Consider the following 52,438-nt stretch of genomic DNA (forward strand, 5'->3'; position numbering starts at 1 on the left):
GACGCGGGTGATCCACACCCGGCACATGTACCGCAACTACGACGGCGGGCAGCAGACCGTCCGCTCGATGGAGTGCCGCCCCTCCGGGGTCACCCTGCTGCCGTTCCCCAACGACGCGGTGACCCTGTCGAGGCAGGCCTCCGACATTCCGGCGCCGCCGCCGGACGTGAACATCGTCGACTTCGGGGCCGTGGAGGGCGCGGACGTCTCGAACGCGGTGTCGCAGAACAACTCCAAGGCCATTCAGGACGCCATCGACTACGTCTCGGACCAGGGCGGCGGCCGCGTCCGCGTGCCCGACGGGGTGTTCATGGTCCGGTGGTCCCCGGCCGGGCCCGGCGGCCCCATGATCCGCATGAAGGACAACGCCGTTCTCGACCTGGCCCCGAGCGCGGTGATCCGCCGCAACGGCGGCGGCGCCATGTTCGGCTCGCTGCCCTCGGACGACACCACCACCGAAGGATTCGACGGTCCGAAGAACTGGACGATCCAGGGCGGCACCCTGGACTGCAACGGCGTCTACGCCCGCCAGTACGACATCATCTCGGTGTGCATCCAGGTGTCCCACACCGACGGCGGGACGGTGCAGAACACGCGGATCCTCAACCAGTTCGCGAACCACTGCGTAGATTCCGCGGGCAACCGCAACCTCACCGTCCGCAACGTCCGCTTCGAGGGCTGGGAGCCCCCGAACCTGGCGACCGAGGGCGAGTTCGAGGGCTGCGCCTACGGCTCGCACGGCTGGTGCTACCTGGAGGCCGTACAGGTCGACAAGGCGTTCCGGGAGAGCGGCGCGTCCGGCGCGTCCGACGGCACGGCGACCGACGGCCTGTTCGTGTCCGACTGCTGGGTCGGCCCCAGTGATGTGTTCGGCGCGCACGGCGTGTTCGTCGGCAGCCATGGCGGGCAGCGCTCGGGCGGGGCCGGTGTGGCGGTCGAGCCGTACCGGAACATCCAGGTCGTGAAGAACACGGTGACCGACTACCGGGGTACCGCGGTGCGCATCCACGCCTGGCACGACTCCGTGGTGCGGGGCAATACGTTCGTCTCCCGGCACGATCACCCGAAGGTGGGGCGGATCGATGAGGGCGCGAAGGCGCCGATTCTGCTCCACACGCTGCGGGAGACGAACTGGCCTAACCGGAACGTGGTGATCGAGGACAACACGTTGCAGGACACCGGCGCTCCCGACTGCGCGTACGCGGCGTTCTCCGTGGACCAGCCGTTCAGCTGGTACCAGGGTGATGGGACGGCGGTGCCGTATCCGGGCTCGACACAGAAGCACGAGGGGATCGTCTTCCAGGACAACAAGACGATCTCTCACCAGGGGTCGAACGTGTTCAACGTGACCAACGCCGAGCTGGTCGTCATCACCGGTAACCGGTGGACGGATCCGCAGATCAGCGGTGAGGCGCTGGTGTGTGACGACATGACGAACGTGTCCGACAACGGCCCGCAGCCAGCGACGGAAGGCCGGGCATGATCCAGCTCATGATCGGTGGTCCCGCGCTCGCGTTCGCCGCGCTGCTCGTCCTCGTCGTGCTCGCGGTCCTGGAGAGCGTGCGCGAGCGGCGCCGCTGAACCGTCCGCTCGTGCCTGCCAGCTGCGTCAGGCAGGCACGAGCGGACGGGAGCGGCCCCTACCGTGCCACAGCGACGACCCGCGCGGCTCATCGTGGATCGCTGCGCAGGGGCCTTTCTGGCTTCCGGGAGAACTCTTCGTAGGTCACGTCCTTGAGCAACCTCACCGCCGGGACGAGCAAGGTGTGGGCCTGGGCCTGCGCGTAGGGGTCGTTGAGCGTCAGTCGGCCGATGTGGGCGCCGGTCCATCCGTATGCCGAGTTGCCGTACTGGTGTGGCTTGATCTCATGAAGGGTGCGGATCACTTCGAGGGTCCACTCGTGACCGACGAGGGTGAGCCGGTGTTCTGGCAGTGTGCTGGTGTTGAGTGCCCACCCTGCGCAGATGGCCCATCGTGCGCGGTCCTCGTCTTGAGCGGACGGTGGGAGGTTGCGTCCGGCCATGGACCACAGGTCTGGGGCGTCGCCCTCGGCGTTCGGTATGGTCGCGGCGACCCCCATCGCCCCGTGGCTGGTGTAGGCCAAGAGGCAGTGGTCGCCGTGGTCCCAGTCGTAGAGAAAGCGGGCGATGGTCAGCCGCGCGCTACCGGTGATCATCGGCCGCCGGTCGGGCACGGGTGCTCGGGCCGCATGCGGTTGGGGCACGCGATGAGGTGCACGGCGTGGAACCTGGAGCCCTTCACTCCCCACCAGCCTCCGATGATGTCCTGACCGGCGGCCATGTTCTCGCGCGCGTAGTCGAGGAAGCCGCGCAGTGTTCCGGGATCGCGTACGTGCTCGCCGTCGAGGCGGTCGACGTGCTGCGCGAACTCCTTCTCGAACCATGCCAGGGCCGGGCCTGGCTCGTGGAAGGTGTCCCGGACGAACTTCTTGTCCTTGAGGAGCCAGTGCGCGGGTTCGAGGGGGGCAACGGGAACTTGGCGGAAGTCGAACTCGGGGCGTACGGCGGGGTCGGGGTTGGGGCCGGGGTTGTAGGGCCTGCGCTGCGCGTCACGGCCGTACTCGGCTCCGGATCCGACCCAGGTGTAAGCGTGGAAGTGGACTGCCATGCGATCCCCTCGGCGGCGGCAGGAGGAGGCGGCCCGGTCGAGGGCCGCCTCTGGGGTTGTGCAGGCTATCGGCTACTGGCGTCCGCAGCCGTCGCCATCGCCGCATCCACCGGGCGACTCGTCGTCCTGGTCGTCGTCATCGTCACCGCGACAGATGATCCATCGTTCGAGGTCGAGCATCATCCAACTCCCTTTGCATAGAGGGTTGTTGTGCTGACCGTCCCGCTGCCGGCCTTGCCGTCCCCGCACTGCGGAGCATGCGCCCGACCGCCCGAAGGCGCAAGACGCCCGCGTCAGGAATCCACGCGCACCGTCCACCGGACCCGGACCCTGCGGGCATCGTGGAAGAACGACGTGTTCTCCCTGTCGACGACGATCATCGTCCCGTCGATGTCCTCGGTGTATCCGATGATCTCCGCCTGCACGGTCGGCGCCATACGGACGTCGCGGGCGGCCGCGAGCGCGGTCAGCTCGTCGAGTGCGGCTCGGTGCGCCTTGTCCATGGGGTTGCCGCCCTCACCGTCGAGGTCGGTGTCAACGTCGCGTTCGACGGACAGGATCTCTGGCTGGCCTTCGCTCATCGCACCAGGCTAGCCGCGCGGCACCCGCCGCCTGGAGCGGCGCGGCCGGAGCCTGGAATACCCCCGTCCTGGCACGCCGTCGGGACGGGGGGCATTCTCTCAATCGGCTAGGCCTGCCCTCTTGGCCATGGCCAGGAGATCCGGACGGCTGCGCTGATGCATGACGAACAGGACCCGCAGCACCTCACGGGCCATGGGGTGGTATTCCGTCATCTGTGGCGCCACCTTGAACGCCTGCTTCAACGCGTTCTCCGACCCGTTCAAGTCGTTCGTGGCCAGCAGAGCGCGCGCTCGGTCGATGTGGCCACGTCCAACTCTCGATGGGGCCAGCCCTGACCATGGTTGGGGTCGGTCCAGGATCCGGCCGGACATCTCGGCGGCCTTGCCAGGATCGCCGAGCTCGATGTGGGCGGCCAGCTCGTACAGGGCGATGTTGCCTTCCCCGAAGGTGAGGTTGTGGAGCAGTACGTCGCCGTCGCTGTTGAGCTGCTCGGCGAACGTCTTCGCTCGCTGCAGGTGATCCGTGGTGGCTTGCTTGTCCTTGTTCCGGGATGCGAGGACGACACCGCGCAGGTGGAGAGATCCGAGGGTCACGACGTGCTCAACGCTGGTGTCCGAACCGGATGATTCGTAGCGGGTGATGGCGCGGTCGATGATGGCGAGGCCGTCGCCGTACTGTCCAGCGGACTGGAAGACACCTGCCTCGTTCCACGCGGTGGCTGCCTCTGCCGTGGGGTTCCACGTGCGTTGGCTGGCCCACTCCTGGCGGGAGACGATCATGTCCGCGAGGTCGGCTTGACCAAGGCGGTGGGCGACGGCATACGCGCAGCCGTAGAGGTCGGCGACCTGCCCCCACGCGACAGCGTCGCCGCCTGCGTCCATCGCTGTGGCGGTGGCCTGTCCCAGGAGTTTGGGCAGCACCCGCAGGAGTTCGAGGTATCGGGTGTTGGCGCGGAGCTGGGCGGCCTTCTTGAGCTGGGCGTCAAGCTCGTCGAGAGGGGGCGTGTCCTCGCGGGGCAGGGTGTGTCGGCGTACGGAGAGCCGCAGTTCGTCAAGAAGTCCGGCCTGCTCTATAGGCGTAAGGAACGGCTGTCCCCAGATTCTGCCGGTGGACACGGTCAGGGCCTTGGCGGCGGCGGCGGCGAGTGGTGGCGTGACGGCGCGTTCACCGTTCTCGATCTTCCGTAGGTATGACGTCGAGATGCCCATCTTGCTTGCGATCGCGACTTGCCCCATGCCGCGCGCTTTGCGCAGGACGGCAATGTTTTCCCCGGCCGCCGGTGTGCTATCCATACCCGCCACTCTCGCACGTCAGTCCATTGACCGGATACCAACTACCAGGTGGCTAAGACTCGTTGTGTCACTTTTGTGTTAACTGATCTTGCGCAAAAGCGCTTTGCTTGACCTATGAGCCGAACCGAGCAGGAGCGGACTCGGCGTAGGGACATCGTGGATGCGGCGAATGGCATCCGTGCGGCCCGCGCCGTCATCTACGACAACGTTCACGGCATGACGCTCGCCGAGAGCACGGATCTCGGCGGGGCGGTGCTGGAGTACGCACACGCCCGTGACTGGGCGGTCGCCGAGGTCCTCACCGACGACTGCCCCCTCGACACCCCCCGCGACGAGCGCCCGGCGTGGAGCATGGTGGCGACCCTCGTCGAGGACCCGGACGCCGCGGTCACGCTGATCGTGTGCTCGAACCTCGACCACATCGCCCCGGCCGCCGACCTCCCCGCCCTCTACAACTGGCTCGACACCCTCGTGGCACACGTTCACGTCCCCGAGTACCTGCCGGGCCTGACCGAGCGGACGGCATCGTGAACAGCACCCTTGAGGGCCTCACCGCCGAGGTGCTCCAGGCCGCCGACGCGGACATCGCGTGGGCGCGCCGTATCGAGTTCCAGGTGCCCGAGCGCGCGGACATCGACGTCCGTGTCGAACGGCTGACCCACACCATGGAGCTGATCCTCGACACGGCCGCGCCCGCCCTCGGCAGCACCGAGCGCGCCCGGACGTACGAGACCCAGCTCGACCGCGCGAGAGCGGCCCTGCGCGCCGTACGGGACCGCCCCCAGGACACCGACCACCAGGCGTGGGCCCGCGCCCGGCAGCTCGCCGAGCACGTCGCGCTGCACCTCGCGCTGCGCCGCGCCCGGCGCTCGCCGTGACCGCCCCCCGAGGTGATCGCCCTGGTCTGCGGGGCGGTGACCGCGGTCCTGTTCATCGTCTCCTCCCACAGCTCCCCTGCGGCTGCTACCCGCTGTGGCGGCCGTCAGGGGCGGTGGTCCGGCGCCTCCCACATCCCCGTGGAGGCGCCGGACCACCACAGGCCGGCAAAGCATCCGTCAGGTCAACTCCCTCATTTTGAAAGCGAGTTATGTCTCCCGAAGCACAAGCCGCCCTCGCGCTGTACTGGATCATGGGGCATGCCTGGGCGGCGTACAGGGGGCTGACGCCGTCTGTCGCCCTGGAGCGCCTGCGCAACGGGTATCTACAGAACTTCGACACCGAGCCGAGCCGCATCGTACGGGCGTCGACGGTCGTCTACTTGATGACGCTCGCGCCGTTCCTGTGGCTGCCCAACGCCATCCAGTGCGCCATGGACGGCAAGCTCTTCGACCGCTAGATCGCCCACGGCCCCCGGACCCTGGGCCGTGGAGACTCCTCGCTGTGGTTTTTTGCGCTTCCCGCAGCGAGGGGCCCCAGCGCGCCCCCTTATGAGATGCCGCCCCGTCAGGGGATGGAAGGGGGAGCGCTCCCCGCCGCCTAGGGAACGGCGGGAGCGGGGGTGGCGGCGTTGCGAACCCGTCGGTGACCGCTTGCACACCGATGGGGTGCCGCCACCCCCCGACCGGGCCACACACCCCCCGCCATCTCGAACGCATGATCTATTTAGCTCCCGCGTCTGGGCGTCGCGGGACCGCCGGGCCCTGCCCCCGTGGGGCCTGGCGGCACGCGGGCGTCCTCTCCTCCCACTGTCACGCCGCAGGAGAGGGCGCCCGCCACTGAACTACCCCCGGTCTGCCGGAAGAGGAAGGATCCTGGCAGACCGGGGGCCTTCAACTCGCCGACACGGAAAGCCACTTCAGCGCGATGACTATCTGCGATGTACGGCACGAGATCACCATGTATCCCCGGTACGCGCGCTACGTCGAGGAGATCACCCCCGACGTGATGGCCGCCGTCCTGCGGGTCACGGGCATGAGGGTGGAGAGCCCGAAGATCCGGTTCGTGAGCCGTCACGTGTTCGTCCGTGACGTCCTGGCCCACCAGCAGCGCGCTATCGCCCGCGAGATCGCCGAACTGTCCCTGCCCGACTCCTGGACCAGCGTGCTCATGGGGATCCAGGAGGAACAGGCGCACTGGATGAATGCCGGGTGGATGATGTCGGCCGGGGCGATGATCGAGGACCCCGACGGCGGCGCGGAGATCCTCTTCATGCCCGAGGTGTTCCACCACGCCGGATACCGCGACCCGGAGATCACCAAGGCCGTCGCGCACCAGCTGGTGCGCGTCGCGCAGCACCGCGCCGGGCTCGGTGCGATCACGCGCAGCTGTCACGCGGCGTTCCCCCATCGTCTTCACCGCGGCGTCCAGTTGCACGCCTTCCCGGCGTTCGCGGTCTGCGGGTACGCGGAGTGGGCGGACCGGGAGGTCACCCGCCACACGTTCGGGCACGCGATCATGCCCGGTCCCACCAATCGTGAGACGCACGCGTTCCGTGACCAGGTCGCCGCGTTCCAGTCGCGGGTGGAGAACACGAGCGATCTGTACGAACGCAGCGGGTTGTGGCTCATCGGTCAGTCGCCGATGCCGTTGCCGCCGCCGTACATGCTCGACGCGGGCGCCGGGTGGGTTTCGGCGGTCGTCGCGGTGACCGGTGGTCCCAGCCTCCTCAACTGCATGTGGAGCACGCCCGCCCTCATCCCCACGCTGGAGGAGACGATGTCGCCGTACGCGTGGGTCCAGCGGGCCCGGCAGAGCATCACGGGGTGATGCCGTGCTGTGGACAGCCCATGGTGCTCTTCCCCGACCGCCAGTCCTTCATCTGCCTGGTGTGCCGACGAGATCTGTTCATAGGGGAGTTGGCGCAGGCCAGAGCAGGTGCGCAGTTCTCCGCCGTGGTCGCCGACTTCGTGCACCGCCGGCTGGTCGGCTGGTGGCTGCTGTGGCTGGCTGCCCGTGTGGCCCGGTGGTGAAGCATGTTCGTACTTCCGCCGACGGTCGATCCGGGCCGGGGCGGATCCAAGGAAGTAGCACCCGACGAAAGGGAGTTCGCGATGTTCTATGACCCGATACAGCAGATGAACGTGGATGAGGACGGCCAGCTCGTCATCGACACCGGCGCCGTCTACCTCACGGGGTTGACGCAGGGTGGCGACGACGACGAGCCCTCGTACGATGACTGAACCTGACACCACGCTGATTGTGACCTCCCGTGGCGATGTGACCGCCGACCTGGTCGTGCGGCACCTCCGTCACGGGAGGGTCCACCGCGTCGACCCTGCCGACATCACCACCGGGGCGCTGCGCATCGAGGCGAACATCGCCTCGGGGCGCTGGACGTTCGAGCTGTCCGACGATCACCGTTCCACACGGTCGGACCGTATCCGCAGCATCTGGTGGCGCAAGCCGGGGCCGACGTCCTCGGACGAGGGCATGGCGCAGCTGGAGAACGTCTTGCGGACGCTCGACGGCGTGCTGTGGCTGCATCACCCAGACGTCAACACACGCGCGCAGTACAAGGCCGTGCAGCTCACCGACGCCGTCCGGGCGGGGTTCCGCGTCCCGCCGGTCCGTATCCCTGCGTCGGCCCGCAGCGCGAAGGACTTCGCAGCCGGTGGCCCGGTCATCGCCAAGGGGTGGGCGATCCGCGGCCCGTTCGTGGAGGCAACCACCGAATGGGAGTCGCGTGTCGAGGGCGGGCCTGCGGTGTTGCAGCGCCTGGTCGACAAGGACCACGACGTACGGCTGACGGCCGTCGAGGACCGGTTGTTCGCCGCGTCCGTGCGGCCGCCGGGCGGCTCGGTGGACTGGCGTGTCGAGCAGCAGGACGCGGCGTACGCGGCCGTGGACGTCCCGTGCGGCATCGCGCGGTCGGTCGCCAACTACATGGCGTTTCAGCGCCTGTCGTACGGCGCGTTCGACTTCGCTGTCGACCGTGAAGGCCGCTGGTGGTTCCTGGAGTGCAACCCGAACGGGCAGTTCGGGTTCGTGGAGGCGAGGACCGGCCTGCCGATCTCCGAGGAGATCGCCGCGCTACTCCGCGAAGGCCCCTAGGGTGACGTGCTCTTGGAGCAGGAGTTGTAGAAGTGCGCACCTGTTCCGAGCTGCGCGGATGGAAGGATCCGGGATGACGATGCCCGAGGACGGCCCGAGGGTCTATGGGCCGGTGACGGATCAGATGGTGTGGGCGACGATCTATCAGTTCGCACTCGACGTCGCCGAGCAGCACGGGTCGCAGGTGACGGCAGCCGCGCGGGAGGTCGGCCCGTACGGGTTCGAGCAGGCCGTCCGGTCGCATGTGTGGCTGTCGTGGAATGGCCGTACGGACGCGTCTGCCTGACGGTCCGGCGGCGGTTCTGTGGATGACCGGGCGCTGTTTCGCCTGGTGGGATCAGGTGGGCAGTTTCGTGCACAGGGTTCCTGTGCATGATCCGAAGACGGCGATGCCCTCGCACTGTTCAGGTGTGCGGGGGCATCGTTGCAGCTTGGGGCAGGTGCGCACTTCTGAATGTGTCCCACGTGGGACACATTCCCGGTCGAGGCCGGACCCCGGAAGGTGGGACACTTCGGCCCCCGGCGTGGGCAGGTTCCACGGCCGGGGGCCGAAGTGCGTCACGTGACGCAGTTTCTTACTCTCCGTCACGAACTCGGGGAATTCACCCCCGAGTTTGGTCACGCTCCGTGAAAAAGTGCGTCACGTGACGCACTTCCGGAGCAGGGTCACGCCCGGTCGACCTCGACCTTGGCTGAACGCGCCCGACGCTTCTCCAGCGACGCCCCGAGCTGCTCGTAGAGCCACTCCGCGAACTGCGGATGCGTCTCCGTCGCCACCTCGATGTCGGCCTCGGTGACGCCCCGTACGAACTTCTCCAGCTGCCGCGCGACCGGAGGAACACTGGGGCCGCCCTCGTCGACCCTGGGGCCGTACCCGAGCTGGTCACGGTGGAACGCCAGGCTGGCCGGGGTCACACCGTCCCGCGAAGCGAACGCGGCCTCCCACACCTTCACGGCAGCCTCACGGCCGTGCCCGTCCAACACGGGGTAGAGCACATCGACCTGCTTGACCGTCAGGGTGACCGGCGGGTGAGTGGCCGACCCGAGCGCATCCATGACGAGGGTGCGTTCCATGATGCGTTCCGCGGTGGACCGCGAGATGCCGTGGTTCACCTTCACGTACCGGGCGAACGAGCGGAACGGCTTACCGGCCGTGTCCGTCAGGTAGGTGTGCGCCTTCACCCCGTGGGCCCGCACGAGCCACGGGCCGATGGCGTCGGCCGATGCCCGGTAGAGCTGTTCCTCGGCGGCCTGGGCCTGGTTGCTGATGTCGCGCAGGGCCGCGTCGATGAGCGGCACCTGTTCGGCGACGGGCATCGACTCATCGGGCAGGGCCCGGCGTTCGGGCGCCGCCACCTTCTCCCGTACGACCACCGACCCGCTCTTGGGCTTCGGGTCGTTCTTGCCGTCCTCGGGAGGCTCGTTGCGCATGTGCGGCGGGGTCGGGTTGCCGGTCTGCGTCCCAGCCATCTTCGCGGAGATCGACGTAGAGGTGCCTGCCATCAGCCGCGCACCCCCGCCAGCGCGCGCTCGGCCGCTTCGAGCTGCTTGACCATGTGCGCTGCCCTCGTGAGGCCGTGCTCCATAGCCAGGTTCACGACGTCCAACTTCGCCTGCAGCTCCATGCGGTTGTTGAGGTAGTCCGTGATCAGCTTGTCGCCGTTGGCGTGGACCCGGTAGCGGCGCGGAGCGGTCCGGGCCACGGCGTACCCGTGGGCCTCACACCATCCGCGTGTGCCCTCGACATAGGCCTCTTCCTTGTTCGGCAGCCACTTGTTGATCACGACGATGTGAGGGATGCCGCGCGGCCGCAGGACCCAGTCGATGGTGATCTCCGTCGGGCTGAAGGAGTCCTTCTCGCAGAGCATCGGCACCATGGCGTCGTCGGCCTGGTCGAGGATCGCCTCAAGGAGCTGAGTGATCCGGTCATCGTTGCCGAGCGCGTTCGCGCCGTTCTCGAACTCGATCAGCTTCGGAGGAGTCCAACCCGGGGTGTCCACGAAGATGTTGCTGTAAGGCAGGTCCTTGAGGCGGTGGATGTTCTCCAGGTCGTCCGAGATGTCGATCGTGTCGAACGGCACCGACGTGAGCTGAGCCGCCCGCCAGAGGGACGTGCCCTGCGGGTCGGCGGACGCGACGGCGACTTTGGCGCTGCCGTCGGGGTTGGGGCCGAGGATCTCGGCGCAGACGGTCGCGATGGCGATCGCCAGGAATGACTTACCCACTCCGCCCTTGCGGGCGAAGAGGACATGGATGCGCGCCATGGATCTTCCTTCCGTACGCTTCACCGCACCCCTGGCAAGGGCCCGGCTACTTCGGTGGGTTGTGTGCGGGTCAGTGTGGCAGATGATCACGGGTGTTCCGTGTGTGACACGGTGTTCCGGAATGTCGCACGAGCCGGGTCAGCGGCTGGTGCTGCCCGACTGCCGTTGGTGCGGGGTGAGTTGCTGCGCGACACCCCGGCGGCGCTTCGTGTTGCACAGCAGACACGTCCCCCACCCTTCCGGCGCGACCGCGTCGACCGGGCCCACGGGATGCTTCGTGCACCCCGTGCTCACAGCGTGATTGCCGGCCGGTACGGAGAGTTGCATGGCCATCTTCGCGGCGGTGCCGAGGACGCGGCAGACGGCGGCGGCGTCGGCCGCGGTGGACCCGGTGTGGAGTTGTCGGCCCATTTCGGAGGCTTCTTCCAACTGGTGGTAGAAGGCTTCGAGTTGGTCGGCGTGGAGCGTCATGGGGTGTCCCGGTGGGGTTAGCGGGTGGCGGTGATGGCGGCGCGGGCCTGGGCGGCGCCTGTGGCGTAGTGCTCGTGGACGGCGGCGGCGGGCGCGGGGACGGTCACGGGGGGCTGTGTGGAGCCGGTGGGGCGGATCGCGGCGCGGGTCTGGGCGCCGGGTCCGGCGGCGCGCTGGGCGTCGCGCTCGGCGTCGTTGAGGGGCTCGGCGGGCGTCGGGCCGAAGCGGCGGGCGCGGGGGTCGAGGCGGGCGGCGACGCGGGCGGCCTCGCGTTCGGCCTGGAATTCGGGGTTGGCGGTGGAGGGCACCAGCGGCATGTCGCGGGTGGCGCGCTCTGCGGCTGCCTGGCGGTCCCGCTGGGCATCCTGGCGGGCCTTCTCGGCGCGCTCCTGGGCGGGTGAGGGGAGCAGGGTCCCGTCGGGGCGCCGCCAGTGGTCCAGGCGCCACGCGATGACCGAAGCGGGCTTCTTGATGGTGGAGTCGAGGTTCCAGCGGTTGCCCGCAGGGTCTTCACCGAGGGCACGCACCACGTCGTCGGCGGTCCATCCGGCGTCCCCGGCCTCGGCCAGTACCCGGATTGATGCCTGCGGTGTGAGCGGCAGGAAGTACCGGTGGGTGGCCAGCGACGGGGCGGCGAACAGGGATGCCCCTGCCGGGTACTTCTTCGCGGCCTTCGCCGCTCGCTTCTCGCCCCTGGTGATCTTCTTGCCCGCTTCTTCCGTCGACGGGCTCGGAGTCTCGTCCTCGCGCGCGCTCGCGGGGCAAAGGGAACCCGCGAGGGTCTGACCGTAGGGAAGAACCTCGCGTGGTTCCCTACGGGAACCACGCGATAGGGGCGCACTTTCATCAACCGGTGTGTGTGGACAACCCTGTTCGTGGTCCTGCCCGGCCTCGTCGGAGAACGCCACAGGGGCAGGCGTGTGGACCAATCCGATGAGTTCGCGGACCCTGCGCCCCTCGGCGTTCTTACGCGAGTGACAGGAGCGGCCGCGCCCGCCCGGCGTGGTGCACGTCAGGTACGGCTCTACGTGCGGAGGAACGGTCAGGGCGTAGAGCGGCACTTGACGGTTCACGGTCTTACGGACGAGTACCAGCGCTCCGCCCTCGATGAGTTCCTTGATGATGCGCTTGACTTGGTGGACCGTCACTTCGAATCCGGGGAACTCTACTGCGAGCAATTCGCTGGCCTTCTCGGCAATAGTCGCGTGCGATTGCATGATGGTGCCGAATTCTGTGCGGTCCTCGGCGAGGGAGTGCTGGCGGTGCGCGAGGACCTTGATGGCGTCGGCGACCGCGCGGAAGCGCTGGAGCCGGCCAGGGCGCCCTGACCGGCCGCTGTTGAACCGCGCGTACGTCGGGTACAGGTCTACGCCGTTGCGCCACTCATGGGAGTGCGCGGACAGGCGCAGCTCGGGCTTGAGCTTGGCGATGGTCTTCACGACGGAGGAGCGGGAGAACAGCAAAGCCCCGGGGACGCCGGGGGCGATCTCGGGGACAGCGGCCTGCGCGGCCTCGGCTTCCTCGCGGGCCTTCTCGCGGGCCAGGGCCTGCTCGTGGAGGTGACGTCCGCGCTCGTACTCCTCGGTGCTGACGTCGGCCCCGAGGGCCTCTTCCATGAGGCGCCGCAGGACGGCGTGGCGGCTCTCGGCGTCAGGGAGGGGGCACCGGTCCAGCGCGGTGGCGTATGCGTCGGCGAGTTCCTGCTCTTCTTTTGAGAGCATCCGGCTGCCGGAAATACGCGGGAACGCACCCTTTTTAGTGCGCGACTTCTTTCCTTCTGTCCGGTTTCGTCCCGGATCCAACGTGACGGCAGTCACCATTGCCTTTCTTTGGCGAGAGCCCAGCACTCCGTGCTAGCCTCACCACAGCGTTGTAGTTGAGGGTCTCCCGTGACCGGCCAAAGTTCGGGAGGCCCTCTTTTTTTGCCATTTTTAGTTGTTGATCAATGCGTGCGGCGCGAACCCGTTACCGCGCAGGGGCCCGCGTCGTTACCCGACATTCAGGGCCTCGCCCCGTGACCTTACACCCCCCGGAATAACTCCGGCAGGCGGTCTGTCAATTCGGCGTGGCCCCATATGGCGGGCTGTTTTCCCGCCTTCTGAAAACACGTCAAAGAATGCTGCGCTGGGCAGAGTTCCCCTGCCAATCACCATCAACGCGCGAACGCCCCGGGACGTCACGTAACCAATCCGTGCCGTATGCATCGCCACAGGCCAGACCAGGTGCGCACTTTTACCCACACGCCAATACGCGGGAATAAACAGTGAATTAGCGCCAGTACAAACCGCTTCATGACAGTTCGTCACAGTTTCGACCGGTGCATCCGCCACCGGCCCCGCCGCCTCCAGGAACTCCTCGACGGTGTCCGGCAGCACCGCCGCCTCGTCGGCGACCAGCTCGACCTCGACGACGGACGGTTCGGCGAACACGTACCGCGCGAGCAGCTCGTCCACGGCCACCGGATCCGCCGCCGCCCACACGTCCACCGGCGCCTCGCACGCGATCGTGTCGGCGACCGCCTCGGCCTGCTCCCACAGCGGCCGCCGCACATCCACCACACCCGCCACCACGGGCGCCTCGTGCAGCGCGCCCACCAGGTGCCGCAGCACCTCCGCGCGGAACTCCCGCGCCCGCACCCGCAGCGTCGTCGGGTCCTCGAACTCCAGAAGATCGGAGAGCACCACGAGCAGCGAGCGCCTCCACCGCCCGAACTCCCGCGCCCCCACCGTCGCCTGCGCCTCGATCGCGGCGACCACCCGGGGCGCGGCCACCAGGAACCGAGCGACCGCCCGCCGGGGCCCCCACACCTCCAACCGCCGTAGATCCCGCTCCGCAGGCCGCGCCCACCAGTCCCAGAACGCCCGCACAGGCGTCTGCCACTCGACCCCGTACAGGCGGGCCACCTCGAGAACGGCCGCACGGTGTTCCAGTGCGCGCGGCTTCGAGGTGGCCGGGAAGTACAGGTGCGCCTCGATCCCGCCGGGGGACGTCGCGCCGCCCCGCTCGATCTCCACGTAACGACGGGCCATCAGAACTCCTCCATGTGCTTCTCGTTCAGGTGCGCCACAGCGGCGGCCGCCGCGGCGTGGGGTTCGTCACTCAGGCCGGCCTTACCGCACTCGCTGGTGCCGGGGCCGTGGGGGACGGGGGTTGCGCACCACCAGGCCCACCCGCCGCTGTCGTCGTGGCGGACGCGGAAGGCGGGCGGGGTCGGCGCGGGGAGGGCGAAGCGCCGCTCTACCGGGGCGCGGGCGACGGCGGCCGCCAACATGGCGGCCGCCGCGTGCGCGAACGTCACGCTGCCCCGGGCATCGTCTGCCCGATGTCCGCGAGTTCGTCGAGGAGCGACTGGGGTGCTCCGTGCGCGTGGGCTTCACGCCACAGGCCGCGTACCTCCTCGGCGTCCTGTGCGGTGGCCGCCGCGCCCCGCAAGGCGTCGAGGTCGATGACGGGGGACTCGACGATGTCGGCGTCCACGACCTCGTACTCGGCGCTCTGCGCCGCCATCTCGGGGATGGTGGTCACGTTGCCGAACGCGTCGACCTCCGCGCCGAGCTCCTCGGGGGTGTACCGCACGCCGTACAGCGCGTCCTCGCACGCGTCGCGCGCGACTTCGGTGATCGCGCGGGCCTTGAGCAGCGCGGCCGTGTACTTCTCCCACGGCAGTGGCTTGCCGTTTTTGTCGCGGGCGCGCGGGCGGCCGTCGACGATCGTGCACAGCCCCGCCCTGCGGCCCCGCTCCGGGGTCCACAGCGCGGTGAACGTGAAGTCGGGGTCGTCGGCGCGCACGATCTGCGCGTGCCCGCTCTGGTCATCACCCCAGACCCGCAGATTGTGCCCGGCATTGCGCACCAGGGCGGAGATCAGCGCGGCCGACGCCGACGGCTTCCCGTCGATGACGTGAATGCCGGTGATCGCCGCCATCGGGTGCAGGCCGAGGAGTTCGGCGTACTCCATCGCGTACAGCAGGTTGCCGGGCTGGCGCCGGTACTGCGAGGGCAGCAGGTGCGCCTCGGCGAGCGTGCGGGCGTAGTGCACTTTGTCCGCCATCGACGTCACGGACGCCATCGGCTGCGGCCGCAGCACGGGCACGGGCACGGGCGCCGTCGGGCTACCCTGGACGCTTGCCGGGGCTTCCTGCTCTTCGGTCGACGGTGACTTAGCGGTAGCCGTCACAGTCCCTCCAAGGGGATGGTCGAAGACGCGCGTGGGCGCCTTCGGTGAGTGGGCCCCGGGGCGTCCTCCAACTTTGGCGAGATGCTGGACGCTTCGGGGTTTTTGACGTCTCCAAGTCTATCAGGGCTGGGGTGTTTCCGCAGGTGGGACCGCCGATTCATCCATGTGACGTCCCTCATTCCGCGCGAACTTCACCAGGGTGTCCCGGTACCAGAACGGCCAGTGACCATCCTTGCCGTCCCCGCCCTTGGTGATCCGCCCCGCAAAGCTCCACTGCTTCACGAGCGTCTGCTCGACACCGAACATCGCCGCCACGTGGTTGGCGTAGTACCGAGCACGCCGACCCCTGGCCGGGATCACCGGAGCGTCCGGCAGCGTACGGCGGTGACCGCCCGCAACGCCCCGCGTCGCGGACTTGCGCACGTACGCGTCCACCGCGGACTTCCTGAACCGCGCGGGACGCTCACCGGGGTTCACCTGATCCCCCCAGTCGCCGCGCGCGACGATGTTCGTCGCCGCGCCGCGCGTGATCCCGATCCGCTTCGCCGCCTCGCTTACGGTCTCGGTCGATGTGTCTCGGCCGCCGGATGGCATGAGGACTCCCCGCATAGCTGTGTGTGACGCCTCACAGTCTATGCGGAGGTCCAGCAGGCTAGCTGTCGACATCACGCCGGGGCGAACTCCAGGTCCATGCACGCGCACCCCACGGCCGCGCACGGGATCCGCCCGTCATCGGTGATCCGGTCGTCATGGTTAATCCCGGAGCAGCCGCACCGGCAGCGGTGCGCGAGCGTCACCCCTGCCGCGCCCGCGCGCCGCTCGGCCTCGGCCGTGCGGCTCTCGCGCTGCTCGTCGAGGACGGCCTCGGCGAGAGCGGCCCGCAGGCCCGCAGGGTCCATGTGTCCCTCAAGGCCGGTCACGTCCAGGGTGGCGAGCGCCGCACTCAGGCGTTCGTCCCGCGCGGCCAGCTCGACGAGCTCGGCGAGCGCGAGGGCCTGGCGGTTGAGGTCGTGGGCGTCGGTCGTGTTGCTCATGGTCTCTCCTGGTTCGGGGGATGGTTCAACGCGCGGGGAGCAGGCGGGTTCGCCACACGCTGTAGTAGGCGTGCCATCCCATCGACTCGTACCCGGCCGCCGTCAGGGCATCGTTCGCGGCCGACCACGTCGGCTCTCCGAGCTGCAGGACGGCGAGCGTCTCGGCGCGCATGTCGCAGTTGCTGTGCCCGTGCTTGTCCTTGGTCCACGTCATCGTGGTCTCGGTGATCTTGATCCGGCCGGACCGGATGTGCGTGATCGTGGCGGCGAGTTCGGTGGTGACGGCGAAAGGGGGCTGCGCCATGGGGGGCTCCGGTGCGGGAAAGGGGCGGGGGCCGCAGGCCCCCGCCCGGGGGGTGTGGGTCAGCTGTCGGCGTTGAGTTCGGCCAGCTTGCGCAGCAGGTGGGCGCGGTCGGCCTGCCGGTCCTCGACGTACCAGGCGTATTCGGCGGCCGCCGCCGGGGCGATGCCGAGGGCGCGGTCGTGCTCACGGATGCCGTACGCGATCTGACGGGCGTTGAGGTCCAGAGCCTCGGCCAGGGCCGCGGCCCGCTCGACGTCGGTGTCGCGCATCACAGGGCACCGTCCGGCAGGACGTCGGCGGCGCGCCCTGTCTTGAAGTGCAGGTCGCGTTCCATGAGCCACGATCCGGGCCGGGTGGGCGTCTGCGACTCGAAGGCGGGCAGGTCGAAGTACCCCCAGTCCCCGTGGGCGGGGTCACTGTGACCGACCATCCCGAACCCGTAGGCCTCCATCGTCTGCGGGTCGATCTCGGTCACGTAGATGTCGCCCCAGGTGGCGAAGTAGTGCAGGTGAACCCGCTTGTCCCGGGTCTCGATGTTCTCCGTGGCGTACAGGGCGGGGATCTTCGCCAGCACGGACGCGGGCGGGTAGAAGGCGTGGCCCCGGGCGGTGCGGTGGACCTCGGGAAGACGGGCGGGGAAGGCGCTCATGGGGTGTTCCTCGTGCGGTGGTGCGGGTCCCCGGGGCCCGGCAAGCAGCCAGCTCGGAAATCCGGGCCCCGGGGAAGTCGTGGGGGGAAGGGGTCAGTCGACGACGGTCAGCGAGGCGCGGCGCACGCACTTCGGGTCGCCGCCGCACGCCGGGGTCCGGGTCGCCCCGGTGGGCTTCAGGCGGTAGCGCAGCATGCCCAGGCCGCAGCAGCGGCGGCACTCGCAGACGGATACGCGGTACAGGCCGTGGTGCTCGGCCATCGACCCGGTGTAGAGCACGCGGGTGCCCTCGGCCAGAACGTATTCGGGGTGGCCCAGGGTGGTGTGGGTGGTGAGCATCGGGGCGTTCCTTTCGGGGGTGGGGCCCGGCGTGTGGCCGGGCCCCGAGGGGCGGGTGGGTCAGGCGGCGATCAGGCGGCGGGGGGTCACGGGGATGCCGTGCGCCTCGGCCCAGGCGTGGAAGCACGCCTCACAGCGCCACCCGTCCTCGTTGACGTCCTCGCCCCAGCCGAGCGCTTCCGCCTCGTCCTGGAAGGCCACGTACTCGCAGCCGGCATCGATGCACTCGACGAGTTCGATGTCGTCGGCGGCGCGGGTGACGAGGAGCATTTCGGGGTCCTTCCGGTGAGTGGCGGAGTGTTAGCGGGCACTCCGTGTTGACGTCTCAAAGTTAACCACCCGGGGCGGGGTCGAGTCAACTGTGAGACGTCAATTGTGACGCCTCTCCCATTCGCCTTTTTGGCGTCTCAGGGTTTGCGATTACCGGCGTGGTGCGCATAGACTTTGAGACGTCAACATCGAACGGAAGGAACCTCATGCAGATCTCGTCGAACGCCTTCGCCGCCGAGGACCACGCCACCTGCCCCGACTGCGGCGCACCCATCAACCCCTACGTGGAAGAACCCTCGTGCGCCGACTGCGAGGACCGGGCGTGATGACGCTCTGGCCCCGCGTGCTCGCCCTGGCGAGATCACCCCGGCCCGCCCCGACCCGCCCCGCCGACACCCCGAGGAACCCCCCTGTGAACACCCCCGCGCTCACCTTCACCGACCACCCCGCAGGCACCCACGACGCCTTCCGCTCGCGCACCGCCCCCAGCCGCCACGGCGAGCACCTGCTCACCGAGCAGGACTGGTCGTGGCGCTACGCGCTCGTCCTGCCCGACGGGACCACCGTCGCCTTCGATGCCGCCATGCCCGAGACCGCCGAACGCGTCGCCCGCGTCGTCGAGGCGCTCGACGCGCCCCCCACCCGCCGCGAACTGGCGGCCGTGATCCGCGAGATCAAGCGCGAGCTGTTCGCCGGTGCTCTGGCCGCCGCCGCCCGTGACGTCTCATAGTTTGCACTTCGGTTCGACGTCGCGTAGACTTTGAGACGTCAAAGGGGTTCGCCCCGAACGATCCGGGGGCGGATACGCCACCGCGTGAAAGCGCCCGACTGGCTTCCGCCCCCGACCGCCCGCCCATCACCCCGCAGGAGACCGCCATGCCCGTGAACCCCGACAACATCCGCCCCGACGGCTCCTTCGACGAGCGCCTCTTCGACCTCACCTACGAGAAGGCGGGCCGGGGCCGCTGGCGCGTCATCCGTGGACTGGGCAACCCCATTGGCCACGTCACCCGCCTGCCCAACGGCCTGTGGGAGGGCGAACGCCTGGACGGCGCCCGCGTCACGCCCGGATTCACGTGGCAGGCCCGATGGGTCGCCGCGCACGAACTCTCCTTCAGCGTCTCGCTCGCCGACGACGCCGACCTCGTCAACCACCTCGTCACCAAGGCGGCTTCCTGATGAGCACCACCCTGTTCACCTTCCCGTCCGGCGCGAGCGTCGAACTGCCCCTCGGGCTCGCCCTGTGCCGTGACCCCGACTCGGGCGCGAGCCCCCTGCCCGGGTCCTCCGCCGCGTCCACCGGCCACCGCTGCCCCGCCTATCAGGTCGCCGCCACCGTCTACGCCCGGCGCAGGGACGTGGAGATGGAGCGGCGCCGCGCGAGCCGCTACGCGACCGCCGGGCGCGACGTCGAGGCGCGGAACATCGCAGGGTTCGCCCGGGACGCCGAGGAGCGCCTGGAGTTCACCATCGGACTGTGGATGACCGAGGACCGGGGGCGCTGCGCCTGCACGTGCGCCGCCGGGGCCTGATGGACCCGACGGGGGAGCGGCCACCCCTGTTGACGTCTCATGGTTTGCATTCCCGTTCGAACTGCTGTAGACTTTGAGACGTCAAGGGGGGTGCCGCTAACACCACATGGACAACCCCGCCCTGACCCCCCTCGCCTGAACCCCACGCCCACGGGGGCCCGCACGGGCCCCCACCCCGCTCCACCGGAAAGGCCCCCGCCGTGAACTGCGACCCGAACCCCGACACCGGCGACGAGACGCCCATCGTGTGCACCTCATGCGGCACCGGATGGTTCTTCATGGCCGCCGCCGACGCGGAACTCCCCATGCCGCACTACCGCTGCACCGACTGCGGAGCGCGCGTGACCGAAGGCGACATAGCCCCCAATCTCGGCGGCGGCGAAGAACTCGGACTCAGTGACAACTGCTACCTGGTCATCGTCCCCGCCGACGACCAATCCGCCTGACACCCCGCCACCCCGACGAAAGGACCCCGACATGATCCGCCTCGACTGCCCCGCCGGATGCGGCCCCCGCAACGGATACCGCGCCGTCCCCGACACCACCACCCTCTTCGCATGCAAGGGATGCGGCCACGCCACCACCCCCGGCGAACTCAACCCGCCCCCGGGAAAGAAGATCCGCGCCGTCCAAGGGGTCCTCTACGTCCTCGACGACGACCCGTGCACCGCCCGCCGCTCCACCCTGCGCGGCGGCGACGGCCCTCTGTCCTGCGTCCGCGAGAAGCGGCACGGCGGCCTCATCCACCACGACGCCACGCACGGCCACTGGACCGACGAAGAGGGCGTCCTCAACCCCTGACCCCGCCGGGCCGGTCGCACCCCGACCGGCCCACACCGAAAGGCCCCCGCCCCGTGACCGACTACACCGTGCTCTTCGCCCATTGGCACGACTGCCCCACCGACGACGACACCCCGCTCTTCGTCTTCCCCGGCCACCTCGACAGCCTCTACATGGCCGGAGACGAAGCCCTCTCCCCGCGCCTCGTCCACGTCACATCGCTGAACCCCGAAGACGCCATCCACGACGCCCGCGAAGCCGCCGAGGAGCAGCCGTGACCACCCGCGAGGACCTCGACGCCTACATCCACGACCTCACCCGCTGGCAGGTCATCGAGTGGTCCCGCATCGAGGAGCAGAAAGACGGAACGCTGACCGTCGTGTTCAAGGGCTGGGACGGCACATCCGTCCTCACCGCCGAGCAGTTTTCCTGCTACGCCATGGGCGCCATCGACGCCGTCCACCGCCCCCGCCCCCGCCGACGCCGACGCATCGTCTGACAACGGCCCCCGCGCGCAGCGCGGGGGCCACCGCGGATCGAGTCACCCTCCGGCCGGATGCCTGCCCCTGGGCGCCTCGTCGACGCGCAGGTACTGCCACCACGGCTCGCGGACGAACACCAACGGCTGCCCCGACCCGGCGCCGATCGATACGAGCACGGGCAGCGTGAACAGCTGCCGCGCGCCGTCCAGGACGGCCGCGTCGGCGGGATGCACGACGACTTCCATGGGCACGAGCGGATCGTCGTCCCCGGACGGGCACGCGGTACGGGCCCACTCGATCGCGCGCGCGGCGGCCGCCGTCAACGAGGTCCTCTCCTGCCTGCTCACCTTTCCATGATCACCGCCAGGGGCGCCCGGCGCCGGGTACGCCCCGCGAGCGACCACCGTGCGGGTGAGGTCTCGCAGGCGCGCGAACGCGGGCGCGTGCGCGCGCGAGGAGTGAGCCGAACGGCCCACCGCGCCGTGTTCGGCCTGCGCTGAACACCACGAGCGCACCACGCCCTGACGCCCCATCATGGACGGTATGGACGCCGTGATCCTCCCGTGGTGGGCATGGGCGCCCCTGCTCCCCCTCATCGCCGCCGCGCACACCGCCCACGGCGCGGGCGCCATCTCCTCCCGCCGCCTGGCCCGCCTGCGCTTCCGCCTGCTGCTCCCGCTCGCCGTGCTCCTGGCCGCCGGATCCGGATCCGTCCCCGCTACCGCCCTGTGGCTCGCGCTGCTCCTGGTGGAAGCATGGGCGCACTACGTCGACGAGCTCGACGAGCAGCGCCGCCGCGAACGCGAACACCAGCGCCGCGCCCGCATCCCCTCCCAGCGCCCCCGCCACACGATGAACACCCCCGTGCCCGTACGGCGGCCCGCCCGGTCCTTTCGTGCCTGAGAGCCCCGCCGAGCGCGCCGTGAACGGCGCAGCGTCCTGCGCCCTGTTCTTCATCGTGCTCGCCGCGGTGGTGTTCCTCTCCGCCCTCGTCGAACAGAGCGGCGGCCGCTAGCGGTGCAGCACGAACACCAGCGGCGCCCCGAACACGATCGCCGTGTACACGTACGCCACCCACCACCGGTAGCCGTCCGCCTTGGGGTGGTGGGTCTGCCACAGCCCACTGTCCTCGTCGTACACCGCGACGTGCCGTCGGCTTTGCAACATCAGGCCCACCCTCCCCACCGTGCGCCCCGCCCGGCGGCGGGGGATACCCGACACGGTACCGAGCGCCCGGCCGAGGCCTACCGCATCCCCGTGAGGGCGATCAATATCCCGGCGGCCATCCCCATCGCCAGCACCCCGGCCCCGGCGATGGCGACCCCGAGCGCGGCCGCGCCGAACGCCAGGCCCTCTTTGACGGTCTGCCTCACGCCGACCACCTCGTCCTCGGCGCCGTACCCGCCGGGCGGGTCGCACTCTCCGGGATCGGGCTCACGCGGCAAGGGCACATACCCACCAGCATCCGGCCCCCGGGCTCCCGGCGCCCGCCGAGCACCCGCGGCCTGACGCTACGTCACAGCCGGCGTCGGGCGCCGAGCGGGGCGTGGGGGTCGACGTTGTACCAGTCGGCGTCGAGGAGGTCCTCGTCGCTGCGTGCCCACGCGTGCAGGGTGCCGTAGGTGTCACACAGCTGGAAGTAGGGGGCAAAGCGCGCCGTGGTGCCTTCGGGCACCCCGAAGGCCTCGGCGCTGTTGGCGTTCACCGCGATGCCGTCGGGGTAGCCGGTGCGCAGCACGAGCCACGTTCCTTCTGGCCACGCCCGGCGTGCCATGCGGTGCCCGGTGCGCAGGAAGTCCAGGGCCTGACCGAAGTTCATGTCGCTCATGGCGCCGACTCTGCCACGGCGTCGGCGAGCCAGTCCGGGCGGGCGGCGCGCACACGCTCCTCGGCGTCCTCGACGAGGCTCGCGTGGTCCTCGCCGTGCCCGGTGGCGACCGCGATCGCGTGCATGACCGCGGCGGTGTTCACGGCGCCGAGGCCGGGGAGGTGCGCGCGCAGGTCGACGGGCTGGCCGCTGTAGAGGCTGGAGGCGATCGCGACGAGGGCGCGCTCGGTGGAGGAGTACGCCGCGTCCCCGCGCTGGAGGAACTCGTGCAGGGACGTGACGTTCAGGTCGGCGTGCAGTGTGCCGTCCCCGTCGCGCTCCAGGAAGACGCAGTCCGCCAGGCCGGGCCAGGTGTCGGGGTCGAGTGTGCCGCGCGGGCTGGTGACGGCGGCGATGCGGTTGATCCACGTCTCGTGCCACAGGATGAGGCCGGTGGCGGCCGCCGCGGTGTTGGACAGCGCGGGCATGGCGGCGGTCAGAGCGTTAGCGAGTTCGGCGGCGTTGACGGGCCCGGTGGCGGTGTCGGTCATGGCCGCCAGCATTCCAGAGGCGCCCACCCCAGGTGGACGCCCTGGAGAACCACCCGCCCGGACGTCCTTCCTGACGGGCGATCAAGACCGCCCCCGGCGAGACTGGTACCCATGTCCCCCCACACCCCCATGTTCCCTGTAACAGACCAGGGCACCCACCACTCACCGCAAGGGCGCGATGCCCGCCCCGCCTCGCGCACCCTTGGAACCGGTATCAACCCCCAGTGACGGGGGAGTGGATGGGGCTAAGGTCTGTTACAGGGAATAAGGGCTATGCTGCGGCGGCATGGGACACGACCTTGAGGACCTCGTGCGCGACTGGATCGAGGGCCCGAACTCCGAAGCCGGAGTGCGCTTCTCCTACCAGGCCCGCGAGCACTACCCGCCCGCCGTCATGCACTGGCTCACCGTCTACTGCGCCCCGCCGCGCACGGTCGGCGGCGACCTCGTCCACGACCTCTACGCCCACCGCGGCCCCGTCGTGCGCGAGCCCGACCCCGACCTCTACCTGCACCCCACCAGCCAAGCCCTCCAGAACTGGGCCATCAGCTACCGCAAGGCCGCCCGCTCACGCGACGCCGCCTGCGGCGCCGTACGGTCCTTCTACCGGTGGCTCCAGACCGTGCCCGACGAGCACGGCATGCCCCTGGTGCCCGTCGGCACCCACAAGACGCTGCGGCTGCGCGACGGACGCTTCGCACGCGGCGAACCCGGCCGCACGCTCCTGACGGGGGATCAGTGCCGGCATCTCGCCCAGGCCGCTGACCGCTACCGCGGCCCGCACGCCGAGCGCGAGCGCGCCTTCGTCTACCTCCTGCTCAACCACTACCTCCACGGCGCGCACGACAGCGCGCACGTGCTGCGCCCCGGCCAGATCACCGCCATGCGCACCACCGGCCGCGTCACCGAACAGGCCCGCACCACATGGCGAGTGCCGCAGAAGAACGCCGCCACCGACGCCACCGCCCCCCAGCACATCCACCCCGACGCCGTCCTCGCGATCGAGGAGTACATGCCCCACCGCGCCGCCCCCGCGCGCGGCGCCGACGAGCAGTTCCTGTTCACCACCCGCAACGGCAACCCGCTCGACCAGAAAGCCGCCGTGCGCACCGTACGCAAGGTCGCCGAAACCCACCCGCTGCTCGCCGAGCACGCCCGGGGCCTGTCCGCCGACGCCATCGCCCACTCACCCGCCGCCGAGGCCCCCGGGGAGACGTGAGGTCCACCCTTTCAGGGGTCATCTCGCTGAAGCCCGGCAGGCCCCTGCGGTACGGCTCTACGCTCGCACGCCATGAGCACACCGCAGGAGCCCTCCAACGACCAGAAATTGATCCGCCTCGTAGGTCATCGAGGCACGCACGCGTCCCGTGAGTGGGACCTGCAGGACATGGTCGGGAAGATCCAGGCCGACCCCTCATGGGCGCCACCGCCCGGCGCATCGCGCGAGCAGCGGCGCCTGTACACGAAGGCCCTCAAGCGGGCCGCCAAGCCCTGAGACGACACGGGGCGGTGTGACTGTCTTACCGATGGTTTCGCGTGAAACCCCCGCGCCGAACCGCGCCTGTCGGCGCGCCGATAGGGTCATCGCCCATGAAGGTCTCCCGCGAAGGCAGCTACAGCGCCCCGACCCCCGGCCAGATCCTCGACGCGCTCCACGCCCTCGGTGCGGAGACGATCGCCGTGCCCGGCCACGAACCCTCCGAGGCGGACGTGCCCGCGCTGCTCGGATACCTCGCCCACGAACTGGAGAGGGCGCAGGCCCTCACCGTCACCCCCGACACCTTCGAGCGCTACTTCGACGCGTACGCCGACGCCGTGGGCGAGCCCCAGCCCGGCGGCGGCTCGGTGCTGGGGCTCCAGTGGATGCAGTTCGCCACGATGCGTACGCTGCGCCTGCGCGCGGAGGTCGAGCGCGGCATGGGCACCTCGCCACTCACGCGGTGCACCGTCGAGTCGTTGGGCGCCGCCTCCGCCGCGCTCGCCATCATCGCGCAGTCCCACAGCAGTGAGGACACGCCCGAGGCCGAGACCCGGGAGCGGTTCAAGTCGGTGAAGACCGGCCTGCAGAAGGCCCGCCAGGCCTACGAGGACACCGTGCGGATGATGCGGAAGATGGGCGCCAAGCTGTAGCAACTAGGCGTCGTCGGCGCCCGGTTCACGCGGGCCGAACAGAAGCTCCCCCAGCTCTTGCACGCTCGCCACCATCTGCCGCATGTGCTCCGCTCCCGCGCTGCCGTCAGCAAGCGATGCATCGAGATCGCCGAGCCGCGCCGCAGGGTCGCCCATCGCATCGCGCCACTGCTCCACGAGCCCGATCAGGGACTGCATGATGCCCCGCATCGGGTTCGCCATCGTGCGCCCACTGAACCCGTCGACCGCCGCCAGATGCGCCTCGGTCCACTTCATCCGCTCCACGAGCATGTTCGTGTCGATGAGCGGAGACAGCTCCGGCGCCGACGGCGAGACGGACACCTCGGCCTGCGAGGACTCCACCAGCATGTAGTACTCCTCCACGCCGAGTTTGGTCTCCTCCACCGCCCTCATCACATAGGCCTGCGTCCACGCGTTCAGGATCGCGGTCAGAGCCGCTACCTTCCGGTCCTCCGTCATGTGGCCCAGGCCGATGGCATCTCGGTCCAGCGGGATCTGAAGCTTCGCGAGAGCATGCGTCAGCTCCTTGGACGTGGGCAGCCCGTCACGTACGGGGACAGTGGAACGCGTCATGCGCCCACCGTATCGGCGAACAGGTCCCAACCTGCCCGGAATCTAAGGGAGGATGGAGCCCATGAGCGACCTTGACGGACTCCTCGACGACCCCGAATTCATGCGCATGGTGAACGCCCGCAAGGAGCTGGAGCGGGCTGACGCGGCCGTCGTCGCGATGGCGGCGGACGTGGCAGATCTCAGCGTGTGCGGCACCGCGGATCTCGCCCCCGCGATCGATGCGCTCGACAAGGTCAAGTACGTCGACGAGGAGGAGGCCGCCGCACGCCGGGTCTCCGAGGCATTCACCCTCACCCCGGCGACCGCGCTCACGTCAGGGGGTGGGCCCCTCCTCGCCCTGACCGGCGCCGTCGGGATGATGCGCGCCGCGCTGATGGAGCTCAACAAGGCAGTGGTGGCCAACACGGTCGTGACGATGGTGCCCAACGAGCGCGGAGGGGACGGGAAGACCCGGATGTACACCGGCCCGTTGGGAGACGCCGTACGAAGCGCACAGGACGCCCTCGACGTCGCCGAAGACAAGGCCCAGGAGCGGCACCCGAACGATTCCCGCGCCGCCCTGGCCTTCCGGTCCGGCTATGTCGAACAGGCCCTGCGCAGGCTCATCGACACCGTGGAGGCGCACCTCGACGCCGAGATCGAGCAGGAGACGGAGCGGTGAGCGGCCCCGAGGATGAAGAAGAGGTCCACCCCCAGCTCGACGCCATGCTGAAACGGGCCCGCCTCGTCGACCACGACCCGCAGCCCACCACCCGGTGGGCCTCCTACAGCTCGTGCCAGTGCATGTGCGCCGCCGCCCACCCGACTACCGGGATCTGCCAGGGCAGCGCGGCCGTCCTCGTGCACATCACCACCACCGGATCACAGCTGGCCGCGATCGAGGGGCCCGACGAGCTGACGCTGTATGCCTGCCAGCCGTGCGCCGACGACCAGGCAGCACACAACCCCCGCGTCCTGTCGACCGTGCTCCGGCCCGGCGCCGGACAGTAGGATCCCCCCATGGCTCTGCTCAAGCGCGTCGACTGGCACGATCGCGAATTGCCGTACACCCAAGCCGAGTTGATGTTCCATGAGGCGCGCGTGCTGCGACTCCGCGACGAAATCGCCGAGATCCGGGAAGCCGCGGAAGCGATGCGGAACACGGAGGCCGGCACCCCGTTCTTCGGCGAGGTCGTCGACTTCCTCGAATGGAACGCGACCCGCCTGGAGCGCGCCAACGAGGCCGACGGCGGTGTCGAACTCGACGCGTACGAGGACACCCGCGAGATCCGAGACGAGGTGCCCACCGAGCAGCGCCGCGCGCTCCTCATGGCCCGCGCCTACCTGAAGGAGCAGCGGTGACCAACGAGCCCGTCCGCGCTGGCCTGCCAGCCGATGAGCGGTTCCCCGAACTCGATGCCGTCATCCGGTGGGACAGTCACACCGAGGCGGGCATCCTGCACGGCCCGGAGGTGTGGGGCCTCATCCGCCACACACCGGGCGTCGAGCGCCCGTACCTGGTGATCGTGACCGGGCACGACAAGACCATGGCCCTGCACACGACGTGGGAGTGCGTGCTGTGGTGCCACGGATACGCGGCCGGGTTCGACGACGCCGAGGGCAAGTTCGCTTGAGGCGTGGGGAGTTGGGTGCCCCGGCCGACAGGATGCGAAGAGATCATGAGGGCCAGCGAGGGCCCGAGTTGGTCCTGAGCACTATTTATCGTCAGCGGGGCGAATCCGACCGTACCGGGCGCGGGCGGACGCTCGACAGCCCGTTTTCGGGCATGCCCCGGGCGGAAGGAGCATGGGGCCGATTCTGGCAGACGCAGGAGAATCGCCCTGTCGGAAGTGTGCGGGTAAATAGCCCATTTACCCGCACAATCGCGGGCGGTGCGCGCCGTCAGCGCAGCAGGGCCGCCACCCGCTTGAAGACGTCCTCGATGGCCACGTGATCCATGCCGACGTCCCCCATGGCGTAGCGGAATCGCGCGTCCAGCACGCTTGCGACCGCCGCCTCGTTCCAGTCCTGTGCCATCTGCCGGGCCTCGTCCGGCGACAACTCTCCGTTCATCGAGCCCCGCGCGATATGCACCAGTGGAAGCTTGGTACGCACACCGTAGACGGCCCCGATACGCAGTGCGGCCCGCGCTGCGCCTTGCTGGCGGGGGATCGAATCACGGCGCTCGCGGACCTTCACCAGGAGCTGCCCGGCCGTTTGCAGGTCCAGGGCCAGCCTCTTGGGGTCCATCAGCTCTTCCATCAACGCCTTGTCCGTCTCGGCCGCCACCGCGGCGGCGGCAAGGTCGCGGGCCGTGGCAAAGACCTGTTCCACGGGGATTTCGGCCTGTACGGCGCCCCACCGGATGAGGCAGACAGGGCGGCCGTTGGTGGGATCGGCCGCGCCCTCGATGTACATAGTGTTGTCGTCGCTCACAGAACGGAGCCTAGTGCCGGGTGGCGCATCCGGGGCCCTAAGCGGCAGTAGGGTGCCGGGCATGAGCGAGAACTCCGTATTCGGGACCCTGTCATCGACCGGCTGGATCGGCGAACACCCGGGAGACGGGAAGGACTTCCCCTTTCTCATGCTGTACGCCCTGGGTGACGGCGCCGCGCCGCCCCAGGCCGCCCAGGCCGCGCTCCGCGACGTCCTGAAGGCGTGGGGGATGCGCGAGGGGACTCTCGCCTCTGACCCCACCGTCGACAGCGTGCCCGTCACCGTGGCGGTCGACGGCATCCAGGCCACCGTCACCGGCCTGCCCGGCATCACCCCCACCCGCCCCACATCCCCGGAGTGGGCCGACATCGCCCGGGGGCGCGGGCGGGTGTTCCTCGGCATCACGTCCCGCATCTACACCGCCGTCGACCGCAGCGATGCCGCCGTCTCGGCGTTCTTCGAGGAGTCCCGCACCATCGGCGCGACCGCGTCTTTGCTGGTCCCGGTGACCGTGCCCAGGACCGCGTAGTAGAGAGCCGTAGGCTGGCAGGTGTGAACGACCTGATCGAGTGCACCACCACCGGCTGCCCGGAGACCGCGCCCCGCCCGGCAGACTGCCAGTGGGAGCCGCTATGGCGCGAGGGGTGGCGGTGGCGGAAAGTCTCCCCGCCCGGGGAGCCGCTCAAGTTCATGCCGAGCAAGACGATCTATTCGTGCCCGAAGTGCAAGCCGGTGATCACAGGATGAGCGAGTTCCCATCAGGACTGCCTCGGACGGTCTTCGAGACGTGGACCAGTCCCGAGGGCATCGCGTGCGCGATGGGCGCGGGCGCCCGCACCGTGAACGGGTACGTGCAGCTGCCGGACCTGCCCCCCGGATTCCCGCTGGGGCTCCTCACCCCGCCACGCGCCCTCACGTACAGGGAGAACGACCTTCCCCAGGCTGGCTCCTGGGTGGGGTTCGACACCGGGCATGCCGATGACCGGTGGAATCCGAAGGACCTGGAGAGCGCCATCACCCGTATCCCCGACCCGACGGTGCGGGGCCGCGTGCACGAACAGTTCGTGCGTGTGCGGGACCGAGGTCACTTCGAGATGCAGGCATCCGGCGAAGGGGTACGGGAATGGACCGTCCCCAGTGTCCGCGAGGAGACGGAACGCCTCGCGGCCGAGCTCGCCGAGATCATCCGAGACAGCCAGTGACCCGATGAACTCCCAACATCCCACCGGCCCCCCGTCGTTCACGTGCCCGGTGTGCGACACGACGTCGCACCATCCCGAGGACGTGGAGCACGGGTATTGCGGGAAGTGCCACCGCTTCACCCGCGCCGAGGAGAACGCCCGCCGCGCCCTCGCAGGCCTCCAGGCCGCGCGCCGCCGAGCCGACGGTCACGATGCCGGCTGACCTGGCGTCAGCCCGCACGCTCGCCGCGGTGTGCCGTGAGTGGGTGGCTGACCGGTGGCCCGCGCACCGCTGGCCCGAAGGGCAGCGGTTCCCGGACAAGCCGGGGACGGCGTATCAGTACGCCGTCACCCTCGTACGCGTCGCCGAGCTGCTCGACCCGGCCGAGACGCGGGATGTCGCGGAGATCACGGGGGCGCAGTACGCGCAGGCGCTGACGGCGCTGTGGGGGACGTCGGCGGACCGGACGTGGAACCGCAACCGGGCCACCGTCGCATCGTTCCTCGCATGGTGCGCGGACGACGAACAACCCTACACAGAAGCGGAGTTGCCACGCCGGTGTCGCATGCGGAAGGTCCCGCAGGACAACACGCGGGCCGTGGAGAAGGAAGCCGACCTCGACCCGCTGTGGGACCCCGACCGCTTCCACCTGCGCGAGCGCTCGCTCTGGCGGGCCGGGTACGAGAGCGCGGCCCGGGGCGGGATCCTGCTACGTCTCGACGTGCCTGACCTCGAACTGGACCGCTTCCGGGCACGGGTGCAGACCAAGGGCGGGAATATCGAGTACCTCCTCTTCGGGACGAAGGGAACCGAGCTGATCACCGAGTACGTCGGCGGCCGGACGTGGGGGCCGGTGTGGCTGACGAAGATCCGGCCCCGGAACTGGCGCGAGCGCAACGAAGCCGACCGCGGCCCCTGCGATCTGTGCCGCCTGTCGTACGACAGGGCCGAGAAGGACTTCAAGGCGGCGACGCGGGCCCTGGGGATGACGGGGGAGGCCTCGTTCGGGTTCGAGTGGTTGACGCTGCACCAGAGCCGTCACTCCCGGCTCACCCACCTCGCCGAGGACGGGTGGGACACCCCGGAACTGATGACGGTGTCGCACCACAAGAGCGCGAAGACACTCCTGCGGTACGCGCGGCCGTCGGCGGCCGCCGTGGGCAGGAAGATGCGCGAGCAGGCGCCCCGCGCCGCCGTCCCGAGTCCGCGTGCGCAGAGCTCTGCGCACGCTGGGGACTGATCCTCAGATCACGAACCACATGACGCCCGCGACCGCCACGGTGCACGTCATCGCGATGGTCGTCGCCTGCTCCCACGGGCGTAGCCGGTCGAGACGGGCCTGTACGGCAGGGACGCCGGGCCACTGTTCGAACGGTCCGGGCGCCGGGGTCTTCTCGTCGGCGCTGCGCTGCAGCTCGGTCATCCACTGCGTGCACAGGCGGGCGCGAGTGGCGCCGTGGTGGTTGGCCACGAAGTGCACGGAGCACCACGCGATGCCGGTGAGTACGAGCAAGACCGCCAGGACCCAGCTCACGGGATCGTGGTTCATGGCGGCAGGGTAGCGGCGAACAGCGCGGCACGAGGTGGCGCTCACCGACCTCGGGCGCCCTGGTGAGTGATCATCAGATGTATGCGGATCCGTGACGGCCTCAAGCCCATGGCGGTACCCATGGCCTCCCTGACCAGGTGGCCGGGCAACCCGAAACAGCACGACTTGGACTTCATCGCGTACATGCTCACCACCTACGGGCAGTGGCGCCCCGCCGTGGTGCAGCGCTCGACGGGGCGGGTCCTGGTGGGCAACGGCATGCACGAGGCCGCCGAACGCATGGGCGCCACCGAGCTGGCCGTGGAATACCTCGACGTCGACGACACAGAGGCGAAGCGCGTCCTGCTGGCCGACAACCGGGCCGGGGAGCGCGGCGGGATGGACGAGGCGCTCCTGGCGCCGATGCTCGCCGACCTGCGAGCCACTGAGGACGGGCTGGCCGGGACCGGGTACAGCGAGCAGGACGCGGCGCTGCTCCTGGAGGAAGAGCACGGCGTCGAGGGGTTCGAGGCGGAGAGCGACGACCCGTCGGCGGGGGCCGCGGTGAGCGATGCGGAGCCGGTCACCGTGCGGGGGACGGTGTGGGAGCTGGGCGGGCACCGGCTGATGTGCGGCGACTCCCGCGACCGGTCCGACGTCGCCGAGCTGGTTGCCGGTGCGCGCCTGAATCTGGCGTTCACGTCGCCGCCGTACGCCGAGCAGCGCGCCTACGACGCGTCGTCGGGGTTCGTGCCGATCCCGCCCGAGGAGTACGTGGAGTGGTTCGAGCCGGTCGCGGCGAACGTCGCCGAGCACCTGGCGGACGACGGGTCGTGGTTCGTGAACATCAAGCCAGCCGCCGATGGCCTGGATACGCACCTGTACGTGATGGACCTGGTGACCACTCATGTCCGGGAGTGGGGGTGGCACTTCGCGACGGAGTTCTGCTGGGAGCGCCGGGGCATGCCGAAGAACGTCACGCTGCGGTTCAAGAACCAGTTCGAGCCGGTCTATCAGTTCGCGCGCGGGCGGTGGAAGGTACGCCCCGAGCAGGTCTCGCACCTCTCCAAGGAGGTGCCCGTTCCGCTGGGGCCGGGGGGCGGCAACACGGAGTGGGCCTCGGACCAGGGGTCCGTGGACCACTTCGACGAGCGCGAGAAGGTGCCGGGGCTGGCCTACCCGGGCAACCGGCTCCCCGCGTTCGCCTCCGGCAGCTTGTTCGGGCATGCGGCGGCGTTCCCGGTCGGGTTGCCGCGCTGGTTCACCATGGCGTTCACCGACCCCGGCGACACGGTTTACGACCCGTTCTCGGGGACGGGCACGACGATCCTCGCGGCGGAGATGACCGACCGCGTCGGGTACGGGATGGAGCTGTCGCCGCGCTACTGCGACGTCATCTGTGCCCGCTACCAGCACGCCACCGGCATCGTGCCGGTGCGCGACGGCCAGCGGGTCGACTTCAGTGACCGGATCGAGGTGCCCGCATGAGCGAGCCTGAGCGCACCGCACAGGTGTGGGACCAGCAGCGGGGGGAGTCCGACAAGGCGTACGCCGCCTACACGGCCTACTACCGGCTGGGGGTGCGCCGCTCCTACCGGAAGGTGGGGCAGGAGTTGGGCAAGAGTGACACGCTCATCGGCCGGTGGGGGGCGCGGTGGGGGTGGGTGGAGCGGGTGCGTGCGCAGGGCGTCTACGACCTGGAGATGGAGCGCGCGGAGTTCGCCGAGGAGCGGCGCCGCGCGGCGCGCAACGATGCGCGGGTGCTGTCCTCGCTGGTGGCGAAGGTCGGCGCCGCGGTGATGGCGCTGGATCCGGCAGAGCTGAAGCCGGAACAGCTGATCCGGCTGGCGGACGTGACGCTGAAGCACCGCCGGACCTTGTACGGGCCGGTGGACGAGGCGCCGGTGCACGTGCACGGCACGGTGGGGGATATGCCGGTGTCGGTGGAAGTGGAGCGATTCGACCGGCTTCCGGCGGCGGGGCAGGCGCGGGAGCTGGAGGAACTCGCGGCGCGGGTGTTGCGGGTGCGCGAGGCGATCGCCGCGGCGGCGTGATCGGGGGTGGTGTCGGCGCAGGCCGCCGAGTACGGGCGGCTGTACGAGCAGTACAAGGCGGCGTGCCAGGAACTGCTGTGTGATCCGGTGACTCTCGCGGCCGGTCTGGCGCCGGACTACCGGGTGCGCGGGCATCTGCGGGTGGTGGGGCAGGCCTTCGCGGACATGGCGGCCGGGGTGCACGACCGGACGATGGTCGTGCTGCCGCCGCAGGTGGGCAAGTCGGAGGCGGCGTCGCGGTGGGGGGTGTTCTGGTGGCTGGTGAAGCACCCCCACCACAAGATCATTCTGGTGTGTCACACGCAGGCCCTGGCGAACAAGCACTCGCGGCGGGTGCGGGACTTCATCACCGAGCACGGGCACCTGTTCGGCCTGAAACTCGCGCCGGGCAACGCCGCCGTGCAGGACTGGTCGCTCGTCTCCGGCGGGGGCCTGTTCGCCCTCGGCACCGGCGGATCGTCGGCCGGTAACCCCGCCGACGCCCTGTTCCTCGATGACCTCCTGAAGGGCCGTGTGCAGGCCGAGTCGAAGGGCGAGCGGGACAAGTCGCACGCCATCTACGGTGACGACCTCCTGTCCCGCCTCGCGCCGGGCGCGCCCGTCATCCTCACCGGCACCCGCTGGCACGAGGACGACCCGCAGGCGCGCATCCTGCGCGACGAGGGACGGCTGGAGGACGGCGGGGCGTGGCACGTGGTGCACATGCCCGCCATCGCCGACTTGGCCCTGACTGGCGGCACCGACCCGCTCGGGCGCGCGACCGGGGACCCGCTGCCCCACCCGAAGATCGAGGACGGAGACACCGAGCGCCTCAGCGCGTTCTGGGGGCGCCGTAAGGACGCGGTCAGCCGCGTCTCGCGGAACTCGTGGGCATCGCTGTACCAGGGCGACCCGAAGCCGCGTGAGGGCGCGCTCCTGAAGGCCGAGCAGAACCTCGCGATCCGGTTCCCCGGGCAGGCCGCCCCGGCCGTGCGGTCCGCGGTGGCTGTCGACCCCTCGGGGGTGGGGCACCGGGACACGGCGGGCATCGTGGGCGGCCACCTGGGCACCGACGGACGGCTGTGGGTCACCCACGACCGCACCGGGAACCTCGAAGTCGACGAGTGGGCGCGGGCGGCCGCCAAGCTGGCGATGGAGATCGACGCGGATGCCGTGGTGGTGGAGCAGGACTACGGCGGGAACATGCCAAAGACGCTCATCCGGGGAGCGTGGGAGCGCCTCGCGGAGGAGTGGGACACCGAGCACGACGGCGACGTGGACGCGGGGGCGAATCCGTATCGGTCGCGGATCGCGCCCGCCGTGGAGAACGTGAAGGCGCGCAAGGCGAAGGTGCTGCGGGCGGAGCCGGTGGCGGGGCAGATGCGCGAGGACCGTATCCGGTACGGGGCGTTCATGACGGAGCTGGAGAACGAGTGGGAGACGTGGCAGCCCGGCTCGAAGGAGTCGCCGGGGCGGATCGACGCCATGGTGTACCTCGCCTACCACCTGTTGCCCGTGCCGGGGACCTCGACGCAGTCGGGTTCGGTCGCGGGCTCGACGTGGGCCGACCTCGACGACGGCGAGCCGCCCACTGGGTGGGGAGAGTTCGACGGCGGCGCGGACGGCCGATCGATGTGGGGGCCGACGTAGTCGCTACTGGCCGGTCCGATCCTCCCCGAGGACCGACGTGACGTGCGGTCACCCCTGTACGGACCCGACAGGTACGGCGGGTGGAAAGGCCGGCTGCCGGATCGGAGGTGCGCCTGTGAGGGGTCGACAGGTCTTCACCGTCCACGTGGGGTTGAGACCCGGATTTCCTGATAGTTCGATCATTCCTACTTGTTCCATTCGTACAGGTTGATGGGGTGTTGGTCGGTTTGCGCGGCTAGAGTGAAATGGTGGTTTCCCTACAGGTCGCCCTGATTCTGGCCCTCGCGGTCGCCTACACCACGTACGTGGTGACGACGGCCCGCATCACCGAACCCGTGCGCCTGGCCCTGTACCGGCGCCGCCTCACGGCCCTGAAGGCCCGTCACGAGGCCGAGAAGGAACGCGGGGAAGACTCGCTTCACCCCGACTTCGCGATGGCGTCCCTGGCCGAATTGGCCCGCACCACCGGTTTGCCGATGCTGATCTCCTGCCCGTGGTGCGCCTCCCCGTACATCGCCACCGTCGCGTACGGCGTGTACTACGCGGCCACCGGCAGCCCGCCGACCACGTTCGCGGGAGTCCTGGGCGCGCTCGCCCTGATCGCCGCCACGGCGTATGTGACGGGGTTCCTGGCCACCATCAGCAACAAGAGCTAGGAGTGATGGGGTTGCCCAAGCCGCGTTTCCTGCGCCGCCGCTCCGATGACGACGGCGAGTTCGCCGCACGGCGCGCGCTGGGCACCCAGACGCTCATGGGGTACGGCACGTCCGGTGTCTCGTACACGCCGCGCACCACCGCTTGGCAGTCCCAGGCCTGGCGGGACTACAAACGAGTCGGCGCCGTCCGGTTCGGCGTGAACACGATCGCCCGCGCCTGCTCGCTCACGCGCCTCACCGCCGCCCGCATCGACCCCACCGGCGACTCGGCGCCCGAGCCCATCGACGACGACCGTTATCAGCAGGTTCTCGCCGACTTCGGGGGAGGTCAGGACGGGCAGGCCGAACTCATCGACCGCGCCGCGCTGCACATCCAGGTGCCGGGGCAGACGTTCCTGTGCTCGTGGGAGACCCCCGACGGCGAGCGCATGTGGCACGCGGCCTCCACCAGCGAACTCTCCGTGGGAACCCGCCCCGACTCCCTCACCCTGCGCATGGACGCCGAGGGCACCCAGGTCGAGCTGACCCCCGACAACTCCTTCGTCTCCCGCATCTGGCGCCGGGACCCCGAGCAGGCGTGGGAAGCCGACTCACCGATGCGCTCGCTCTCGGACGACTTCGAGCTTTTGTGTCTCCTCAACGGCTACAACAAGGCATCCGCCCGCTCCCGGCTCACCGGGGCCGGTGTGTGGATGGTGTCCAACCGGGCGCAGATGGCCTCCCACGACGGCAAGAGCCTGGTGCAGGGCCCGCAGGCGTTCGCGCAGATGCTCGGGCAGACCGCGGCCCGCGCGAAGAAGGACCCCGACAGCCCGGCGGCGATGGTGCCGATCGTCATGGCGATGGACCCCGACGACATCAAAGCCCAGGAGTTCCAGACGTTCGAGACCCCGTTCAGCGAACGCATCCCCGAGCTGCAAGAGGGCTGTCTGCGCCGTATCGCGCTGGGGATGGACATGCCCCCAGAGAAGGTGCTGGGACTGTCGGGGATGGGCCTGTCGGGCGGCGAGGGGAGGGCGAACCACTGGGGCGGCTGGCTCGCCGACGAGGAGACCATCAAGACGACGATCCGCCCACTGCTCAAGCTGTTCTGCTCGGCGATCACCCGCGCCTACTACCTGCCCGCCCTCAAGCATGCGGGCCTGGACACGAAGAACGTGGTGATCGTCCCGAACCTTGCCGCGCTGGAGCAGCGCCCCAACCGCAGCGCGGAGGCGATCCAGCTGCGCGCCGTCGGCGCGCTCTCTGACGAGGCGGCCCGCCGCGAGGCCGGGTTCGGGGACGCGGACGCGCCCGACGAGGAGCAGCGGCGCGAGCAGATCGGGTACGCGCTCGCCACCAACCCCACCTCTACGGAACTCGGCCTGTCCCTGCTAGGCATCAGCGCCCCGCAGGCGCCCGCGCAGGCCCGCACCGAGGCCCCGGCACCCCAAGCCCCCGCGCGGCCGCCCGTGGCGAAGCAGGCGCCCGCGCGGGCCACCCCCACCACCCCCGCGCCCGCCACGGACACCAGGTCGCTGCCCTCGCAGCCCTCGGCGCCCACCGGGAACGGCCCGAAAGCCCCCACCGCCATCACCGCGGCCGCCGATCAGGCCGTGCTGCGTGCCCTGGAAGTCGCGGGCAAGCGGATGCTGGACCGCGGCACACGGCACCGGTTCGCCGACGTCCACCCCTGGGAGCTGCACACCCGTATCCGCCCCGATGACGCCGACCTCGACCGGCTGCTCGCCGGAGCCTGGTCGATGCTCGCGGCGACCGGCACCGACGCGGCGACCATCGGATACCTCGACCAGTACACCCGCCAGCTCCTGACCAACGGCCGCCCCCACACGCCCGGCAGACTCCCGTGAGCGGCCTGCGCCGCGCCCTGGGCCGGGCGGTGTCCTCGTTCCTCACCCGGGCCCGCCGCATCCTCACCCCGGGCGGTGTCGACTTCGGGCAGTGGCCCGACCGGTGGGAGTGGCAGGAGGACCTGCGCGACCACTTCGCCGACGCCCTCGACCACGCGATGAGCGTCGACGGCGTCGAGGGCGAGTTCGCCGCCGCCTACGCGCGGGCGGTCATGGCCCGCATGAACGACAGCCACTTCCCCGACCACCTCTACCGCCAGGCCCTCGACATCGCCGAGCAGGCCCGCCGCGACGCCACACCCGACGAGGACACCCGGGCGGCGCTCGCCGCGCTCCTGGACCCCGCCAACCCGCGCGTTCGGGCGTTCCTCGACTCCCGCAGCGAGCAAGAGGTCCACACCCTCACCCAGGCCGCGACCTACGCCGCCGCGGCCGCCGAGTCGCTGGAGACCGGGCGCCCGGTCGGCCTGCTGTGGCGTACCCGCCAGGACAACCGCGTGCGCCCCGCTCACCATCTGGCGAACGGTCAGCAGCGCATCGCGGGGCGCGCGTTCGTCGTCGGCGGGGAGCCGCTGCGCTGGCCCGGAGACCCCCTCGGGTCCCCGGCCAACACCATGAACTGCCGCTGCCGCCTCCATCGCGTGACTGCCACGCTCACCGCTTCGATGGGAGACCCCATGCCTGACGCATCTGTTCCGGGAACGTGGGGTCCGTCCCCCGTTGCCCCGCTGGATTCCGTGACGACGGACGGGCGGATCCTGCGCGCCCCCGAGGACGGCGAGTTCCGCAGCCGCGCGTTCCCGCTGCCGCTCCAGTTCCAGGAGTTCCTGATGCCCGCTCACTCCGGTGCACGGCAGGGCCTGGCACGGATGGACCGGGCGTGGGTCGCCGAGGTCGACGGCCGCAAGGTGCTGATGGCCGAGGGCACCTTCGACATGGCCGACCCGCAGGGCGCCGAGCTCGCGCGGAAGGTCCACGAGAAGTTCCTCGGCGGGGTGTCGGTGGACCTCGACCGCGACCTCTACAGCGCGGACCGGGAGGTGAACGAGGACGGGCACGAGGTCATCTCGAACTGGACACTGGGCGGGGCGACATTGACCGCGCGCCCGGCGTTCGCCGAGCTCGCGAACATCTCCCCGCCCACCGCGCCCGCCGAGCACGAGGACGAGGTGGGGGTGGAGCCGGTCGTGGAGGCGGGCCGCCTCGAGTCGGCTGATGTTCCGTCAGCCGGCGGGGAAGTGTTCGGCGCGCAGAGCATCGGGGATCTGCCGATCGCGGACGCGGGCACACCGTGGGACGGCCCGGCCGCCGCCAAGGCCCTCATCAAGCGCGCGGACGGGAAGCGCGCGGACGGGTTCCTGTGGCGCGACAGCAGCAAGCCCGTCGATGAGGCCGGGGCGTACAAGCTGCCCGTGGCCACCGTGAAGGACGGGAAGCTCGTCATCGTCCCGCACGCGGTCAACGCGGTCGCCTCGGCGCTCGCCGGGGGCCGGGGCGGGGTCGACATCCCCGAGGGCGACAAGGACAAGATCCGCGCGACCGTGCAGCGGATTCAGGCGCGGGTGAAGGAGCAGCGCAAGCCCGCGTCGGTCACCTCCTCGACGGGCACCGTGACGCATCCCCCGGCGGCGTTCTTCGCCGACCCGTGCCTGCCCGGCCCGACCCCCCTCACGATCACCCGCGAGGGCCGCGTGATCGGACACATGGCCGCGTTCACCATCGACGGGCGCCCGGCCGAGCACACCGGACGCCCCGGAATCCAGGTCCCGCGCGACTCCGGGTCCGGCTACCGGCACTTCATGGTCGGGGCGACCGAGACCGCCGAGGGCGACATCATCGCCACCGGCAACATCGTCCTCGGCACCCCGCACGCGCCCGGCGCGTGGGACATGCGGCAGACCGCCGACTGGTACGCCGACACCGGTCAGTGCGTCGCCACCGTGCGGGTGGGCGAGGACGCGCACGGCATCTGGGTGTCCGGCGCGCTGGTGCCCGGCATCACCCCGGTGCAGCTCGCCGCGCTGCGCCGCTCCCCGCTCTCGGGAGACTGGCGCACCACCGGGGGAGCCCTGGAACTCATCGCGTCCCTCGCGGTGAACAACCAGGGCTTCACCGTGCCGCGCACTCAGGCCCGCACCGAGCAAGGCCGCCCGTACTCGCTGGTCGCCGCCGGTGCACTGGAGCCCGCCCCCGAGACGCCCGACGCGGCGGCCGACCATCAGGGCGTGGCCGAGCTGGCCGCGCAGCGCGCTGTGATGCTGCACGAGCAGCGCGGCCGAGAGCGGGACCTGTTCGCCGCGGTGGACCAGGTGTTCGCCGACTCCGCGATGGCGGCCGCCGCCCTCGCGTTCCGTGCGAGCGACCGTGCGCCGCGTACGCGGCGCAAGGACGACGACGAGGATCAGGTGCCCGAGCCATCGGAGGACGACGTCGCCGACGGCGAGTACTTCGGGGAGTGTCTCGACCACGACTGCGACAGCGCCGAGTTCGCGAACTGGGTCCAGAAGACCGGCACCGGCCATTTGCCCCGCTACATCAAACGCATCTCCAAACACCTGACGAAAAAGGGGATGACGAAAGGGCACGCGATCGCGACGGCCGTGAATGCGGCCAAGAAGATGTGCGCGACCGGCGACCTGAATTGGCCCGGTTTGCAGAGCGTGAATGCCGGGTCGAAGGCGCAGGCGTGCAAGGCTGTCGCGGAATGGGAAGCGAAAAAGGCCGAGGCGAAAGCCAAACGGAAGTAGAACGGGAAGCGAACCGGAATCGGTGACGGGAGAGCGATATGTGTTGTGGGAGATCGAGTACGCCGGGTGTGGCGGCGAACGGGGCGCCGATGGTGTGGGTGACGTTCCCGGCCGACGGTAGCGAGCCGATTCCGCGCGCCACCTACCTGGAAGCGCAGGCCGATCACGCGGTCCTCGGCGGCCGCCTGGTGCAGACGGCCGACCCGACCCATACGGGTTGAACACTCGTCAGGAATGCCCCCGAGTTCACGAGTTGAATTCACGGGGGCATTTCGCGACAGGCGCACCGCACAGAGTGCGCGTACCATGATCTTCGTTGAGCCTGACGCGCTGAGGGCCGGGGTTCATCAACGAATAGCAGACGCGTCGAATCGCGTTTTGATGGCTTGCAGTGCTGAGGGCCGGAGCCGACACCCCACACGCCGAATTGTGCCGTGGAGGCCCGCTCATGCCGAAGACTCCCGCTGAAATCCTCGCGCTCCTCATCGCGCCCGACGCCGACCACGCCCAGATCCTCACCGATCACGTGGGTGCAGGAGGCAGTCTCGACGACGTCCGTAACGCCGCCGCCGCCCGCTTCAATGAGCTGCGCGACCGTCACACCGCTGGCGAATCGCCTCTGAGTTCCGCCGAGCTCGGGGAGGTGCGCGCGCTGGGCGACTCGGTCCAGGCCGCATCCCAGGTCGAGCAGCAGGCCGCCGACGTCGCCGACATGTTCGACTCCGTCGGGCAGATGATGGAGCCGCCCGCCCCGGTCGAGGAGGCCCCCGCCGAGCAGGCGGTGGCCGCCGAGGTTCCCGCGCAGGGCACCGAGCAGAACACGGCGCCCGCCGAGGTCGCCGCCGCGCCCGTCACCGAAGGTGCGCCGTCCGGCGCGCTGGAGCCGGTCGCCGCAGCCTCACGCGAGGTGGGACGCGTACCGCTCGCATCCCTGGCCTCCGACCACTCCGGGGTACGCCGCGCAGCGCAGCACCCCGACACCGGCGCCCCGCCCGCATCCCCGTGGTCCATCACTGCCTCGGCCGGATCCGCGGAGATCCCCCCGGGCAAGAAGCTCGACTTCGAGGGGCTGGTGACGCTCACTCAGGAGCGACTGTCCGCGCTCTCCGGTTCGGGCGTCTCCGGATCGTCGACGATCGCGAAGTTCACGTACGCGCGTGACCCCAAGCTCGTCGCGGCGGGCCCGCACGACCACCAGGTCGTGGACTACGCCGGGGACGAATCCCGCCTCCCCGGCGGCTCGCTCACGGCGGCCGTGGGCGCCGCGCCTCCCGGGGACGGATGGTGCAGCCCGTCGGAGACCGACTACTCCTTCTGTGCCGACGAGTCGACGCTGGACGGCATCCTCGCGCTGCCCACCATCACGGTGCGCCACGGCGGGATCCGCTGGCCGCTCACCCCGGACTGGGAAGAGGTCTTCAAGGTCCTGGAGTCCGGCACCTGGGACTGGACCGCCGAGGACTTCAACAAGCCCGTCGACTGGGAGGGCGAGGGCGGCTCGAAGTTCCGGCCGCAGAAGCCGTGCGCGAACATCCCCTGCCCCGACTGGGAGGAGCTGCGCCTGCTCCCGCGCGGTCTGTGCATCTCGGCGGACATCCTCCAGAACCACGCGTGGCCCGAGCTGCTCCCGATGTGGATCCAGCGCCTGATGAAGGCGTACGCGCACAAGGTCAACGCGGGCAACATCCAGAAGATCCTGTCCCTGGTCAAGGCCAAGGAGAAGGTTGCCGTCGGCCCGACGGCCGAGCGCGTGTGGCCGTACGGTCCGGGTGCGACCTCCGGCCTCCTGGAGACCGTCGAGGTCCTGATCGAGGACGTCCGCGAGTCGGGCAAGCTCTCCCCGCGCACGACGCTGGAAACGGTCCTGCCGTACTGGGTGCGCGGCCTGCTGCGCGCCGACCTCTCCAAGCGCGAGGGCGTCGACCTGCTGTCGATGTCGAACGCGCGCATCGACTCGCTGTTCGCCGAGCGCGGCGCGAAGCTGTCGTTCGTACGGGACTGGCAGCCGCTGCGCGGCAAGACGCCCGACGCCGTGCCCACCTCGTACCCGAACGACCTCCAGGTCCTCATGTACCAGGCAGGTGCGTTCGTCGCCGCCCGCGAGGACGTCATCCGCCTGAACGGCGTGCACGACGCGGCGCAGCTGCGCCGCAACGTCTACACCGCGCTGTTCATGGAAGAGGCCGCGGCACTGGGCCGTCGCTGCGGCGCCGCCCGCCTCCTGGACATCAAGCTGTGCCCGAACGGCGTGACCACGGGCGGCCTGACCCCCGAGGACAAGATGGCCGTCTGCCCGCCCGCCTCCGGCGGCGGTAGCTGACCACCCCCAAGCGCCCCGCCCCCGCGCCGAAACCCACGCAGCGGCGCGCGGGCGGGGACCCCTACCGATAAGGAGGGTGGCCGGTGGTCACACCCCAGCACCACATCCCGGCGCCGCCCGGCAAGCCGTGGCCGCGTGGCCTGTTCTCCGCCGCCGCGCTGCTCGATGACCTGCGCGAGGGCGCGGACGGCACGTGGGTCACCGACGCGTGCGCGACGGGGGCCGTGCTGCCCTACTGCGGCGCCGGTCGCCCCGCCCCCGGACCCAAGTCGTTCGACATGTCGAACTGGCTTACCGCGACGCCGTTCGTCGTGCAGGCCGGGTTCAACTGCAACGCGGTCGGCGTGTACGACGCCCGCGAGCACGCCGAGCGGGCCCTCGCGGCCATCGAGCAGCGCCTGGTGGAACAGACGATCTGGCGCGGTCTGGGCGGCGCGGCATCGCTCGCCGAGGGCGCCGACGACGTGTCAGGCGAAGTGCCCGTGGCCCTCGTCGACGCGATCGCCGCACTCGAAGGCGAGCTAGCCGCGCGGACCGGGCACGTAGGGGTCATCCACGCCCCCGCGAAGCTCGGCGCGATGCTCACCTCCCAGCAGATCGCCGCCGTCGGGGCGGACGGCGTGCTGCGTACAGCGCTGGGCACCGCGGTGGTCCTCGGCGCCGGATACGACGGCTTCGCACCCGACGGCAGCGCGCCCGTGGACGGCGACGGCAACACCGGGGTCGTCCTGTACGCGACCGGCCCGGTCGCCGTGCACCGCCAGGCCGCGCCGATCGTCAACGGCGGCGACCCCGACGGCTTCCACACCCGCCTGAACACCATTCAGGGCCTCGCCGAGCGCGGGTACATGGTCGCCGCGGACTGCCCCCGCCTCAAGGCAGCCGCCTACTGGCCCTCGACGTCCGGGACTCCCGGGCACACGCCGCTGAAGGCGCCGGCGAATCTCACGCTCACCCCGGACACCACGTCGGTTCACGCGAAGTGGGATGTGGTTGAGGGTGCGAGCGACTACGTCCTCACGATCACAAAGGACTCCTGACCATGGCAGAAAACGCATCCTGCTTCTCGATCACGAATCTCGTCGCGGCGCGTGTGACTGCCGTGGACGGCTGCGGGAAGCCCATCTACGGCGACCAGTCGGTGTGTGTGTTCGACGGGTTCTCGTCCGCGAAGTTCTCCCCGGAGTACGAGGACGGCAACGAGGTCAGCAAGAAGAAGGCGAACGGCAAGATCTGTGTGCAGCGCAAGTTGCCGGACCTGCTGAAGTGGGTCGAGAACGAGTTCACGTTCTGCGAGTTGGACAGCGGCGCGGTGTCGATCATGAACCCGACGTGGCCGCAGGTCCTCGACGCTGCGGGCAACACGAGCGGATTCCGGGTCTCCTCCGACCAGGAGGACCGGCGCGGCTTCGCCCTCGAACTGTGGGCAGACGTCGAGGTGTCGGGCGGCTTCGACCCGTGTGACTCCGATGCCCCCGACGTCGAGGGGCAGTGGGAGTACGTACTCATCCCGTGGATGAGCTCGGGCCGTATCGGCGAGCTGGAGTTCGGAGACGAGGGCCTGGACTGGGTCCTGACGTCCCGTTCGCGCACCAACTCGCGGTGGGGCGTCGGCCCGCACCAGGTGACGAGGGACGCGGCGGGCAACCTCTCTCCGCTGTTGACGCCGATCGGGAAGAACGAGCCGATCCACTTCGACACCGTGACGGTGCCGCCGCCCGAGGTGCAGTGCGGGTTCCAGCCGCTGCTCAAGCCGAGCCCGAACATCCCGATGCCCACCGGCCTCACGCTCGCGCCGACCGACACCACCGTGACGGCGACGTGGGACGAGCTGTCTGACGTGGACTCCTACGACGTGCAGATCCGTAAGAGCTGAGAGGACGACCCATGACGAGCGCTGTAGAGCCGCGTGAGACCACCACCAAGACTGAGTACGAGTTCACGGGCCTGACGCCGGGGACCCGCTACACGGTGTCGGTGCGTGGCCGTAAGGGTGTCGAGGCCGGACCGGCAGCGACCGAAGAGACCCAGACCAAGACCAAGCTGCCCACCCCGGCTCCGCCGGTCCTCAAGTCGGGCACGCGCCCGACCGAGACCGGGTTCGAGCTCCAGTGGAAGCGCGACCCGAACGCCTCCGCCTACAAGGGGACGGCGACGAAGGTCGGCGGGGGAGGCACCGCGACGGTCACGGTTGACTCGCCGCTGGCCGACCCGGTCACGGCGAAGGTGACGGGCGCGGTGGCGGCCACCGAGTACGAGGTGACGATCGTCGCCGTCGGCGACGAGAGCCACCAGGACTCTGACGCGTCCGCCGCGGCACGGTTCCGTACGGCGTCCCCGGCGACGCCGGTCTCGCCTCCCGGCAAGCCGACGGTCAAGGGCTCGCCGACGGCGGACGGATTCGTGGTGGAGTTCACCGCCTCGTCCACGGCCGGTGCGACGTACACGGCCACGGCGAAGAAGTCCGACGACACCGGCAGCCCGGTCACGGGCACGGTCGAGACGAGCGGGGCGAAGCCGACGGCGACGTTCACCGGGCTGACGGCCGAGACCGCGTACAAGGCCACGGTGATCGCGAAGAAGTCCGGCTCGCCGGACTCGACCCCGGCCGTGTCCGAGGACATCACCACCGCGGCGTCGGTCCGCGCGAAGTAGTACCCGGTGCCGCCGCTCCCGATCCGCCGTCACACGGTGACGGGAGCGGCGGCCCGGCAGATGCCAACCCACAAGTGATCGGGGTTCACGTTGGGCGACAGTAGCCTCCCGTGCGGATGGTCGGTAGAGCGGCTGTGTCCGGACGTTGACGAGGCCCGGTGGGCGTGGGCGTCGGCGGCGGCCGTCAGGGTCCTGCACATGCTCACCGGGCAGCGCTGGTGCGCTACCCGCGCGGTGGTGCGTCCGTGCCGCCGCTGTGGCTGCGATCCGTGCTCGCGGTGCGGTGGCGGCGCTCTGTGGGGATCGGCCTCGGGGTGGACCCCGGTCCTCGACGACGGCAAGTGGTTCAACATCGAGTGCGGCACGTGCGCGCCGAACACCGGGTGCGGGTGCGGGGATGTCCCCTCGCTCGCTCTGGACGGCCCCGTGGCCGAGGTGCACGGCATCATCATGGACGGCCAGCCCCTCCCCGAGGGGTCGTGGCGGGTCTACGACGAGCAGATCCTGGTGCGGCTTGGCGGCGCCGAGTGGCCGCGCTGCCAGGACCTCACCCGGCCCCTCACGGAGCGGGGCACGTGGGCGGTCGACTACACGCGCGGCCACGCCCCGCCGCTGGAGGCCGCGCACTACGCGGGCCTGCTGGCGTGCGAGCTGGCGAAGCCGCCGGGGGAGTGCCGCCTGGATCCCCGGGTGACGCAGCTGTCCCAGGACGGTGTCACGTACTCGTTCGATCCGGCGACGTTCTTCGCCGAGGGCATGACGGGGCTGCGGGAGATCGACCTGTGGCTGATGGCGCTGCGTCAGCCCTCCCACCAGGTGGGCATGTGGCACCCGGACATGGACTATCCGATGCAGTCCACCGGCCCGTTCGACCCGCTCTCTCCGTGGGCATCCCCTGACCGGATCGGCGGCCGCTGATGACCACGCCCCCGCTGATGCCGGTGTCGTTCCGGATCGCGGCCGCGCTCGTGGAGTGCGTGCGCGCGAATCTGGCGTGCCACGGGATGGTGCCGTGCACGACCACGGTCCGGCACTCCGTGGACGACCAGGTGCCGATGTACTGGTGCGCGCCGTCGTGCGAGTGCGAGGGCGGCGGATCGGGGCACCTGTACGCGCGGGTGGCGTCCGTGGACTCCCCGCAGGCGGCGAGTGAGACGCGCCCCGGGCGCCCGGTCACGGGCGGCTGTCACGCCGACACCGTCGTGCAGGTCGATGTCGGTATCCACCGCTGTACGAGCGCGCATAACACCCCTGACATGAAACCCGAGCTGGTCACGGATCAGGCCCGACAGCTCCTCGTCGACGAACAGATCATGCGCGCCGCGCTGCACCCCTCGAACTGCACGGGCCTGCCTGCGAAGTGGACGGCTGTGGCGGGGCTGTGGACGCCTTCGGGCCCGGCCGGGGGCTGTGCGGGCGGGCAGATCCGGGTCACGGCCGCAGGCCGGCTGTGGCTGCACGATTTCGGACAGCGAAGGGTGGTGCGTGATGACGGGTGATCAGCCGGTGGTGACGGTGCGGGTGGAGCACCTGTTCGCGGGGTCCCCGCCGATCGGATCCGTCGTGACGGTTCGGTGGTCGCCGTTCCTTCAGGTCCTTGTCGACCGTGGCTTCTACAGCGTGCAGCCGGGAGAGGACGTCGCACGCCGAGATGTGCAGAACCGTGTGATGAGCGGTGACGGCGCAGGTCAGGAGGCGTCGTGGTGATCCGGATCAACGAGGCAGAGCTGGCGCGGGTGTTGACCGGCCCCGGCGGGCCGGTGTACCGGGAGGTGCGTGCTGAGGCGCACCGGGTGCGGGCCTCGATCGCCCGTCACGCCCCGAAGGACTCGGGGAAGATGGCGCGCTCGTTCCTGGTGCGCATGAGCGCGGTGCCGGGCCGGTCGGTGACGGCGACGGTGTACACGCGCTCGAAGGTGGCGACGTATCAGCAGCGCGGGACGCGCCCGCACGGTCCGGTGCGCGCGAAGGTCCTGCGGTTCAAGCCCAAGGGGGGTGGCGGGGTGGTGTTCACGCCGTGGGTCGATGGTGTGCCCGCCACGCACTTCATCACCAAGGGCCTGTTGTCTGCGGCGAAATGGCGGGTGCGCGTGGAATCCTGACCACCAGTCACGCCCGATTTCTCCAGGTATCGGGCGATTCCACCGATAGGAAGGCGCCCGCCATGGCGAAGGACACGGACCTCGTCTACGAGACCACCGAGCGCGTACGCGTTCGCCCCGAGAAGACGTTCGTGTTCGACGGACGGGAGATCACAGCGACCTGCCCCAAACAGGCCGTATGGGCTGACCTGCTGGCCGCCGAGGACGAGGACGCCACCGACTCCGAGGTGTTCCGCGCGGTGCGCACGTTCCTGCTCACGAGCCTGGACGATGACGACTCCCAGTGGTTCCGCCGCCGCCTGCGCGATCGCCGCGACAGCCTGGAGTACGACGACATCGCCCCGCTGCTCCACGACCTGATCGAGATCTGGGCCCCGTACATGGAGGAGCAGGCCCTCGAGGTCGGCACCGAGGACGTCGCCGTACCCGCCGACCGGCGCCGCCCGGCCAACCCGGCCAAGCGCACCCCCGCCAAGACGCCTCCCAAGCGCGGCGCCGCTCGCCGCTCGCCCGCCCGCCGCGCCACCTGATCCGGAGGCCCCGTGGATCCGTTCACCTTCTGGCCTGAGGCCCCCCTCGACCCGCCCGTCACGGTGCTGGTCGACACTCAGGCATGGGTGTGGGATCTGCCCACCACCGAGTGGATCGGGGCATGGGCCTCCGCCGCGTTCGTCCACCTCGCCGTCATGGGCCGCGACCCGCGCGGCCGCCCCGGCGGCCTCCTTGAGCGTCTGGCCGACCCGCGCGATCCGTTCGACCTCATCGACTGCCGCGACCTGTCCCACCAGATCACCCAGGCCGTCACCGGCATGTCCTGGCCGCGCGCGGTGCGCCTGGCCCGCCTCGCCGCCGGGGCCTGGCCCATCCTCGACGCCCGCGCGCACTTCGACCCGCTGACCGCCCCGCCGCGCCGCGTCATGTCCCTGGCGCTGCGCCTCAAGCTCGAATCGGCCGAGGACAACGACGGCGCGCGCGCCATGGCCAAGCGCCTGGAGTCCCCGCGCCACATCCCCGGCTGCCCGCAGAAGCGGCGCCCGGCGAGGCGCGGACTGCCCATCACCGGGGACCTGTCCCTGCTCGGCATCACCCCCGACCCCGCCCCGCCCGAGCCCGCACGGAGTGTGCCGGCCCGGCCGCGGTTCGTGGTCGGCGAGCCCGCGCCCTGGCCTGACGACGACGGACCCGAGGAGTAGGCATGGGCAGGATCGGGACCGAAGAGGTCGAGATCAGGGCGGACGTCACCAAGTTCCGCCGCGACCTCCAGCGCGCCACCCGCAGGAACCGGGCCACGGTCGAGGTGCGGGCGAACATGCGGGAGCTGCGCGCGGACGTGCGCCGGGCGACGCGGAACCTGTCGGTGAAGGCGAAGATCGTCCCCGACTTCTCCGAACTGCGGCGGCGGCTGCGCGGCCTGCGGCTGAGTGCGACGGTCAAGCTCAAGGCCGACATCAGCGAACTGCGCACGCGGCTGGCCCGCTACACGCCCTCGCTGCGCGTCAAGCTCACCGTTGACGCCGCGTCACTGGCCGCGCTGCGCGCCCGGCTGGCGCGGATCAGACCAACGATCCGTGTCCGGCTCCAGCCGGACACGGGTGGCCTTCGGATCCCCGGCGGTGCGGGGGGCGCCGGGATCCGGGTACCGATCCACGCCGACGGGCGCGGGTTCCTCAACGAGATCAGCTCGCTCGGGCGGGCCGCGTCGTCGATCCTCACGTCGGCACTGAAGTTCACGTCGATCGCCGGGGGCCTGGCGGTCCTGGGCACACAGGCCGCCGTCACCACCGGGCAGATCGTCGCGTTCGCGGCCGCGCTCACCCCCACCATCGGCATCCTGGCGGCCGCGCCCGCGTCGCTGGCGGGTGCGGCGGCCGCGTTCGGCGCGCTCGCCCTGGCCGCCGACGGGGTGAAGCGGGCGTTCAAGCCCTTGCAGGGCGAGTTCGACGCGTTGAAGGCGTCCGCGTCGAACGCGATCTTCGCCGAACTGTCGGCATCCCTGACCGGCCTCGGCCCGGTCCTGTCCAGCCTGCGATCCGGGCTGACGGGCATCTCCACCGAGTGGGGGCGCGCGGGCGCGGCCGCCATCAACTACATCAAGTCCGCCTCGGGCGTCCGCTCCATTACCTCGATCCTGGAGGGGTCACGGCAGGCCGTAGCGGGGCTCGCCGCCGGGACGCAGCCTCTGGTGAAGGGGTTCCTGGACGTCGGGGCCGCGGTCTCCGACGCGTTCGGCGATCGGCTGAACGCGGGGATCGAGAACGCGATCGGCGGGCTCGGGCGGTGGATGAGCGCGGCCGCGGAGTCGGGCGACGCGGTCCAGTGGGTCGATACCGCCGTCGCGACGTTCCGACAGCTCGGCAACGTGGTCGGGAACCTCGGCGGGATCTTCTCGTCCGTGTTCGGGGCCGCCCGTGTCGCGGGCGGCGACCTGCTGGGCACCATGGGGCAGGTCACCGCGTCGGTCAACGTCTTCCTGAAGTCGGCTGAGGGACAGACCGCGCTCGTCTCCCTCTTCCAGTCCCTGAACGAGCTCGGCACCCAGATGGGGCCGATCTTCCGTCAGCTCATCACCACCATCGGGCAGATCGCGCCCGTCGTCGCCGATCTGGCGGTCGCCATCGGTCCGGGGCTGACCGCCGCGCTGGCCGGGTTCGGCGCTGGCGTACAGGCGTTGGGCCCGGGTCTGGCCGTGCTCGGTGGCTCCGTCGGCAACCTCATGGCTGTTCTGTCTCCCATGCTGCCCCTGGTGGGTCAGCTCGCCGGGGCGTTCGCCGGGCAGCTCGGCGGCGCGATCAATCAGCTCGCCCCCACTCTGCCCCCGCTGATCGATGCGTTCGTCCAGATCGGCGTGCAGCTCCTGCCCCTGGTGCCCGCGTTCGCGCAGGTCGCCGCGCAGGTCATCACGTTCGCCACATCCGTTCTGTCCGCGCTGGGTCCCGTGGCGCAGTGGATCGGCGACAACGCGCAGCTGGTCGCGACGCTGGCGATCCTCGTACCCGCCCTGATGAAGACCGTCGCGGCGGTGCGGGCGCTGTCGCTGGCCATGGCGGTCAATCCGGCGACGATCGTCACGGCCGGGATCGCCGCCCTCGCGATCGGGCTCGTCGTGCTCTACCAGAAATCCGAAGGCGCGCGGAACGCCATGAACCAGCTCGGTCGCGCGTTCGCGTCTCTGTGGGACGTCGCCGGGCCCCTCGTCGAGATCCTCCTGAACGTCGCGGGCGGCCTCGCCAAGCTGATCGTCATCAAGCCGCTGATCGCCGCGTTCACGATGTGTGCCAAGGCCGTGCAGCTGTTCGCCGACGCGCTCGGGTGGGCCCGCGACCGGCTCTCGGACCTCAACGATGCGACCGGTGGCGTCCTGGGCCGGATCCCGATCGTCGGCGGCCTGTTCCGGGGCGCGGGCAAGGACGCCGAGGAAGGCCTCGGCAAGGGCAGCGAGGCGGCGGGCAAGTCCATCGACGACCTCGGGTCGAAGATCGACGCGTTCTCGGCCGGGTCGATGGAGTCGTTCATGCAGGTACCCGGGCAGGCCGGGGCGGCGATGGAGGGTATCGGCCCGGCCATCAACGACCCCCTGACGCAGGCCTTGCAGAACGCGCGTATGACGTCGGCGACCGGTAACAGCGCGATCGCCGCCGAGTTCGGGCAGGTCCCCACCAGGGCGCAGACGGAACTGTCCGCGTTGCAGGATCTCGTCGGCAACACCCTGTCGACGGCGCTCGACCAGGGCAAGGCGATCGCACAGGTCAAAAACGGGGAGATCGTCACCACCTTCGGGCAGCTCACACCACAGGTCGAGGGCGAACTCGCCAAACTCGCCCCCGCGTTGACGCAGCAGTTCAACTCCGCCGTCGCAGCCGGCGACCGGGCCACCGCGGCCGCGCTCGTGCCGCTGATGGACCAGTTCCTTCAGATCCCGCCGCAGGCCTCCGAGCGCCTGGCGCCCCTTCAGGAAGGTGTCCGTGCCGCGTTCCAGGCGGCGATGACCGGCGCCGAGGGCGCGGTGACGATGGGCAAGGGCGTGCTGCTGCCCGAGTTCGCGAACATGCCTTCGCAGGTCGCCACGAACCTGTCGGCGATCCCCGAGTCGATCCGGTCGCCGTTCGCCACGGGTATCGGTGCGGCCGGTCAGGAAGCGGCGCAGGCCCCCGACATGCTGACCAACCCGTTCGGGTACGTCTCCGGGCTGATCGACACGGCGATGTCGGGGGTGCCGTCCTCGATCGCCAACCCGGTCAAGACGGGTGCAGGTCAGGCCGCCGCCGACGCGTCCGGCGGGCTGCCCGGGATCGCATCACCGTTCTCCGGACTGCCGGGGCAGATCTCGGGGAACATGTCGACGGTGCCCCCGGCGATCGCCGCGCCGATCAAACAGGGTGTGGGGGACGCGCAGGCCAACGCGCAGACGGGGCCGATCGTCTCGCAGTTCTCGGGGCTGTCGGGGCAGATCAGCGGCGCCCTGGCAGGGGTGCCGGGCGCGGTGTCGGGGAAGTTCAAGACGGCCATGTCGACGTCGGTCGCCGCGGTGTCGGCCGGGGCCGGGCGGATCCGGGCGGCGTTCGCCGCGATCCCCGGACAGGTCAACTCAGCGATCACGCCGATCAGCGGGCGGCTGTCGAAGGTCTTCAAGGACGCCATGTCGCGCTCGTACTCGACCGTGAACTCCGGGGCGTCCAAGATCCGGGGGCGGCTGGCGAAGATGCCCGGCGAAGCCGCCTCGGCGACCGCCGGACTCAAGGGGCGGCTGAACTCGCAGTTCACCTCCGCGATGTCGGCGGCGCTGGGAACGGTGAACTCCTACGCCGGGCGGATCCGCTCCGCGCTCGCGTCCATCAACTCCGCCGTGGCGGCGACGAACTCGAAGGTGTCGAACATGAAGGCGCCCAAGCGGGCGGCGAACGGGATGATCGTGAACCGTCCCACATTCCTGGAGGCCGGGGAGGCCGGGCGGGAAGTGATCGTGCCCCTGACGCGGCCGCGCCGGGCGCGGGAGCTGATGTACGCCTCGGGGGCGGCGGACCTGCTGCTCGGCGCACTGCCAGCGCAAGGCCGCGGCTCGGCGCCGTCCCGTACGGGCGGCGGCGCGGGCGCCGACGGCGGCGGGTCGCGGGGGCCGCTGGTGGGCGCGGTGAACATCCACACGCCCGCGCAGGACCCGGAAGCGGTCGCGATGGCCACCGTGGCGCGCATGGCCCGGCAGATCGCCTAGGACGGGGAGAGAACGAGATGGTGTACGAGGGATACCTGGAGTTCAGCGGGGTGCGGATCGTGGACAACGCGCTCGTCCACAAGCTCGCCGCGGACACGGGGCTGGCGGATGTGCTGCGCTGCGACTGCCCGGAGGTGCCCGCCGATGTCCAGTGGGCCGGGCAGGCGGTGGGGGAGCCGCCGTGGTGGGACGACGGCGTGCCCGCCTCCCGGGACT

72 protein-coding genes (1 of these 72 cut by a window edge) are annotated in these 52,438 nt (G+C 70.3%); 46 read left to right on the forward strand and 26 right to left on the reverse strand.

What is annotated here, in order from left to right; translation table 11 throughout:
- Positions 1–1,483: hypothetical protein (locus ACIO9J_RS42840; protein WP_402011182.1), on the forward strand; the 1,483-nt coding region annotated here is incomplete at its 5' end.
- Positions 1,484–1,669: 186 nt separating this feature from the next.
- Here ACIO9J_RS42840 and ACIO9J_RS42845 read toward each other — a convergent pair.
- From ACIO9J_RS42845 to ACIO9J_RS42860, 4 genes are all read right to left on the reverse strand, one after another.
- Positions 1,670–2,176: a hypothetical protein gene (locus ACIO9J_RS42845; protein WP_402011185.1), complete on the reverse strand. Its 507-nt coding sequence runs from the start codon at positions 2,174–2,176 to the stop codon at positions 1,670–1,672.
- Positions 2,173–2,628: a hypothetical protein gene (locus tag ACIO9J_RS42850; RefSeq protein WP_402011188.1), complete on the reverse strand. Its 456-nt coding sequence runs from the start codon at positions 2,626–2,628 to the stop codon at positions 2,173–2,175. Before ACIO9J_RS42850 ends, ACIO9J_RS42845 begins: the two co-directional genes overlap by 4 nt.
- A gap of 293 nt (positions 2,629–2,921) precedes the next feature.
- Positions 2,922–3,209 (reverse strand): hypothetical protein, encoded by a 288-nt coding sequence (locus ACIO9J_RS42855; RefSeq protein ID WP_402011190.1) that lies wholly within the window; start codon positions 3,207–3,209, stop codon positions 2,922–2,924.
- A gap of 99 nt (positions 3,210–3,308) precedes the next feature.
- Entirely contained in the window at positions 3,309–4,502 is a 1,194-nt protein-coding gene (locus ACIO9J_RS42860; protein WP_402011193.1) for a helix-turn-helix domain-containing protein, read from the reverse strand.
- 114 nt (positions 4,503–4,616) lie between these two features.
- On the opposite strand from ACIO9J_RS42860, the gene ACIO9J_RS42865 reads away from it, so the two are divergent.
- The 8 genes from ACIO9J_RS42865 (at position 4,617) to ACIO9J_RS42900 (ending at position 8,778) form a co-directional block, all read left to right on the forward strand.
- Positions 4,617–5,033, forward strand: a complete 417-nt coding sequence (locus ACIO9J_RS42865) for a hypothetical protein (protein WP_402011196.1) — start codon at positions 4,617–4,619, stop codon at positions 5,031–5,033.
- Positions 5,030–5,380: a hypothetical protein gene (locus tag ACIO9J_RS42870; protein ID WP_402011199.1), complete on the forward strand. Its 351-nt coding sequence runs from the start codon at positions 5,030–5,032 to the stop codon at positions 5,378–5,380. Before ACIO9J_RS42865 ends, ACIO9J_RS42870 begins: the two co-directional genes overlap by 4 nt.
- Before the next feature lie 209 nt (positions 5,381–5,589).
- Positions 5,590–5,838: a hypothetical protein gene (locus ACIO9J_RS42875; protein ID WP_402011202.1), complete on the forward strand. Its 249-nt coding sequence runs from the start codon at positions 5,590–5,592 to the stop codon at positions 5,836–5,838.
- A gap of 467 nt (positions 5,839–6,305) precedes the next feature.
- On the forward strand, positions 6,306–7,208 hold the full coding sequence (locus ACIO9J_RS42880; RefSeq protein WP_402011205.1) for a hypothetical protein: 903 nt from the start codon (positions 6,306–6,308) through the stop codon (positions 7,206–7,208).
- A gap of 20 nt (positions 7,209–7,228) precedes the next feature.
- Complete coding sequence (locus tag ACIO9J_RS42885; RefSeq protein WP_402011208.1) at positions 7,229–7,411, forward strand: hypothetical protein; 183 nt, start codon at positions 7,229–7,231, stop codon at positions 7,409–7,411.
- Positions 7,412–7,414: 3 nt separating this feature from the next.
- A complete protein-coding gene (locus ACIO9J_RS42890) occupies positions 7,415–7,621 on the forward strand; it encodes a hypothetical protein (RefSeq protein ID WP_402011210.1) in 207 nt (68 codons plus the stop codon).
- Complete coding sequence (locus ACIO9J_RS42895; protein WP_402011213.1) at positions 7,614–8,492, forward strand: hypothetical protein; 879 nt, start codon at positions 7,614–7,616, stop codon at positions 8,490–8,492. Before ACIO9J_RS42890 ends, ACIO9J_RS42895 begins: the two co-directional genes overlap by 8 nt.
- 73 nt (positions 8,493–8,565) lie before the next feature.
- Positions 8,566–8,778 carry a hypothetical protein gene (locus tag ACIO9J_RS42900; protein ID WP_402011216.1) on the forward strand — a complete coding sequence of 71 codons (213 nt, stop codon included), beginning with the start codon at positions 8,566–8,568 and terminating at the stop codon, positions 8,776–8,778.
- Between the two features lie 380 nt (positions 8,779–9,158).
- Here ACIO9J_RS42900 and ACIO9J_RS42905 read toward each other — a convergent pair whose 3' ends face one another.
- The 14 genes from ACIO9J_RS42905 to ACIO9J_RS42970 form a co-directional block, all read right to left on the reverse strand.
- The gene (locus ACIO9J_RS42905) at positions 9,159–9,995 is read right to left on the reverse strand and encodes a hypothetical protein (protein ID WP_402011219.1); all 837 of its coding nucleotides are present in this window, start codon (positions 9,993–9,995) and stop codon (positions 9,159–9,161) included.
- Entirely contained in the window at positions 9,995–10,756 is a 762-nt protein-coding gene (locus ACIO9J_RS42910; protein WP_402011222.1) for a hypothetical protein, read from the reverse strand. Before ACIO9J_RS42910 ends, ACIO9J_RS42905 begins: the two co-directional genes overlap by 1 nt.
- 138 nt (positions 10,757–10,894) lie before the next feature.
- Positions 10,895–11,227 (reverse strand): hypothetical protein, encoded by a 333-nt coding sequence (locus ACIO9J_RS42915; protein WP_402011225.1) that lies wholly within the window; start codon positions 11,225–11,227, stop codon positions 10,895–10,897.
- A gap of 17 nt (positions 11,228–11,244) precedes the next feature.
- On the reverse strand, positions 11,245–12,948 hold the full coding sequence (locus ACIO9J_RS42920) for a hypothetical protein (RefSeq protein WP_402011228.1): 1,704 nt from the start codon (positions 12,946–12,948) through the stop codon (positions 11,245–11,247).
- Between the two features lie 267 nt (positions 12,949–13,215).
- Positions 13,216–14,256: a hypothetical protein gene (locus ACIO9J_RS42925; protein WP_402011231.1), complete on the reverse strand. Its 1,041-nt coding sequence runs from the start codon at positions 14,254–14,256 to the stop codon at positions 13,216–13,218.
- Positions 14,256–14,525, reverse strand: a complete 270-nt coding sequence (locus tag ACIO9J_RS42930; RefSeq protein WP_402011234.1) for a hypothetical protein — start codon at positions 14,523–14,525, stop codon at positions 14,256–14,258. The genes ACIO9J_RS42925 and ACIO9J_RS42930 overlap by 1 nt, the downstream gene beginning before the upstream one ends.
- Positions 14,522–15,325: a hypothetical protein gene (locus tag ACIO9J_RS42935; RefSeq protein WP_402011237.1), complete on the reverse strand. Its 804-nt coding sequence runs from the start codon at positions 15,323–15,325 to the stop codon at positions 14,522–14,524. The genes ACIO9J_RS42930 and ACIO9J_RS42935 overlap by 4 nt, the downstream gene beginning before the upstream one ends.
- A gap of 198 nt (positions 15,326–15,523) precedes the next feature.
- Positions 15,524–15,997 (reverse strand): hypothetical protein, encoded by a 474-nt coding sequence (locus ACIO9J_RS42940; RefSeq protein WP_402011239.1) that lies wholly within the window; start codon positions 15,995–15,997, stop codon positions 15,524–15,526.
- Positions 15,998–16,068: 71 nt separating this feature from the next.
- The gene (locus ACIO9J_RS42945; protein WP_402011241.1) at positions 16,069–16,437 is read right to left on the reverse strand and encodes a hypothetical protein; all 369 of its coding nucleotides are present in this window, start codon (positions 16,435–16,437) and stop codon (positions 16,069–16,071) included.
- Between the two features lie 25 nt (positions 16,438–16,462).
- Positions 16,463–16,741, reverse strand: a complete 279-nt coding sequence (locus ACIO9J_RS42950; protein ID WP_402011244.1) for a hypothetical protein — start codon at positions 16,739–16,741, stop codon at positions 16,463–16,465.
- 59 nt (positions 16,742–16,800) lie between these two features.
- Positions 16,801–17,010, reverse strand: coding sequence for a hypothetical protein (locus ACIO9J_RS42955; RefSeq protein ID WP_402011247.1), 210 nt, complete (start codon positions 17,008–17,010; stop codon positions 16,801–16,803).
- Positions 17,010–17,390, reverse strand: coding sequence for a hypothetical protein (locus ACIO9J_RS42960; RefSeq protein ID WP_402011250.1), 381 nt, complete (start codon positions 17,388–17,390; stop codon positions 17,010–17,012). The genes ACIO9J_RS42955 and ACIO9J_RS42960 overlap by 1 nt, the downstream gene beginning before the upstream one ends.
- Before the next feature lie 93 nt (positions 17,391–17,483).
- Entirely contained in the window at positions 17,484–17,729 is a 246-nt protein-coding gene (locus ACIO9J_RS42965) for a hypothetical protein (protein WP_402011253.1), read from the reverse strand.
- Positions 17,730–17,789: 60 nt separating this feature from the next.
- Positions 17,790–17,999, reverse strand: coding sequence for a hypothetical protein (locus ACIO9J_RS42970; protein WP_402011255.1), 210 nt, complete (start codon positions 17,997–17,999; stop codon positions 17,790–17,792).
- 325 nt (positions 18,000–18,324) lie between these two features.
- On the opposite strand from ACIO9J_RS42970, the gene ACIO9J_RS42975 reads away from it, so the two are divergent.
- The 7 genes from ACIO9J_RS42975 (at position 18,325) to ACIO9J_RS43005 (ending at position 20,810) form a co-directional block, all read left to right on the forward strand.
- Positions 18,325–18,729 carry a hypothetical protein gene (locus ACIO9J_RS42975; protein ID WP_402011258.1) on the forward strand — a complete coding sequence of 135 codons (405 nt, stop codon included), beginning with the start codon at positions 18,325–18,327 and terminating at the stop codon, positions 18,727–18,729.
- Positions 18,730–18,875: 146 nt separating this feature from the next.
- A complete protein-coding gene (locus ACIO9J_RS42980) occupies positions 18,876–19,178 on the forward strand; it encodes a hypothetical protein (RefSeq protein ID WP_402011261.1) in 303 nt (100 codons plus the stop codon).
- On the forward strand, positions 19,178–19,531 hold the full coding sequence (locus tag ACIO9J_RS42985; RefSeq protein ID WP_402011263.1) for a hypothetical protein: 354 nt from the start codon (positions 19,178–19,180) through the stop codon (positions 19,529–19,531). The genes ACIO9J_RS42980 and ACIO9J_RS42985 overlap by 1 nt, the downstream gene beginning before the upstream one ends.
- Positions 19,532–19,731: 200 nt before the next feature.
- Entirely contained in the window at positions 19,732–19,977 is a 246-nt protein-coding gene (locus tag ACIO9J_RS42990) for a hypothetical protein (RefSeq protein WP_402011266.1), read from the forward strand.
- Between the two features lie 31 nt (positions 19,978–20,008).
- Positions 20,009–20,332, forward strand: coding sequence for a hypothetical protein (locus ACIO9J_RS42995; protein WP_402011269.1), 324 nt, complete (start codon positions 20,009–20,011; stop codon positions 20,330–20,332).
- Between the two features lie 53 nt (positions 20,333–20,385).
- Complete coding sequence (locus tag ACIO9J_RS43000; RefSeq protein WP_402011271.1) at positions 20,386–20,589, forward strand: hypothetical protein; 204 nt, start codon at positions 20,386–20,388, stop codon at positions 20,587–20,589.
- Positions 20,586–20,810 carry a hypothetical protein gene (locus tag ACIO9J_RS43005; RefSeq protein ID WP_402011274.1) on the forward strand — a complete coding sequence of 75 codons (225 nt, stop codon included), beginning with the start codon at positions 20,586–20,588 and terminating at the stop codon, positions 20,808–20,810. The genes ACIO9J_RS43000 and ACIO9J_RS43005 overlap by 4 nt, the downstream gene beginning before the upstream one ends.
- A 42-nt stretch (positions 20,811–20,852) precedes the next feature.
- Here the strand turns inward: ACIO9J_RS43005 and ACIO9J_RS43010 are convergent, their stop codons facing one another.
- A complete protein-coding gene (locus ACIO9J_RS43010) occupies positions 20,853–21,140 on the reverse strand; it encodes a hypothetical protein (protein ID WP_402011276.1) in 288 nt (95 codons plus the stop codon).
- A gap of 196 nt (positions 21,141–21,336) precedes the next feature.
- Here ACIO9J_RS43010 and ACIO9J_RS43015 point away from each other — a divergent pair, with 196 nt between their 5' ends.
- Positions 21,337–21,696: a hypothetical protein gene (locus ACIO9J_RS43015; RefSeq protein WP_402011278.1), complete on the forward strand. Its 360-nt coding sequence runs from the start codon at positions 21,337–21,339 to the stop codon at positions 21,694–21,696.
- Positions 21,697–21,804: 108 nt separating this feature from the next.
- Here ACIO9J_RS43015 and ACIO9J_RS43020 read toward each other — a convergent pair whose 3' ends face one another.
- The 4 genes from ACIO9J_RS43020 to ACIO9J_RS43035 form a co-directional block, all read right to left on the reverse strand.
- The gene (locus tag ACIO9J_RS43020; RefSeq protein WP_402011280.1) at positions 21,805–21,960 is read right to left on the reverse strand and encodes a hypothetical protein; all 156 of its coding nucleotides are present in this window, start codon (positions 21,958–21,960) and stop codon (positions 21,805–21,807) included.
- A gap of 77 nt (positions 21,961–22,037) precedes the next feature.
- Positions 22,038–22,244, reverse strand: coding sequence for a hypothetical protein (locus ACIO9J_RS43025; protein ID WP_402011282.1), 207 nt, complete (start codon positions 22,242–22,244; stop codon positions 22,038–22,040).
- A gap of 65 nt (positions 22,245–22,309) precedes the next feature.
- Positions 22,310–22,621, reverse strand: coding sequence for an MW1434 family type I TA system toxin (locus ACIO9J_RS43030; RefSeq protein ID WP_402011284.1), 312 nt, complete (start codon positions 22,619–22,621; stop codon positions 22,310–22,312).
- Positions 22,618–23,151 (reverse strand): hypothetical protein, encoded by a 534-nt coding sequence (locus ACIO9J_RS43035; RefSeq protein ID WP_402011286.1) that lies wholly within the window; start codon positions 23,149–23,151, stop codon positions 22,618–22,620. Before ACIO9J_RS43035 ends, ACIO9J_RS43030 begins: the two co-directional genes overlap by 4 nt.
- 286 nt (positions 23,152–23,437) lie before the next feature.
- On the opposite strand from ACIO9J_RS43035, the gene ACIO9J_RS43040 reads away from it, so the two are divergent.
- The 3 genes from ACIO9J_RS43040 (at position 23,438) to ACIO9J_RS43050 (ending at position 25,281) form a co-directional block, all read left to right on the forward strand.
- A complete protein-coding gene (locus tag ACIO9J_RS43040; protein WP_402011288.1) occupies positions 23,438–24,370 on the forward strand; it encodes a hypothetical protein in 933 nt (310 codons plus the stop codon).
- Positions 24,371–24,442: 72 nt separating this feature from the next.
- Positions 24,443–24,646 carry a hypothetical protein gene (locus ACIO9J_RS43045; protein WP_402011291.1) on the forward strand — a complete coding sequence of 68 codons (204 nt, stop codon included), beginning with the start codon at positions 24,443–24,445 and terminating at the stop codon, positions 24,644–24,646.
- Between the two features lie 95 nt (positions 24,647–24,741).
- A complete protein-coding gene (locus ACIO9J_RS43050) occupies positions 24,742–25,281 on the forward strand; it encodes a hypothetical protein (RefSeq protein WP_402011293.1) in 540 nt (179 codons plus the stop codon).
- Positions 25,282–25,284: 3 nt separating this feature from the next.
- On the opposite strand, the gene ACIO9J_RS43055 is transcribed toward ACIO9J_RS43050, so the two are convergent.
- Complete coding sequence (locus tag ACIO9J_RS43055; protein ID WP_402011296.1) at positions 25,285–25,875, reverse strand: hypothetical protein; 591 nt, start codon at positions 25,873–25,875, stop codon at positions 25,285–25,287.
- Between the two features lie 61 nt (positions 25,876–25,936).
- On the opposite strand from ACIO9J_RS43055, the gene ACIO9J_RS43060 reads away from it, so the two are divergent.
- The 4 genes from ACIO9J_RS43060 to ACIO9J_RS43075 are packed head-to-tail and all read left to right on the forward strand — an operon-like array spanning position 25,937 to position 27,488.
- Positions 25,937–26,536 (forward strand): hypothetical protein, encoded by a 600-nt coding sequence (locus ACIO9J_RS43060; RefSeq protein ID WP_402011298.1) that lies wholly within the window; start codon positions 25,937–25,939, stop codon positions 26,534–26,536.
- Positions 26,533–26,865: a hypothetical protein gene (locus tag ACIO9J_RS43065; RefSeq protein ID WP_402011301.1), complete on the forward strand. Its 333-nt coding sequence runs from the start codon at positions 26,533–26,535 to the stop codon at positions 26,863–26,865. The genes ACIO9J_RS43060 and ACIO9J_RS43065 overlap by 4 nt, the downstream gene beginning before the upstream one ends.
- A gap of 9 nt (positions 26,866–26,874) precedes the next feature.
- Positions 26,875–27,216, forward strand: a complete 342-nt coding sequence (locus ACIO9J_RS43070; protein ID WP_402011303.1) for a hypothetical protein — start codon at positions 26,875–26,877, stop codon at positions 27,214–27,216.
- Positions 27,213–27,488, forward strand: coding sequence for a hypothetical protein (locus tag ACIO9J_RS43075; protein ID WP_402011305.1), 276 nt, complete (start codon positions 27,213–27,215; stop codon positions 27,486–27,488). The genes ACIO9J_RS43070 and ACIO9J_RS43075 overlap by 4 nt, the downstream gene beginning before the upstream one ends.
- 268 nt (positions 27,489–27,756) lie before the next feature.
- On the opposite strand, the gene ACIO9J_RS43080 is transcribed toward ACIO9J_RS43075, so the two are convergent.
- On the reverse strand, positions 27,757–28,290 hold the full coding sequence (locus tag ACIO9J_RS43080) for a hypothetical protein (protein WP_402011308.1): 534 nt from the start codon (positions 28,288–28,290) through the stop codon (positions 27,757–27,759).
- 61 nt (positions 28,291–28,351) lie between these two features.
- Between ACIO9J_RS43080 and ACIO9J_RS43085 the strand changes: the two genes are divergently transcribed.
- The 4 genes from ACIO9J_RS43085 (at position 28,352) to ACIO9J_RS43100 (ending at position 30,712) form a co-directional block, all read left to right on the forward strand.
- Positions 28,352–28,819: a DUF5949 family protein gene (locus ACIO9J_RS43085; protein WP_402011311.1), complete on the forward strand. Its 468-nt coding sequence runs from the start codon at positions 28,352–28,354 to the stop codon at positions 28,817–28,819.
- A gap of 23 nt (positions 28,820–28,842) precedes the next feature.
- Complete coding sequence (locus ACIO9J_RS43090; protein ID WP_402011314.1) at positions 28,843–29,037, forward strand: hypothetical protein; 195 nt, start codon at positions 28,843–28,845, stop codon at positions 29,035–29,037.
- Positions 29,034–29,492: a hypothetical protein gene (locus tag ACIO9J_RS43095; protein WP_402011317.1), complete on the forward strand. Its 459-nt coding sequence runs from the start codon at positions 29,034–29,036 to the stop codon at positions 29,490–29,492. Before ACIO9J_RS43090 ends, ACIO9J_RS43095 begins: the two co-directional genes overlap by 4 nt.
- Before the next feature lie 245 nt (positions 29,493–29,737).
- Positions 29,738–30,712 (forward strand): tyrosine-type recombinase/integrase, encoded by a 975-nt coding sequence (locus ACIO9J_RS43100; protein WP_402011319.1) that lies wholly within the window; start codon positions 29,738–29,740, stop codon positions 30,710–30,712.
- A gap of 3 nt (positions 30,713–30,715) precedes the next feature.
- Here ACIO9J_RS43100 and ACIO9J_RS43105 read toward each other — a convergent pair whose 3' ends face one another.
- Positions 30,716–31,021, reverse strand: a complete 306-nt coding sequence (locus tag ACIO9J_RS43105) for a hypothetical protein (RefSeq protein ID WP_402011322.1) — start codon at positions 31,019–31,021, stop codon at positions 30,716–30,718.
- An 81-nt stretch (positions 31,022–31,102) separates the two neighbouring features.
- Between ACIO9J_RS43105 and ACIO9J_RS43110 the strand changes: the two genes are divergently transcribed.
- From ACIO9J_RS43110 to ACIO9J_RS43195, 18 genes are all read left to right on the forward strand, one after another.
- Entirely contained in the window at positions 31,103–32,488 is a 1,386-nt protein-coding gene (locus ACIO9J_RS43110) for a DNA modification methylase (protein WP_402011325.1), read from the forward strand.
- Positions 32,485–33,054 carry a hypothetical protein gene (locus ACIO9J_RS43115; RefSeq protein ID WP_402011327.1) on the forward strand — a complete coding sequence of 190 codons (570 nt, stop codon included), beginning with the start codon at positions 32,485–32,487 and terminating at the stop codon, positions 33,052–33,054. The genes ACIO9J_RS43110 and ACIO9J_RS43115 overlap by 4 nt, the downstream gene beginning before the upstream one ends.
- A gap of 9 nt (positions 33,055–33,063) precedes the next feature.
- Positions 33,064–34,683: a terminase large subunit domain-containing protein gene (locus tag ACIO9J_RS43120; RefSeq protein ID WP_402011330.1), complete on the forward strand. Its 1,620-nt coding sequence runs from the start codon at positions 33,064–33,066 to the stop codon at positions 34,681–34,683.
- A 248-nt stretch (positions 34,684–34,931) separates the two neighbouring features.
- Entirely contained in the window at positions 34,932–35,339 is a 408-nt protein-coding gene (locus tag ACIO9J_RS43125) for a hypothetical protein (protein WP_402011332.1), read from the forward strand.
- Between the two features lie 11 nt (positions 35,340–35,350).
- On the forward strand, positions 35,351–37,189 hold the full coding sequence (locus tag ACIO9J_RS43130; protein WP_402011335.1) for a hypothetical protein: 1,839 nt from the start codon (positions 35,351–35,353) through the stop codon (positions 37,187–37,189).
- Positions 37,186–39,936: a hypothetical protein gene (locus ACIO9J_RS43135; protein WP_402011338.1), complete on the forward strand. Its 2,751-nt coding sequence runs from the start codon at positions 37,186–37,188 to the stop codon at positions 39,934–39,936. The genes ACIO9J_RS43130 and ACIO9J_RS43135 overlap by 4 nt, the downstream gene beginning before the upstream one ends.
- A gap of 89 nt (positions 39,937–40,025) precedes the next feature.
- Positions 40,026–40,157, forward strand: a complete 132-nt coding sequence (locus ACIO9J_RS43140; protein WP_402011341.1) for a hypothetical protein — start codon at positions 40,026–40,028, stop codon at positions 40,155–40,157.
- Positions 40,158–40,384: 227 nt separating this feature from the next.
- Positions 40,385–42,256 carry a major capsid protein gene (locus ACIO9J_RS43145; protein ID WP_402011344.1) on the forward strand — a complete coding sequence of 624 codons (1,872 nt, stop codon included), beginning with the start codon at positions 40,385–40,387 and terminating at the stop codon, positions 42,254–42,256.
- Positions 42,257–42,339: 83 nt separating this feature from the next.
- Complete coding sequence (locus ACIO9J_RS43150; protein ID WP_402011345.1) at positions 42,340–43,296, forward strand: hypothetical protein; 957 nt, start codon at positions 42,340–42,342, stop codon at positions 43,294–43,296.
- Between the two features lie 2 nt (positions 43,297–43,298).
- On the forward strand, positions 43,299–44,132 hold the full coding sequence (locus tag ACIO9J_RS43155) for a hypothetical protein (protein ID WP_402011348.1): 834 nt from the start codon (positions 43,299–43,301) through the stop codon (positions 44,130–44,132).
- Between the two features lie 11 nt (positions 44,133–44,143).
- On the forward strand, positions 44,144–44,911 hold the full coding sequence (locus ACIO9J_RS43160; protein ID WP_402011351.1) for a hypothetical protein: 768 nt from the start codon (positions 44,144–44,146) through the stop codon (positions 44,909–44,911).
- Positions 44,912–45,109: 198 nt separating this feature from the next.
- On the forward strand, positions 45,110–45,829 hold the full coding sequence (locus ACIO9J_RS43165; protein WP_402011354.1) for a hypothetical protein: 720 nt from the start codon (positions 45,110–45,112) through the stop codon (positions 45,827–45,829).
- Complete coding sequence (locus tag ACIO9J_RS43170; protein WP_402011355.1) at positions 45,829–46,410, forward strand: hypothetical protein; 582 nt, start codon at positions 45,829–45,831, stop codon at positions 46,408–46,410. The genes ACIO9J_RS43165 and ACIO9J_RS43170 overlap by 1 nt, the downstream gene beginning before the upstream one ends.
- Before the next feature lie 201 nt (positions 46,411–46,611).
- Positions 46,612–47,013 (forward strand): hypothetical protein, encoded by a 402-nt coding sequence (locus ACIO9J_RS43175; protein WP_402011358.1) that lies wholly within the window; start codon positions 46,612–46,614, stop codon positions 47,011–47,013.
- A gap of 62 nt (positions 47,014–47,075) precedes the next feature.
- Entirely contained in the window at positions 47,076–47,543 is a 468-nt protein-coding gene (locus tag ACIO9J_RS43180; RefSeq protein WP_402011361.1) for a hypothetical protein, read from the forward strand.
- A gap of 12 nt (positions 47,544–47,555) precedes the next feature.
- On the forward strand, positions 47,556–48,206 hold the full coding sequence (locus ACIO9J_RS43185) for a hypothetical protein (RefSeq protein ID WP_402011364.1): 651 nt from the start codon (positions 47,556–47,558) through the stop codon (positions 48,204–48,206).
- A gap of 2 nt (positions 48,207–48,208) precedes the next feature.
- Entirely contained in the window at positions 48,209–52,222 is a 4,014-nt protein-coding gene (locus ACIO9J_RS43190; RefSeq protein ID WP_402011367.1) for a hypothetical protein, read from the forward strand.
- 17 nt (positions 52,223–52,239) lie between these two features.
- Positions 52,240–52,438 carry the 5' end (the start) of a hypothetical protein gene (locus tag ACIO9J_RS43195; protein WP_402011370.1) on the forward strand. Its footprint extends 1,673 nt past the window's final position, so only the first 199 of its 1,872 coding nucleotides appear in the window; its start codon is at positions 52,240–52,242; its stop codon lies off the right edge, out of view.

The organism is Streptomyces sp. NPDC087300, from assembly GCF_044744425.1.
Taxonomy (GTDB): Bacteria; Actinomycetota; Actinomycetes; order Streptomycetales; family Streptomycetaceae; genus Streptomyces.

What these genes read in the sequence shown, in the direction of transcription:
- ACIO9J_RS43170 (WP_402011355.1), top strand. Translation starts at nt 45,829, where the DNA reads ATGACCACGCCCCCGCTGATGCCGGTGTCGTTCCGGATCGCGGCCGCG.
- ACIO9J_RS43035 (WP_402011286.1), bottom strand. Translation starts at nt 23,151, where the DNA reads ATGACCGACACCGCCACCGGGCCCGTCAACGCCGCCGAACTCGCTAAC.
- ACIO9J_RS42865 (WP_402011196.1), top strand. Translation starts at nt 4,617, where the DNA reads ATGAGCCGAACCGAGCAGGAGCGGACTCGGCGTAGGGACATCGTGGAT.
- ACIO9J_RS42970 (WP_402011255.1), bottom strand. Translation starts at nt 17,999, where the DNA reads ATGCTCCTCGTCACCCGCGCCGCCGACGACATCGAACTCGTCGAGTGC.
- ACIO9J_RS42965 (WP_402011253.1), bottom strand. Translation starts at nt 17,729, where the DNA reads ATGCTCACCACCCACACCACCCTGGGCCACCCCGAATACGTTCTGGCC.
- ACIO9J_RS42945 (WP_402011241.1), bottom strand. Translation starts at nt 16,437, where the DNA reads ATGAGCAACACGACCGACGCCCACGACCTCAACCGCCAGGCCCTCGCG.
- ACIO9J_RS43105 (WP_402011322.1), bottom strand. Translation starts at nt 31,021, where the DNA reads ATGAACCACGATCCCGTGAGCTGGGTCCTGGCGGTCTTGCTCGTACTC.
- ACIO9J_RS42895 (WP_402011213.1), top strand. Translation starts at nt 7,614, where the DNA reads ATGACTGAACCTGACACCACGCTGATTGTGACCTCCCGTGGCGATGTG.
- ACIO9J_RS43145 (WP_402011344.1), top strand. Translation starts at nt 40,385, where the DNA reads ATGCCGAAGACTCCCGCTGAAATCCTCGCGCTCCTCATCGCGCCCGAC.
- ACIO9J_RS42885 (WP_402011208.1), top strand. Translation starts at nt 7,229, where the DNA reads ATGGTGCTCTTCCCCGACCGCCAGTCCTTCATCTGCCTGGTGTGCCGA.
- ACIO9J_RS43060 (WP_402011298.1), top strand. Translation starts at nt 25,937, where the DNA reads ATGAGCGACCTTGACGGACTCCTCGACGACCCCGAATTCATGCGCATG.
- ACIO9J_RS43115 (WP_402011327.1), top strand. Translation starts at nt 32,485, where the DNA reads ATGAGCGAGCCTGAGCGCACCGCACAGGTGTGGGACCAGCAGCGGGGG.
- ACIO9J_RS43085 (WP_402011311.1), top strand. Translation starts at nt 28,352, where the DNA reads ATGAGCGAGAACTCCGTATTCGGGACCCTGTCATCGACCGGCTGGATC.
- ACIO9J_RS43190 (WP_402011367.1), top strand. Translation starts at nt 48,209, where the DNA reads ATGGGCAGGATCGGGACCGAAGAGGTCGAGATCAGGGCGGACGTCACC.
- ACIO9J_RS42980 (WP_402011261.1), top strand. Translation starts at nt 18,876, where the DNA reads ATGCCCGTGAACCCCGACAACATCCGCCCCGACGGCTCCTTCGACGAG.
- ACIO9J_RS43030 (WP_402011284.1), bottom strand. Translation starts at nt 22,621, where the DNA reads ATGAGCGACATGAACTTCGGTCAGGCCCTGGACTTCCTGCGCACCGGG.
- ACIO9J_RS43055 (WP_402011296.1), bottom strand. Translation starts at nt 25,875, where the DNA reads ATGACGCGTTCCACTGTCCCCGTACGTGACGGGCTGCCCACGTCCAAG.
- ACIO9J_RS43110 (WP_402011325.1), top strand. Translation starts at nt 31,103, where the DNA reads ATGCGGATCCGTGACGGCCTCAAGCCCATGGCGGTACCCATGGCCTCC.
- ACIO9J_RS43045 (WP_402011291.1), top strand. Translation starts at nt 24,443, where the DNA reads ATGAGCACACCGCAGGAGCCCTCCAACGACCAGAAATTGATCCGCCTC.
- ACIO9J_RS42975 (WP_402011258.1), top strand. Translation starts at nt 18,325, where the DNA reads ATGACGCTCTGGCCCCGCGTGCTCGCCCTGGCGAGATCACCCCGGCCC.
- ACIO9J_RS42915 (WP_402011225.1), bottom strand. Translation starts at nt 11,227, where the DNA reads ATGACGCTCCACGCCGACCAACTCGAAGCCTTCTACCACCAGTTGGAA.
- ACIO9J_RS42955 (WP_402011247.1), bottom strand. Translation starts at nt 17,010, where the DNA reads ATGCGCGACACCGACGTCGAGCGGGCCGCGGCCCTGGCCGAGGCTCTG.
- ACIO9J_RS42855 (WP_402011190.1), bottom strand. Translation starts at nt 3,209, where the DNA reads ATGAGCGAAGGCCAGCCAGAGATCCTGTCCGTCGAACGCGACGTTGAC.
- ACIO9J_RS42985 (WP_402011263.1), top strand. Translation starts at nt 19,178, where the DNA reads ATGAGCACCACCCTGTTCACCTTCCCGTCCGGCGCGAGCGTCGAACTG.
- ACIO9J_RS43160 (WP_402011351.1), top strand. Translation starts at nt 44,144, where the DNA reads ATGACGAGCGCTGTAGAGCCGCGTGAGACCACCACCAAGACTGAGTAC.
- ACIO9J_RS42995 (WP_402011269.1), top strand. Translation starts at nt 20,009, where the DNA reads ATGATCCGCCTCGACTGCCCCGCCGGATGCGGCCCCCGCAACGGATAC.
- ACIO9J_RS42845 (WP_402011185.1), bottom strand. Translation starts at nt 2,176, where the DNA reads ATGATCACCGGTAGCGCGCGGCTGACCATCGCCCGCTTTCTCTACGAC.
- ACIO9J_RS43165 (WP_402011354.1), top strand. Translation starts at nt 45,110, where the DNA reads ATGCTCACCGGGCAGCGCTGGTGCGCTACCCGCGCGGTGGTGCGTCCG.
- ACIO9J_RS42925 (WP_402011231.1), bottom strand. Translation starts at nt 14,256, where the DNA reads ATGGCCCGTCGTTACGTGGAGATCGAGCGGGGCGGCGCGACGTCCCCC.
- ACIO9J_RS43015 (WP_402011278.1), top strand. Translation starts at nt 21,337, where the DNA reads ATGGACGCCGTGATCCTCCCGTGGTGGGCATGGGCGCCCCTGCTCCCC.
- ACIO9J_RS42950 (WP_402011244.1), bottom strand. Translation starts at nt 16,741, where the DNA reads ATGGCGCAGCCCCCTTTCGCCGTCACCACCGAACTCGCCGCCACGATC.
- ACIO9J_RS42880 (WP_402011205.1), top strand. Translation starts at nt 6,306, where the DNA reads ATGACTATCTGCGATGTACGGCACGAGATCACCATGTATCCCCGGTAC.
- ACIO9J_RS42905 (WP_402011219.1), bottom strand. Translation starts at nt 9,995, where the DNA reads ATGGCAGGCACCTCTACGTCGATCTCCGCGAAGATGGCTGGGACGCAG.
- ACIO9J_RS42875 (WP_402011202.1), top strand. Translation starts at nt 5,590, where the DNA reads ATGTCTCCCGAAGCACAAGCCGCCCTCGCGCTGTACTGGATCATGGGG.
- ACIO9J_RS42910 (WP_402011222.1), bottom strand. Translation starts at nt 10,756, where the DNA reads ATGGCGCGCATCCATGTCCTCTTCGCCCGCAAGGGCGGAGTGGGTAAG.
- ACIO9J_RS43020 (WP_402011280.1), bottom strand. Translation starts at nt 21,960, where the DNA reads ATGTTGCAAAGCCGACGGCACGTCGCGGTGTACGACGAGGACAGTGGG.
- ACIO9J_RS42860 (WP_402011193.1), bottom strand. Translation starts at nt 4,502, where the DNA reads ATGGATAGCACACCGGCGGCCGGGGAAAACATTGCCGTCCTGCGCAAA.
- ACIO9J_RS43155 (WP_402011348.1), top strand. Translation starts at nt 43,299, where the DNA reads ATGGCAGAAAACGCATCCTGCTTCTCGATCACGAATCTCGTCGCGGCG.
- ACIO9J_RS43040 (WP_402011288.1), top strand. Translation starts at nt 23,438, where the DNA reads ATGGGACACGACCTTGAGGACCTCGTGCGCGACTGGATCGAGGGCCCG.
- ACIO9J_RS42940 (WP_402011239.1), bottom strand. Translation starts at nt 15,997, where the DNA reads ATGCCATCCGGCGGCCGAGACACATCGACCGAGACCGTAAGCGAGGCG.
- ACIO9J_RS42850 (WP_402011188.1), bottom strand. Translation starts at nt 2,628, where the DNA reads ATGGCAGTCCACTTCCACGCTTACACCTGGGTCGGATCCGGAGCCGAG.
- ACIO9J_RS43050 (WP_402011293.1), top strand. Translation starts at nt 24,742, where the DNA reads ATGAAGGTCTCCCGCGAAGGCAGCTACAGCGCCCCGACCCCCGGCCAG.
- ACIO9J_RS43095 (WP_402011317.1), top strand. Translation starts at nt 29,034, where the DNA reads ATGAGCGAGTTCCCATCAGGACTGCCTCGGACGGTCTTCGAGACGTGG.
- ACIO9J_RS42920 (WP_402011228.1), bottom strand. Translation starts at nt 12,948, where the DNA reads ATGCTCTCAAAAGAAGAGCAGGAACTCGCCGACGCATACGCCACCGCG.
- ACIO9J_RS43180 (WP_402011361.1), top strand. Translation starts at nt 47,076, where the DNA reads ATGGCGAAGGACACGGACCTCGTCTACGAGACCACCGAGCGCGTACGC.
- ACIO9J_RS42900 (WP_402011216.1), top strand. Translation starts at nt 8,566, where the DNA reads ATGACGATGCCCGAGGACGGCCCGAGGGTCTATGGGCCGGTGACGGAT.
- ACIO9J_RS43140 (WP_402011341.1), top strand. Translation starts at nt 40,026, where the DNA reads ATGGTGTGGGTGACGTTCCCGGCCGACGGTAGCGAGCCGATTCCGCGC.
- ACIO9J_RS42960 (WP_402011250.1), bottom strand. Translation starts at nt 17,390, where the DNA reads ATGAGCGCCTTCCCCGCCCGTCTTCCCGAGGTCCACCGCACCGCCCGG.
- ACIO9J_RS43070 (WP_402011303.1), top strand. Translation starts at nt 26,875, where the DNA reads ATGGCTCTGCTCAAGCGCGTCGACTGGCACGATCGCGAATTGCCGTAC.
- ACIO9J_RS42890 (WP_402011210.1), top strand. Translation starts at nt 7,415, where the DNA reads ATGTTCGTACTTCCGCCGACGGTCGATCCGGGCCGGGGCGGATCCAAG.